We start from the raw sequence: 57,538 nt of genomic DNA on the forward strand, positions 1-57,538 counted from the left end.
GAACATGGCCAGAAACGGATTTGCATCTGTCAATTGGCCATTTATCAAGTTGAAACCTTGAGGTGTATTCATAAATGAGTTGACGATTGTAATAAATAAGGCGGAAGCTCCTGCACCTAACGCAACAGGAATAAGGAGCAAGAAATGTTTCCGCTGGTCGTCAAATCGGTCCCAAGTATAATAATAAATACCTAAAAATATGGCTTCAAAGAAGAATGCAAAAACTTCCATAAATAGAGGCAAAGCAATAATATTACCGGCAAGCTCCATAAAGTTTGGCCAAAGAAGGGAAAGCTGCAATCCAATGATCGTTCCGGTTACGACTCCGACAGCTACAGTAACGAGATATCCGCGAGTCCAGCGTCTGGCCATCAGGATATAGTGATCGTCATTCTTCTTTATTCCGAGCCAATGTGCAATCATAATAAATAGCGGAAATCCTACACCAATCGTCGCATAAATAGCATGTACTGAGAGGGTCAGCAGTGTTAACATTCTGCTGGCAAATACCGGATCTTCAAATAGCAGGTTCATTTTCTACCTCCTCCATCTATTGATGCCTATTGTTGAATTTTCTAAAGTTTTTTTAAATAAAGAGGGTTTTTTGCGAATACTGTTATATATCAATTATAACTGTTGAATCCATCAAAGAGCTTGTACAGAAATGATAATTTAATAAACGTAATGCGAACAAATCGTGAACAATCACACAATCTTTAATCATTTGGCTATTGTTCATACGCGGTATGGGGTAAATCAATGGTTTAGATCTATCTTGCCGTCATGTTAGATTTGTCTGGACAGTCAGGGACTTGGAATAAATAATGAAAAGGGAGAGGAGGGTTACTTTTTTGATACTGTAAGTGAGACTCAGTCGGTATTCTATTTTTGTCCTATAATGAGTTCATTCAACCACTTTGGGAACAATGAATTTTGAATGGTTATACATGACTCCCGTCATAACAGGAATGGCTATATATGGATTATATCGAAAATAAATAAAGTACTATCATTATTTCTTTATGGATTGTTATACCACAATTGCGTACTTTTAAGCTTATTGAGATCGGCACTGATGCTGGAGACCAAGCCGGCATTTATGGATGAATGGCAAAATAAATTTCAGATTCAACCAAGATTAGATAGTAATCTTTTAAAGAGGCTGATGGGGAGCACAAAAAGTGTGAACAACTTTTAGAAGGGACTCGTGCTTATAAACAAATTGTTTTTCTAGTTTACATAATATAAATTATAGGAAGTTAGAGTAATAATATCTCAAAACAGAAGTATACTTGTAATAGTGAGATGAACAAAAAATCAGGCACAGGCTTGCCGACCTGTGCCTGATTATTGATGATTCAAATATTGTCTCGGTGTCCCGTAATATTGGATGGTTTTATGTCTTTTGTTTAAATTTATTTCAATATATATCGGTGCATCCAGGAGCCAAGGCACATGTAAATATAAACTCTTGTCAGCTTCTATCAATGTCGAAATGATATGAGGCAGTTCAGTCTGGATTTCCAGGTTGCTCTGCGGAACTTCTTCTGTATCGCTATCATGTATGTGTACTGTACCTGATAAAATATATTCACCCAGCCTAGGTCTCCATTCAGCAGTCAACATTTTCTTCGTATAGGCCTCTTCGGGACTCACCGTATATTTATAGCCGATCGTTAAGTGTGCATGTTGGTCCGAAGTTGACATAATAAATGTATACTTTCTTCCATCTACTGGTTTGTATGCAGTGGCTGGAGGCAAAATAGCGACCGAGCATGGATCGGACTGGAGTTTTTTCATGAGAGCATCTCCCCTTTCGGTTCTGCTCTCCTATAATATGATAACAGCCCACAAGTTGTGATGCCGATCCGTTACTCATCTGCCATTAAGGCAACCATCAAAGCCTTTTGGGCATGCAGTCGGTTCTCAGCTTCATCAAATACAAGTGACTGCGGTCCATCAATGACATCCGCACTGACTTCTTCTCCACGGTGTGCGGGCAGACAATGAAGGAAAACAGCATCCTCATGAGCTTCCTTCATTAATTCACTATTGACCTGAAAGTCAGCAAATGCTTTTAACCTTGTTTCTTGCTCTTCTTCCCAGCCCATACTTGTCCAGACATCAGTATAAACTGCATCGGCTTCTTTCACCGCCGTCTTTGGATCATTGGTAATTACGATTGCTGCTCCTGTTTCCTTTGCAAAACGTTTTGCCAATTCAACAATTTCCTGTTTTGGCTCATACCCTTTTGGCGTTGCAACAGAACAGCTGACGCCTAATTTTGCACATCCGATCATTAAAGAATGTGTCATATTGTTGCCGTCGCCCACATATGCCAGCTTTTTCCCTTCAAGATTTCCTTTTACTTCATACAAAGTCATTAAATCTGCGAGAACCTGGCAAGGATGATATTCATCAGTCAAACCATTAATCACAGGAACACTTGAATGGTTTGCAAGCTGAACAACTGAATCATGGCTGTATGCTCTGATCATAATCCCGTCCACAAAGCGGGAAAGAACTTTTGCTGTGTCTTCAACCGTTTCTCCTCGTCCCATTTGAAGGTCGTTCTTTCCTAAAAATAATGCATGGCCGCCCAATTGGTACATGCCAGTCTCAAAGGATACCCTGGTTCTGGTGGACAGTTTTTCAAATATCATGGCAAGTGTTTTTCCTTTTAAATAAGGATGCGGTTCACCTTTTTTTTGCATCTGTTTTAATTCTGTTGCCGTTTGAATAATATGCATAATCTCATCTTTTGTATAATCTGCAAGTGTCAACATATGTTTCCCTTTTAAGGAAATTGATGCAGCCGTCATGGTGTCACCACGTCCTTTCGTATACTGTTAAGCCAATCTTGGATTGATTTAGGTTTTTTAATTTCCCCTTTTATAGCTCTTATATAGGATTCAAACGTCTCCAGCTCAGTCATGACCTGTAACTGTGCAACAGAGGCTGTTTGCCGTTTTTGAACGGAGTCAGCTGTATCTTTCAAGCTTACTAATACAGAACCTTTGCCGTTTTTCACCCATTCATTGAAAGGTATTCCATTTCTTTCTGTGATCATTTTTATACCAGCCTTCAAAAGGAGCTTTTTAATAATTTTTTCATCCCTTTCCAATGCATCGACGTAGATTTCCGGAAGATCATATGTCATTTTTGCAGTTAATTGTTCATTCCAAATCATTGACTTGGCCAGGGCTTCGTCTAATGTATGGCCAATACCAATCAACTCGCCGGTAGATTTCATTTCAGGAGTCAGCTTCGGGTCTACACCATCCAGTTTTCCGGTTGAAAAAACAGGGTTTTTGACTGTGTAAAATGAAGGTGAAATTGGTGCCTGAACATTCGTTAAGGATGAGCCTGTCAGTATATTCACACACTCCTGAATCATATTCAACCCGGTAATTTTACTTACAATAGGTACTGTACGGGAAGCTCTCGGATTGACCTCTAACATATAAACAGCATCTCGATAAACAACAAATTGGATATTAAAAATACCTTTAAATTTTAATTTTTCGGCTACTCTTTCCGCATAGTCAAACACGGTTTTTTTTACACCTTCCGACACATGGATCGGCGGTGTAATGGTCATACTGTCACCGGAATGAACTCCCGCTTTTTCAATATGCTCAAAATAAGCCGGAATAAGAATTTCTTTTCCATCTGCCAACACATCAACTTCCAATTCCATCCCTTTATAATAGGCATCAATCAGTACCGGATACTCAATATTGGGCAAGTGTGTATCCAGCTCTTCCTGGTTATGGACAATAATCATTCCCTGTCCTCCAATCACGTAGGATGGACGAAGTAATACAGGGAAGCCGATTTGAGCCGTTTTGGTTATGACTTCTTGTTCGTCATAGGCAGTTCCCCCTGGTATATGCGGAATATCCAGCTCCTTTAAAAGAGTATAAAATCTCTCTCTATCTTCTACAATATCAATTTGATCCTGGTTAATGGACAAAAGCGGAATCCCGTTTTCTTCCAAGCCTTGAGCTAAATTGATGGCTGTTTGCCCGCCCAGCTGTACAATTACTCCATCCGGTTTTTCGAATTCCAATATGTTGACTACATCTTCTATATGGAGAGGTTCAAAGTACAGGCGGTCTGCAATTTGGAAGTCGGTACTGACTGTTCCCGGGTTGTTATTTATCAGAATGGTTTCATAGCCTGACTTTTTAAGCGATAGTGCGGCTTGCACTGTACAATAATCAAATTCAATTCCCTGACCAATTCGAACGGGTCCCGAACCAATGATCGCAATCTTTTTCTTAGATGTGTCAGAAAGTATATGGTCGCCTTCCCCTTTCCAGGTAGAATAGAAATAAGGAGCTGCAGCTGTAAACTCTCCGGCACATGAGTCAACCATCTGGAATACCGGCATGATTTCGTATTCTTTTCTTTTTTCTTTCAGTTGTTTCAAAGAAACATTCCAGATCGAAGCTAGCCAAGTATCGGAAAATCCGTTTTCTTTTAATAATTTTAGAAATCCGGGATTTATCGTTTCCATTGTTTCATTCTTAGCTTTGTTCTCTAATTTGACGAGGTCAGATAGAACATGAAGGAAATATGGATGGATTTTTGTTTGATCATGAATCGTCTCCACAGGCTCTCCTCTTCTTAAAAGCTCAATAATTGAAAAGAAACGCACATCATCTGCATGTATGACAGAGCTCCATAACTCCTCATGACTCCGGTCCGCAATACCTTTTAATTCCAAACCGTTTGTTTTTAATTCAAGGGATCTTACAGCTTTTTGAAGGGCCGATGGGAGCAGGCGGTCAATGGCCATGATTTCACCTGTTGCCTTCATGGTTGTTCCAAGTTGTCTTTGGGCATCCGGGAATTTATCAAAAGCCCACCGCGGCATCTTGACTACGGTATAGTCAACAACAGGTTCTGAACTGGCATATGTTGTACCTGTTACCGGATTTATAATTTCATGCAGATGATACCCCAGGCCAAGCTTTGCAGCAATTCTTGCAATGGGATAGCCCGTTGCTTTAGATGCCAAAGCTGAGGATCTGCTAAGCCTTGGATTTACTTCAATTAAATAATACTGCTCAGAGGCAGGATCTTGTGCAAATTGAATATTACATCCTCCAACAATTTTCAATGCACGGATAATTTTTACAGCTGATTGATATAAAGCATTAAATTGGCGGTCAGACAGTGTCTGTTGAGGGGCAAACACAATTGAATCACCTGTATGGACTCCAACAGGATCAAAGTTTTCCATACTGCAGATGGCAATACATGTATCATTTTCATCTCTGATCATTTCAAACTCGATTTCTTTCAATCCCGCTATGCTTTTTTCTATCAGGCATTGGGTAATAGGGCTGGATTCCAGGCCTTTTTTCACAACTCTCAGCAGCTCCTCTTCGTTGTGTACAATGCCTCCTCCCCCGCCGCCCAGCGTATAGGCGGGACGTATAATAATGGGATAGCCCTGGCTGCCGGCAAAAGATACTGCTTCTTCGACTGTGTGGATAATTTCACTTTCCGGAACAGGCTCCTTCAATTCATGCATCAACGATCGAAAGGCCTCCCGGTCTTCCCCCTGGATGATAGATTCTGGAGTGGTCCCCAACACCTGTATGTTGTACTTATCCAATATGCCTTTTTTATAGAGATCAACCGTTAAATTTAAGCCTGTTTGGCCTCCTAATGTTCCTAAAATACCATCAGGATTTTCCTTTTTAATAATTTCTGTAATGCTTTGGACAGTTAATGGTTCAAAATAAACTGTATCGGCAAATTGTTCATCTGTCATTATGGTCGCCGGGTTGTTATTGACCAGTATGACCTCGCAGCCTTCTTCCTGCAGAGCAAGGCAGCCTTGAGTTCCTGCATAATCAAATTCAGCTGCCTGGCCGATGACAATAGGCCCGGAGCCAATGACAAGAACTTTCTTGATGTCTTTCCGCTTAGGCATACAAACGAGCTCCTTTGCTTTCAAATACTGTTTGGAAGAATTGGTTAAAGATCCGTTCGTTTAAAGGATTGAATACATGCTCAGAATGAAATTGGTAAGTAGTCAATGGATATTCATCATGTACGAGTCCTTCAACTGTCCGGTCATGCACATTTTTATATGACACTTTAAAGCCTGTATCCTTTAAGCTTTTCTCCTCTACGACATATTCATGATTTTGGCTGGTCATGAACACTTTATTCGAATCTGTTTCCAGAACAGCTTCCTTAAAGTTTCGATGTCCGGCAGCCATTTTATGGACTGATGCACCAAACGACAGAGCAAGTATTTGGTGACCCAATCCCAAGCCGATGGCAGGAAAGGCCATAGCCAGCTGCCTATAATATTTGAATGATTTTTTCCAATCCATCGGGTTCCCCGGGCCTCCGGAAAAAATAATCCCATCGGGCTTTAAAGAAAGGACGTTTTGAATATCCGTGCTTCCGGGCACAACGGTTACTTTGCACCCGGAGGCAGCTGCAGCTTCAATTAGCGATTTTTTACAGCCAAAATTAAGGATGACGATATGCTTTTTACCTTTTTCAATCACGTATTCAATTTCGTAAGACGGTACTTTCTGTTTTTGTATTTCTATGGAGTGGTGCGCTGCCTGCCCGGGTGTTAAGCCGGCAGCCATTTCCCCTTCTCTCTTCATCCGTTTCATCAAAGCTCTCGTATCTGCCGATGTAAGCACAGGAACGTCCTGACTGATGAATACATCCAATAAGTTTTGACTGCTTCTGTTCAATGGCATCTCTGTGTCCTGCTGGCACACCAGGCCGCTGATTTGGACAGAATTGCTTTCAAACAGTGCAGGATCTAACCGGCTGTTCAAGATACCGGGAAACGTTGAAATTACAATCTTCCCTTGATTGGAAGGATCTGTTATGAATTCTGTAAAACGTGCCATTCCTGTAAAGTATATAAGTTCTCCAGTACACTCTCTTGCTTTTCCGTACCACTGTCCCGTGAATACATCACCATTAGCGAGTTTTAAAAATCCTTTCATTTATTCCTCGCCCCATTTTCGTATTTTTATTTTTGTTTATGCATTTTTATTCATACAGTGCAAAAAAATTATAAGTTCTTTTGTAAAATGCTCACTGCCTCATCCATTTCCTCAAAAGTTACAGTTAATGGAGGAAGCATCCGAATCACATTAGGCCCCGCATTTAAAACAAGCAGCCCTTTCTCCCTCAGTGTTGCCAACTTTTCGGTTACGTCTTCGGAAAATTCAATGCCGAGCATCAAGCCCTTATGGCGTATATCCTTCACTCCTTTAAAGGTACAGGAGTTTAGTTTATCCGCTAAATAGTTCCCTTTTTCGATAACCTCCAAGAGGAATTTCTCGTTAAAAATAAGCTTTAGGACGGCGTTTGCTGCTGTCATGGCCAATGGACCGCCTCCAAACGTCGTTCCATGGGTGCCAGGTGTAAAGGCTGACGTTAATTTTTCTTTACCGATCATCGCGCCCACCGGAATTCCATTGCCCAGCCCTTTTGCCGAGGTAATAATATCCGGTGAAAGATTATAATGCTGGTAAGCAAACGGTTTTCCCGTTCTGCCGATTCCTGTTTGCACTTCGTCAATGATCAACAAGATGTTGTTTTGTTCACAGATGTCTTCAATTTGTTTGAGATACTCCTCTTGAGCGGGGAGTACTCCTCCCTCTCCCTGGACAACTTCCAGCATAATGGCAGCTGTTTGGTCATTAACCTCATTTTTCAATGCTTCAATATCATTAAAGGGTATATGAACGAACGATTCCAGCATGGGTCCAAATCCATATTTGACCTTTTCTTGTCCTGTCGCAGCAATTGTTCCCATTGTACGACCGTGAAATGATTGATGGAAAGTAATGATCTTTGACCTTCCTGTATATTTCCTGGCCAGCTTAATAGCTGCTTCATTGGCTTCTGCCCCGCTGTTTGCAAAGAAAACAGCATCACCGGAAGAATGCTCAGTCAATTGTTTAGCAACTTTTTCTTGCAGCGAACTTTGAAAGAGATTGGAAGTATGCCAAAGTTTTGTTAACTGTTCCTGGACGGGCTTGACAATCGCTGGATGGCAATGCCCCAAATTGCAGACCCCGATTCCGGAAGTAAAATCCAGATATTCTTTTCCGTGAATGTCCTTGACCTTTGTACCTTCACCAGATTCGAGTTCTATATCCCATCTGGCATATGTGTTAAATATATGTGACATTTAATACACTGCCTCCAATTGTTTATATATGGTTGTTCCAACGAGCTTTTCACCATCAAGCAGACTCGTTTTTCCGCTGACGATCATTACGTCAGACATTCCCCCATCCAGGCTGTCAATGGCAGCCATGACTTTTGGAACCATTCCCCCGGTAATAATCCCGTCATCGATAAATTTCTGTATTTCTTTGACTGATGCATGTTCAATAAGCTCTTGATCTTTTAAAACTCCCGGAACATCTGTAACAAACAGAAGTTTTCGAGCATTCAAAGCAACGGCAATATTTCCTGCTGCAGTATCCGCATTTATATTATAGCTTGAGTGTCCGTCTGTTCCTGCTGCCAATGGAGAAATGACAGGAATGATTCCCATAGAAATAATATTAAGCAAAAAATCTTTGTTGACTTCGGTAATTTCGCCAACATAGCCTAAATGTTCGAAGTTTTTTGCTTTAGCTTTTAACAGACTTCCGTCGAAGCCCGTCAATCCTAGAGCTTGCAGGCCGTGAGCTGTTAAATTTCTTACGAGTGTATTTGTCATGGATCCGGATAGTACCATTTCAACCACATCCATCACTTCAGCCGTTGTTTTCCGTAAACCGTTATGAAACTCGCTTTCAATCTCCAAATTTTGCAGCATTTGATTAATTGCCGGTCCCCCGCCGTGGACGATCACAGGCTGGAGCCCGTTATCTTTTAAAGTCTTCATACTTTTATAAAATTCGTCAGTGAGAGAATCAATCATACTTCCTCCGCACTTAATAACGATAATATCCTTCATGATTTGTCATCCTCCATATAGTTATGGATAAACCGGAGTAAATTGAAGGCCAGCAGTTTCATCGAAACCAAATAAAATATTTGCATTTTGTATGGCTTGGCCTGCTGCACCTTTCATTAAGTTGTCGATAACTGATACGACAGTAACTCTCCCTGTCCGTGTATCCAATCCAATCCCCATATCACAATAATTGGAACCGTAAACTTCTTTAGTAGCCGGAAATACGCCATCCGGGCGAATACGAATAAACGGCTCGTCTTTGTAAAAGTTGCTGTACAGTTCCAAGAGCTCTTCCTGAGTGACATCCGCCGATAACTTTCCATAAATGGTGGCCATAATACCTCTGGTCATCGGAACAAGATGTGTATTAAATGTAATGGGTGATTCATAGTTCCAATTTGCGAGCATCTGCTCAATTTCAGGAATATGCTGGTGGGCATTCACCTTGTAGATTTTAAAGTTTTCGTTTAATTCGTTGAAAATGGTTCCGAACGTTGCTGTTTGACCTGCTCCGGATACCCCGGACTTTGCATCAACCAGAATGGAGTTTTCTTCCACAAGCCCCCTTTTTACTAACGGCGCCAGTCCAAGTAGCGTTGCGGTAGGATAGCAACCCGGATTTGAAATAAACTTTGTTTCTTTTGTTTTGATTTGTTCGCGATTTAATTCGGGCATGGCGTATACTGCTTGATCAATCCATTCCTTTGGAGCGGGTGACTTTTTATACCATGTTTCATAATCATTTGTATTCTTTAATCTGAAATCCCCGGATAAATCGATGACCGTGCATCCTTCCTGTAAAAGCAAAGGAGCTATTTCCGCTGATATTCCGGAAGGTGTCGCCAAAAATACGACGCCCGTTTTCCTTGCTATCTCTTTGGGTTCAATATCTTCCAATGTCATAGGGACAATGTCAGATAAGTGGGGATAATGCTCCACTATGCTTTTTCCCTGCTGGGAAGAAGAGTATACAGCTTCTATTTCAAAATGAGGGTGAGATTGCAAGATCCTGAGCAGCTCTGCTCCTCCATAACCCGTTGCACCTATCACTCCTGCTTTCACTTACAACCACTCCTATTCATAAATTTCCGTTACCGTTTCAATAAAATAAAAGATGGTATTAATTATACTATGTATAAAAATTTATTCAATAGTATATTTATAACTTATTAGAAAAAAGGGAATATGTGCAGTCCGATAAAGAAAGAAAACAGCCCTTTTTTAAAAAGGACTGTTTTCAACTAAGAAGTGATGCGATCTGCCGGATCGATCCACATGTTTGTGATTTCTCCATGCTCTTTTTCATTAATGACAAAAGATCCGTTGGAATAGCGATCGAAATATCTTAGTTCGGAAGGAAGAACCTTTTCTATGACACCGTGTTCTGTTTGTAAATAGACAGGTTGATGATGACTGATCACCTTCATGCCTGCCACTCTATGCGGCTGTTTTTTTAGTTCTTTCAACATCACGGCTCCGCGTTTGGCCCGTTTGCTCTTTTCAAATTCGGCAAGCTTCATTTTTTTCATGGCCCCACGATTAGTAACAATCAATATGGATGGATGTTCTTCTTCAAAGAAAATGTCGCTCCCGGCAACATAATCTCCTTCATGCAAATGAATGCCTATAACCCCCCTGGCCCGCACACCAATCGGTTTTACTTCGGACTCATCGAAATAAACTCCATAGCCCTGACGGGTAGCCAAGAATATTTGGCTGGTGCCATCGGTCATGTGAACATCAATCACTGTATCCTCGTCTTTTAGATTGATCGCGGCGAGTGGACGTGAATAGCGCTGAACTTGATAAAGCTGTAAAGAGCTCTTCTTTACAATCCCGTTTTTTGTGATAAAAAGAAGATAATTCTCTTTCTTAAAATCTTTTACAGACAGTGCTTTAATGATTTCTTCATCCTGCTCGATTGGAACAATGCCGGAAATATGCTGCCCAAGGTCTTTCCACCGGATATCAGATAGTTCATGAACCGGTAAATAAATGAAGTTTCCTCTGTTTGTAAACAGGAGGAGCGTGTCGGTCATATTCAATTCTTCCTGCAGCAGCAGCCTGTCCAGTTCTTTCATCGCCAAATCCTGCCCATTGGAAGCAGAGAATGAGCGGATACTTGTTCTTTTGACATAACCGTCTTTTGTGACGGTCACCATCACATCTTCATTGGGTATCATTACTTCAAGGTTAATTTTAATTTCTTCAATTTCTTCTTCAATAAGAGTCCGTCTCTCATCCGCATATTTCTTCTTGACCGACTTTAACTCTTTTTTAATGATACTTAACAGCTTTTTTTCACTCTCCAATACAGCATTTAACTGGTTTACTAGTTGCTGTAACTCTTCTGCTTCCTTCTGAAGCGCAGTGATGTCTGTATTGGTTAAACGATATAACTGCAAAGAGACGATTGCTTCTGCCTGTTTTTCTGAGAACTGAAAGCTCTCGATCAGGTTGTCTTTTGCATTTCGCTTATCTTTCGATGCCCTGATCGTTGCAATGACTTTATCCAGAATCGAAAGGGCTTTTATTAACCCTTCCACAACATGCTGGCGCTCAAGTGCCTTTTCAAGCTCGTAGCGTGAACGGTTGGTAACCACTTCTTTTTGATGTTGAATATATGAATCCAGCAAATCTAAGATACCCATGAGTTTTGGTCTTTGATCCTGGATGGCCACCATATTAAAATTATACGTAACTTGCAATTCGCTGTTTTTAAATAAATAGTTCAAGACACCGTCCGCATCGATGTCCCGTTTTAATTCAATAACGATGCGAAGCCCCGTCCGGTCTGTTTCATCCCTGACTTCGGCAATGCCTTCAAGCTTTCTGTCCAATCTGAATTCATCAATCTTTTTCACCAGATTGGCTTTATTCACTTCATAGGGGATTTCAGTAATGACAATTTGCTGTTTTCCGCCCCTGACAGGTTCAATATCCGTTTTCCCTCTGACGACAATTCTCCCTTTTCCTGATTCGTATGCTTTCTTGATTCCGTCAATCCCTTGAATGATCCCCCCTGTCGGAAAATCAGGACCTTTAATAACAGTCATTATATCTTCAACCATGCAGGAAGGCTTTTCAATCCTCATGATGACCGCATCAATCACTTCGCCTAAATGGTGCGGGGGTATGTCAGTTGCATAACCTGCTGAGATACCGGTCGATCCGTTGACAAGCAGGTTGGGGAATCGTGCAGGCAGGACAGTCGGCTCCGAAGAGGTATCGTCAAAGTTTGAGATAAATTCAACAGTTCTTTTGTCAATATCCCTGAGTAATTCTGATGATAACTCAGACAGGCGGGCTTCCGTATACCTCATGGCGGCTGGAGGATCACCGTCCACACTCCCGTTGTTTCCGTGCATTTCAACAAGTATGTTTCGCACTTTCCAATCCTGGCTCAATCTGACCATCGCTTCATAAACGGAGGTGTCTCCGTGCGGATGGTAGTTCCCGATGACGTTTCCAACAGTCTTTGCAGATTTTCTGAAACCTTTATCGGCAGTATTCCCCTCTACGTGCATAGCATATAGAATTCTTCTTTGAACAGGTTTTAAGCCATCGCGGGCATCGGGCAATGCCCGGTCTTGGATAATATACTTACTGTAGCGCCCAAATCGGTCGCCGAGTACTTCTTCAAGGGGTAAATCTTGAAATCTTTCTATTGCTGTCATGAGATTACAGTTCCCCCTTCTTCCAGCGTAATATTTGCATTATCTAAAATATTCATGTCATCCTGCAGACCGAATTGGACATTTTTCTCAATCCATTTCCTCCGCGGTTCTACTTTATCCCCCATCAGTGTACTGACCCGCTTCTCAGCACTTGCTGCATCATCAATCAGTACACGGATAAGCGTTCTCGTTTCCGGGTTCATAGTCGTCTCCCAGAGCTGGTCGGGGTTCATCTCGCCGAGGCCTTTATACCGTTGGAGTATATAGCCTTTTCCAACTTTCTTGGTGACTTCGTCCAATTCATCATCCGTCCAGGCATATTCTATGACTTCTTTCTTTCCGGATCCCTTGCTTACTTTATACAATGGAGGCAAAGCAATGAATACTTTCCCGGCTTCCACCAGTGGTTTCATATAACGGTAGAAAAACGTCAAAAGCAGAACTTGGATATGGGCTCCGTCCGTATCTGCATCGGTCATAATAATAATTTTGTCATAGTTGATATCTTCAAGATTAAAGTCGGGCCCAACTCCGGCGCCAATTGTATGGATGATTGTATTAATTTCCTCATTTTTAAAAATATCTTCCAGTTTGGCCTTTTCTGTGTTAATTACTTTCCCTCTCAGTGGCAGCACTGCCTGGAAACGGCGGTCACGCCCTTGCTTAGCAGACCCTCCAGCGGAATCACCTTCCACAAGGTACAGCTCGTTCTTGTTCGGGTTTTTTGATTGCGCAGGGGTCAGCTTGCCGGATAACAAGGCTTCTCCGCGCTTCCGGCGCTTTCCGCTTCTCGCATCCTCTCTCGCTTTCCTGGCAGCTTCTCTCGCCTGTGCAGCTTTAATCGCCTTTTTAATAAGAAGAGAACTGACAGTTGTATTTTCAGCGAGAAAGTACGATACATGTTCTGAAATAATGGATTCAACTGCTGATCTGGCCTCTGCGGTTCCCAGTTTGCCTTTCGTCTGCCCCTCAAATTGGAGCATATGTTCAGGTACCCGGACGGACACAATAGCTGCCAGTCCTTCCCGGATGTCTGAGCCCTCCAAATTTTTATCCTTTTCTTTCAGCATTCCGGTTTTCCGTGCATATTCATTGAAAACTCTCGTAATTGCCGTCTTTGCTCCTACCTCATGAGTCCCGCCGTCTTTCGTCCGGACGTTGTTTACAAAGGAAAGGATGTTTTCTGAAAACCCGTCATTGAACTGAAAGGCAAACTCCACTTCAATGTCACTTGCTTTCCCTTCTATAAATACAACCGGATGAAGAACATCCTTCTCTCCATTCAGGTATTCCACAAAGGCTTCAATCCCGTTTTCATAGTAAAACACTTCCTGGTAGCCGTTCCGCTCGTCTATAAGCTCGATGGTCAGTCCCTTTAACAAAAAGGCGGACTCCCTTAATCTGCTGCTTAATACTTCGTAATTAAACGCAGTAACGCTAAAAATGGTTGGATCCGGCTTAAAATGGATGGTGGTACCTGTCAGCCTGGTTTTCCCGATCCGTTCAAGCGTTGTCTCAGGTATCCCTCCATTGTGAAATCTTTGCTCATAGATATAGCCGTCTCTTTTGATCGTAACAACAAGCCATTCCGACAGGGCATTTACAACTGATGCACCAACTCCATGAAGGCCGCCGCTCGTTTTATAGCCGCCCTGCCCAAATTTACCGCCTGCATGAAGAACGGTGAGAATCACTTCTGTTGTAGGCCTTCCGGACTGATGCATGCCTGTCGGCATCCCTCTGCCCCTGTCTTCTACGCTGACACTTTGATCTTTATGAATGGTAACGGTAATTTTATCACCATGTCCTGACAAAGCTTCATCTACTGAATTATCTACAATCTCATATACTAAATGATGAAGCCCTCTGGCATCCGTAGACCCTATGTACATCCCGGGGCGTTTACGCACCGCCTCCAGCCCCTCCAGAATCTGGATCGAGTCATCATTGTAGTCTGTCATTATCGTATTTTCAGCCATACTACTTCCCCTTTCATAGGGCTTTTAACGCCGTCAAAAACATCTGTTCGTATTTATCATAACACATTAATAAAAGCATGTCTTATTGTATATCTCTCCGATCCCTTTTGGCAAATGAGCAAAAAGAAAATATAGGGCAGCCCCAGGCAAAACTGAAGTTCCCCGACAGCTTCCAACTCTAATCATTGCTAAAAAGAGAATTCAATAGCTTCCAGAACAGAAAAGAAACGTATATTCACAGCGTTCGCAGCTTCATTCATTATATACAAACGTAACTGATAATAAAAAACAAGCGCAGGCGTGCGCTTGTTCCTTATTTCGTCAGAGCATGTTCTACTTTGATGCATCGATTCATGATCACCGTATAACCTTTATCTTTCAAAAATTGATACGCTTCCTCATTCTCAACGCCAAGCTGTGCCCAAAACACATCCGCATCCATGTCATCGAACTCTTTCGCCAACTCCGGAAGAAATTCAGATCGTCTAAATATGTTGACAATATCCACATGTCCTTCAATATCCTTTAGCGAAGGAACCGCTTTTATCCCAAACACCTCATCGACCATAGGGTTCACAGGTATGATGTCATATCCGGCTTCCTTCATTGCTTCCGAGACCATATAAGAAGTCCGTTCGGGTTTATCACTGAGACCCACTACAGCTATACGTTTTGCTTTCTTTAAAATATTTCCGATTTCTTCTCTGGATGGATTTTCAATGGCCATAATCATCCTCCTAATTTGCATGATTTGACTCTATCGTATGTTACGTACTCCTTTCATGCAAGTGCGATCTCTTAAGACAGCAAGAATTTTTGCTCATTTTCCAAAATCTCATGGTACAATAAAAAGCGATAGTTGTCATATTTCACCAAAAAGGGGCAGGATTTATGCTTTATGTCATCATGTTTATTTTAGCTTATGTGATCGGCTCCATTCCTTCTGGTCTCATCATCGGGAAGCTTTTTTATGGAATAGATATTAGAGACCACGGAAGCGGAAATCTGGGGGCCACTAATACCTTCCGCATACTCGGAAAGAAAGCAGGGATTGCAGTAACGATTGCAGATATATTAAAAGGGACCATAACGGTTTTTTTCCCCGCGTGGTTTGGCCTTCCCGTTCACCCGCTGCTGGTAGGAATGTTTGCGGTTATCGGACATACATTTCCCGTCTTTGCGAAATTCCGGGGCGGAAAAGCAGTTGCCACTTCTGCCGGAGTTCTGCTTGGTTATAACTTCATGCTTTTTGTAGTTTTGGTGGCCGCTTTTTTGCTTACTCTCAAAGTATCTAAGTACGTATCACTTTCTTCTATGACTGCTGGTATTTTTGGACTGATCTACAGCCTGATCCTTCAGGATTGGCCGCTTGTCATCGTGGTGGCAGCCCTTGAAGTCTTTGTCATCTACCGCCATAGAGAGAATCTGAAGAGGATTCGCAATAAGACAGAACCGAAGGTCAAATGGATTTAAATAAAAAACTTCATAAAAAGGAAAGAAAATGAATTGAAAAAAACACTCGTTACAGTGAGCATTCTAGTGATCGCACTTTTCCTGATGTGGTCAGCCAACAGCAGGACCTCCCCCAAAAAAGATGTGGCATCTTTTTCATTCCATGCGGAGAGGGACCATTCGATCCAAACAAAAGACTATGCAACAGAGGCAGTTATAGGGGGAATAGGCGATATTCTCATTCATGATACTGTATATGAGGATGCCAAAACCGAACAAGGTTATGACTTTACTTCTATGTTTTCTCCTGTAAAACCTACATTGCAAAAACCTGATTTGCTGATTGCCAATCAGGAATCTGTACCCGGGGGCGAGTCCCTTGGAATTTCTACATATCCCACATTTAACAGTCCGTATCAAATTGTTGACGCGCTGATGGATAGTGGGGTCGATATGGTAACAGCAGCAAACAATCATTCTCTTGACAAAGGACAAGAGGGTATATTGAAAGCCATATCCTATTATGAGTCGAAAAACTTGCCCTACACTGGGATGTACAAAAGTCCAGAGGACAAAGCAGACATGCGCATCGTGGATGTCAACGGAATTAAGTTTGCTATTCTTGCATATGCAGAGCACTTCAATGGCATTCCTGTACCAGCAGAAAAAGAGTATTTAGTCAGTCCGCTTGAAAAAGATGCCATATTGGCCGATATAGCCAAGGCGGAATCCAAGGCGGATGTCGTTGTCCTTGCTGTCCATTGGGGAGATGAATATGTCCGGGAGCCTAACAACAATCAAAAAAAGCTGGCACAGGAATTCATTTATAACGGTGCTGATATTATACTTGGGCATCATCCTCACGTTCTGCAGCCAATGGAAATGATAAAACAAAAAGATGGCGGCGAAGGATTGGTCGTTTATTCCCTCGGAAACTTTCTATCCGGTCAAATATGGGATTTTAAGGATATTGGCGGAATGGTCGAAATATTGGTGGAAAAAAGAGTGACAGGCAGCCAAGTCCATGTTTCTCTAAAGGACATAGAATTTCATCCAACTTTTACAGCCAGCAAGGGGTTTAGAAATTACCAAATTTACCCTTTGGATGAAGCAAACGCAAAGGGATTTACGAACGAAAGTAAAGCCAGTATCCGTCAATTTATGCAAATCCCTTGATATTTGTTCACCTCTTCTTTATTGTGAGGATGAACCTGTCAGGGACAAAGAGGTGAATCCTATGGAGATCAAAGTCACAGATCGTGCATTGGAATGGTTTCAGGATGAGATGTTTTTAGAAAAGGGAGAATCGGTCAGGTTTTATGCCAGGTACGGAGGTTCAAGCCCTCTTCAGGAAGGTTTCTCCCTCGGGATGAATAAAGAAGAGCCGATGGATCCGGGAGTCGTCCAAAATAAGGATGGCTATACATTCTTTATTGAAGAACATGATCTTTGGTATTTCAAGGAACATGATCTGATTGTGGATTATGATGAAAAAATGGATGAAATTGCATATCGCTATGAACAAGGAGAGTAAAGCCGGGGAAGAAATTTAATCCTTCCCCGGCTCTTTTTTATGCATTAAACGAGTTAATTGAGCAAGCTTTCCCTCTTTTTCTAAAATGTATAGCTGTTTTTCTCCCAACAAGTCAAAATGGGAATATCCATCCTTACGCAAATGAATCCACTCTTTTTTCAGGCCATACCCGGCACCCCAGTCAGCCAGTTTATCCAGATCTTTACACCCCACTTTTGTTACGGTATTCAGATTTGGAAAACGGTCGTCTACCCAAAAATGTGTGATAAAAGCGATGCTTCCTTGATCAATGGAGGCTTTCCATCTTTGCAATTCCTTCCTTGAAATCCCGAAAGCCATGTCAGCTCTCCTGAAGCTCTTGCTTTTTCATTGCTTTTTCATAAGCCTTGTGCCACTCGGGAAACATTTTCTTCAGGCGAACCGGCTTGAAGGTCTCTTTCTTCACGCACACGTGGGTAGTCGAGCCCGTAACCGATACTTCTCCTTTTTGATTATGAATTTCGTAGCCGTACACTACTTTAAACCCGTCATATGATTCAATCCAAGTATGTATGATGGCTTCTTCCCCGTAAGTAAGCGGCTTTTGATAAGAAACCCGAACATCCAATACGGGTGCAAGAATCCCGCTATTCTCCATTTGTGCGTAGGAAAATCCCAAATCTTTGATCAGCTGTGTTCGTCCCAGCTCCATCCAAATAATATAATTCGAATGATGGACAATGCCCATTTGATCGGTTTCAGCGTATCGCACTTCAACTGATGTTTTAGAAACTTTCATGAAACCACCCCGACAAAAGTTATGTACCCTCTCTATTTTAACACTGTCCGAGAACATGAAGTAAGAAAAATGTTTTGCGCATGCAAAAAGCCGGCTGCAGCCGGCTTGAATTAATGATACTTATTTTGTCGGGCAGCTGCTTCATCCTTGATCTCTTCGCGCATGCCTTCAATAGATTCTCTTCTCCGCTCATTTTTCTGCTCAATTTCCGCCTTCTGTTTTTCATTGGAAAACTCCATGGTTTCTTCTGCTCTTTCCATATTTTCTATCGTATTATGGACCATTTCCTGGAGCTTTTCCACGTTATCACTGCGGTCATCCGGTTTCGGCCTGTTATCTGCCATGTCAAAGACCCCCCTTAAAATTGTTGTTATTCTCCTTTTGTTTGGATCACATGAGGCTTACGCCCAGTCTTGTCTGCCATTTTCTTACCTTTGTTCGCATCTGCAGCAACCGGTTTTTCCCCCAGATGATCCGGTTGGAAGTTTTCTTGGCTTCTTTTAGGATTTCCCATCACACTCTCCCCCTTCAATAACATTGTTTCCTGAGGAGGGAAAAATATGAGCTGATTATCCGATTTTCCCTTTTTTCAGATGTTTTTCTTCCAAACGGTTTTCAATGATTTCTAATGCCGAAAGATCTTTCAAGAGTTCCGCTTTATTTTCTTCGACTAAATTCACAAATGTTTTTCTTCTCATTCTTCTCAAAATGATCACTCCTTTGTATAGTCATGTCCTTTTCCGGTGATAATTAAACCAATTTTCTAACTTCTCCATTTGAAACTGGCTAAAAAGCTGGTCCATTGACACTTTCGGAACACGAAGGAATAAGAAAAAACCCCGCCATTTCGACGAGGTTCATACGATCTATTCGGCAAGCTTGGAACGAAGGACCATTGGCAGAATACCGCCGTTTCGATAGTAGTCAATTTCCACGACAGAATCAAAACGTACGACTGCCTCAAATTCTTTTTTCGTGCCGTCTTCTGATATGGCTGTGACTTTTACAAGATCACGGGGCTTAACCTTTTCATCAATCTGTACATGAATGACTTCTTTGCCTGTTAAGCCAAGAACTTCTGCGTTCTCACCCTTTTTAAATTGCAATGGAAGTACACCCATCATCGCAAGATTAGATCGGTGGATACGCTCGTAGCTTTCAGCAATAACTGTTTTGATTCCAAGAAGGGAGGTCCCTTTTGCTGCCCAGTCACGGGATGATCCCATTCCGTAATCTTTGCCCGCAATAACAACCAGACCAGTTCCGTCTTCTTTATATTTCATGCATGTATCGTACATGGAGCCCACTTCTCCTGTAGGCCAATAAGTGGAGTAGCCGCCTTCAGTACCGGGGGCAATCTGATTCCTGATTCGAATATTGGCAAATGTGCCGCGCATCATGACTTCATGATTTCCTCTACGTGAACCGTAGGAGTTAAAGTCACGCGGCTGAACACCATGCTCAAGCAGATATTTTCCTGCAGGAGTATCTTTTCCGATAGCACCAGCCGGAGAAATATGGTCTGTTGTCACAGAATCACCAAATTTGCCGACGACACGCATATCTTTTAACGGCTTTATGGTAGCAAGCTCTTTGGATAAGTTCTCAAAGAACGGCGGATTTTGAATGTACGTTGAGTCATCATTCCAGTTGTAAAGCGGTTCATTGCTTGTTTTTATTTCGTTCCAACGCTTATTGTCGCTGAATACGTGCTCATATTCCTTACGGAACAACTCAGGTGTCACTGTCTTTTTAACCGCTTCGGCAACTTCTTCTTTGCTGGGCCAAATATCCTTCATGAAGACGTCATTGCCGTCTTTATCTTTACCGATCGGCTCTGTTGACAAATCAATATCCACAGTTCCCGCAAGCGCATAAGCAACAACAAGCGGCGGCGAAGCAAGATAGTTTCCTTTTACAAGCGGGTGAATGCGTCCTTCAAAGTTACGGTTTCCGGAAAGAACAGACGTAACAAGAAGGTCGTTTTCAATAATGGCTTTTTCAATTTCATCCTTTAATGGACCGGAATTTCCGATGCAAGTCGTACAGCCGTATCCTACAAGGTCGAACCCAAGTTTGGACATATACGGCATCAAGCCTGCGTCACGCAAATAACCTGTTACGACTTTTGAACCCGGCGCCAAAGATGTTTTAACATATTTCGGCACATGAAGCCCTTTTTCGACGGCTTTTTTAGCAAGAAGTCCGGCCCCTAACATGACATATGGGTTAGATGTATTTGTACAGCTTGTAATTGCCGCAATCGCGATAGCACCTGTCTTCATCACTTCTTCAGAGCCGTCCGAAAATTGCACCTTTGCTTCTTTTGTAATTTCTGCAGGATCCAAGCCAAAGCTTTGGTTGCTGACCGGTGCACTCAAAGCTTCTTTGAATGTGCTCTTCATCTGAGAAAGTGGAATAAGATCCTGCGGACGTTTTGGACCCGAAAGATTGGCTTCAATCTCAGAAAGATTGATTTCGACAATATCTTTGTAGACAGGCTCCTCTTTATCGACTGTGAAGAACATATCATTTTCACGCAGGTATTTTTCTACAAGCTTCACTTGTTCCTCAGGACGGCCTGTCAGGCGAAGATAATTTAATGTCTCATCATCTACAGGGAAAAATCCGCATGTAGCACCGTATTCCGGAGCCATATTAGCTACTGTAGCGCGATCGGCAAGAGGTAATGTGGCAACGCCGTCTCCAAAGAATTCAACAAACTTGCCTACTACCCCGTGTGTGCGCAATACATTCGTTACTTTTAATGCCAAGTCTGTTGCCGTAGCACCGTTCGGCAATTCACCTGTCAGTTTCACGCCTACGACTTCAGGAATCGGGAAGTAAGAAGGCTGGCCAAGCATTCCTGCTTCTGCTTCAATACCGCCGACACCCCATCCAAGGACACCGATACCATTAATCATCGTCGTGTGGGAATCCGTACCAACTAAAGTATCAGGAAATGCTTCATAATCTCCATCCGGAGTTTCAATGGAGTGAACCACATTTGCAAGATATTCCAGGTTTACCTGGTGAACAATTCCAGTTGCCGGAGGCACTGCACGATAGTTATTAAAAGCTTTTTGAGCCCAGCTTAGGAACTCATAGCGCTCGGCATTTCTCTCAAACTCATAATCCATATTTACTTGCAAAGCTTGAGGGGATCCATACGTATCAACCTGTACGGAGTGGTCAATGACCAAATCAACAGGTATTTCAGGGTTTATTTTCTCCGCGTCTCCCCCAAGATCTGCCATTGCTTTTCTGAGGGCTGCCAAATCAACCACTGCCGGAACCCCCGTAAAGTCTTGCAATATCACGCGTGAAGGCTTGAATGGGACTTCCCCATCCTGAACTTCTCCGGTAGCCCATTTCGCTAAGTTTTCAACATGCTCTTTTGTAATCACACGGCCATCGTATTGTCTCAAGACAGATTCCAATAGCACTTTAATGGAATATGGCAAACGTGAGATAGATGCCACACCTGCTTCTTCCAATGCCGCCAAACGATAATAATGGTATCGTTTGCCGTCAAGTTCAAAAGAAGAGCGGGCTTTAAAAATGTCGTTTTTTGTTTCTGCCATTTCAATTACCCCTTTTGATCATAGTTTCTCTCTCCGACCAACATCTGCCAACCCCTGTACAGAATTGGCTCTGTTCACATATTTATCATATTACATTACTGGACATAAGTAAATAATAAGAAAGTTATTGAATACGATAACTAATTCTTATCAACAGACTTGCTATCAATCTAAAAAACATCAAAGCCTAGAGATTTTTTGCAATCTGCCTGCCTTCCCTTCAAAACAATCAGAGAACATCATGTCCGATGGGATGATCAAAAAATGTTTATCCTTTCCTTCTGCAGGAAATAATATAACCAAGGCAATATACCAGAAGCCAAAACTATTAATTTTACTAGAAGGAGATGATGGGTGATGAGTTTTATCTTATACCTGATTATTGGTGGAATCATAGGTTGGTTAGCAGGATTAATTTTGGGAAAAGATGTACCCGGAGGAATTATAGGTAATATTATAGCTGGTATAGTCGGTGCATGGATTGGCGGAGCGTTATTTGGAGATTGGGGGCCGACGGTGGCAGGCATGGCCATTGTTCCTGCGCTCATTGGTTCGATTATCCTTGTATTGGTCCTCAGCCTTATCATGGGCGCTGTTTCGAAAAGCAGATAATTGTTGGTTATTGCCTTATGGACGGGAGCTGACAGCTCCCGTTTTATGTTCGATTTTTTGAAATTTCTGAGCAAAATAAAGTACTTCTTCTACATACTGTTCACTGTGATTATAGGCAAAAACAGCTTTTTCTATATTTCCGTCAGCAGCTCCATTTTTGGCCAAGTAATGGGCTGCTGTAAAAATAGAATCTTCAATATCCCAAGGATCCGCTATACCATCACCATTGGCATCTACGCCATACCCGCCGTACTTTTCAATAATATCCGGATCTGTTTTTTCATGCTCAGGAATATTTCCGGCCCCCAGCCCTTCACATGTTGGATGTGACCATCCCACAAAAGTACATGGCATAAACTGCATATGACCCTCTGCCCCTACCGGAGAAATCATCGGCTCCATTGTTGAAAAAATGGTTTCAACCCGGTGATGTGCAGCCAGTAAATACCATGGAACACCGTATTCACGTTCAGCTGCTTTATATATAGGAATAAATTCTGCGGGAACTTCACTGCGGAGAAAATCCTCTTCTTCATTTTGATTGGCGTCCAAATATGAAATAAGGAGCAAAAAGAATACAAAAGGAATGAGGAGCATAAGCAAAACCCTGCGTTTTCTCAGATCTTGGCGCTTTTTTCCCACAGGTATGGATTTGCTTATATTTTTCATGTTCTACTCTCCTTCACATGGCACGCACAGCAGATAAACGTTAAGACAGGGGTGCGTCTTTATATTCCATTATCGGAAAGTTACTGTTTCTTTGCAAGATCATTTAATCAGAAACACCCTGTTCATAAAATAAAATGATTTTTCCGTTATTTAATTCATCCGCATACCTTTCAGCCTCCTCCTCGTCTAATCCGGATGTTATCAGCAGGTCTTTTACATTTTCATGGGATTTTCCTTCAATCCAAGATGCCAAAGGACCAGCGGCAATGATAGGTCCCAGTCCCGGAACAGTCAGCCCCGGCACAGCAAAACCTCCGCTGATTCCTGTCAGAAAACCACTGATGATTCCATAAGCCTCTTCGCTTGCAACAGGTGTTTGATGCACATGAGTTTCTCTTTCGATCATATCAGCTTTAGACCGATCCACGGATAATATTGAAAAGTTTTCTTCACTAAACCCTTCCAAGAGAAAAGTCTTAATTACGTTGATGACTTCTTCTTCAGATGCATATACGCCTATCAATCCCCTATTCATCATGATTCCTCCTTTCCAATATCGTACCCCCATTTCATTTGAAATAAAACAAAAGACCTCACCGGAAAAGGTCAGGTCTCTCATCAGAAGTTTATTCATTTAACACAGTGATTTTAACTTTCTTGACACCAAATTGAAGGGCATCGGATTTAGATGGAACAAAAACATCAATTTTGTTTCCTTTGATCGCTCCTCCAGTGTCACCGGCAATAGCTGTTCCATATCCTTCGACGTGCACCTTGGAGCCAAGAGGAATCACAGACGGATCCACTGCAATGACTTTTTGGCCAGGATTGGAACGAAGATCGATACCTGTCGCTGTCACGCCTGAGCAGCCGTTGCAATATGCTGTATAGGCAGTTGCAGTTACCGTCATTTCTTTTCCTTCAGCTTTTGTATCGGCAGTTGTAGCTTGTGCCGCTGGAGCTGCCGGTTGCTCAGGCTTTGGTTGAGCTGTTTCTTTTTGCACCGGCGCTGGTACAGAAGCAGGTGCTGGCGCAGCAGCCTGGGCCGGAACGGCATTTGTGGAATCGGGTGTCCCGTTAACAGCCAGCTCCTGGCCCGGATGAATAAGATCCGAAGAAAGCTGATTCCAAGCCTTTAATTGATTCACTTGAATTCCATAAGCTTGGGAGATTTTCCATAACGAATCCCCCGCCTTAACAGTATAAACTTCTTTATTATTGTCTACATTTCCTGCAGTTGGTTCAGAAATATGTAGCTGCTGTTTTGGAAAAATGATATTGCCGGAAAGGTTATTTAACGATTGCAATTCCTCAACCGTCGTACCGTGTTTTTGAGAGATACTCCAGAGCGAATCTCCTTGCTGTACCTCATAGGTTGCAGCAGATGCTGATACCCCTCCTGCCATAGCCCCTGCCATGACGGCTCCTGTAAAAAATGCAAAGATCTTCTTTCTCATTTTTGTTCCTCCCTTTTTTGTTAGTCGGAAATCGCTAACGATGCCTACTCTAACAGAGGAACATATCAAACCAATAACAGAACTGTTTATGTTCTATTACATTTCTATGTCATGCTGTTACATTCGTCACCATCCGATAGACTTAGATAAATGACTCCAATCCGGGACAATTGTCACCTGTCCATATCGACACCATGCTTTAATCTTTTGGATGACCTTAACGATGCCTGACTGCCGGAAAATGCCGTACATGCGATGACTGCGATGAATAGAAAACTTGAGATCTGAAATAATTGTCCCGTATTCACAAACAAAGCAACAATACCAAAAACTAGACCGCTGGCCCCGATTCCCACATCAATAGCTGAATAAAACATACCATTGGCAACGCCCCTCCTCTCATTTGGGGTTTTTGCAAGCACCCAGGCTTGAAGAGCCGGAAGCAATGAACCGTATCCTGCCCCGAATAAACAACCGGACACTGCGATCCCCACCCAACTGGCAGATAAGGATAATGTCCACATGGACACGAATGCAAGGGCTGCACAAATAATCACCAAAAGCTTAGGCCCTTTACGGTCAAACCATTTTCCTGTAATGGGCCGTACCAAAGTCGCTATTGCGGCATTTAATAAATAAAAGAGGAAAATTTGTTCAATACCCCGCTCCTCAGAAAATATGACAATAAATGTAACGATGGTTCCATAGCCAAACGTAGCCATCAGTGTAATAAAGGCAGGGAATATTGCCGATTTCTCAATCAGTGATCCAGAGATCGAAAAACGGATGTTTTGTTTATCTGCTTTTTTTATGCTTTCAGGAGTTTCATATTTTATGATGGAAAAAAAGAAAAGTGCAATGGCTCCCAAAATGGCAGATATGGTAATTAAAGCCCCAAAAGTATAGTTTTGATATACATAGATGCCCAGACTGGGTGCGATGATCATACCAACTGTAATAGCAAGCCCGAAATAACCCATCCCCTCCCCGATCCTGTCGTTGGGAACGAGATCCACCGCTGCGGTTCCATTAACAGTGGAAGACCATCCCCACATAAAGCCATGAATTAAGCGAAACAGCAAAAGAATCATGACCATCTGGGTGAATGGGTACAAAATAGTGACAAACAGCAGGCCGCAAGCTCCAATGAGTATGAGCCTCCGCCGTTGGCTGAACTCCAGCAGATACCCGATATACGGCCTGATTAAAATCGCTCCGATTGAAAATACCATTGTGATCAGGCCTACTTCGAATCCTGAGGCGCCCATGGCTTTTACATATGGGGGCAATGTTGGAATAAGCATCTGGAAGCTCATGAAAACAAAAAAATTAGCGAGAACAAGCAATGTAAATGATTTTGTCCATAATTTGCTTTTTGGAACATGGGTTTCTTTTCTCATTTGTTTCACCCCAAGAAATACATTACGATACTGACTCTTCTAACATATAAGGAAGTCTGCCATTTTACAAGCATAATATTTCGGTTTTCGAAACTATTCACAAAAAAGAGACCGGCTCAAGATGAGCCAGCCCTTTTTATTGTGAAAGGAAGAAAAAAACTATTCTCGTATATTTGTATTAAAATAGTAGACGTACCGGCCCGAAGGACAAGATGTTCTTGTGCAACGCACTATAAGAGGAGCCCCCTATTAAAGGTTTCCGCCATCCACAGTGCTTCTCATTGCTGGACATTTACAGCCCCAAATGCATTTTTTAACAGCTGCTGCGCAGCCCATTTGGGATTTTCAGCTCTTGTTATGGCCGATATGACCGCTATGCCGTCAAGATCGTATTCCTGTAATTGGCCGGAATTCTCTATATGAATACCTCCGATGGCCACTACCGGTATGGATACGGCATCGATTATACGGGCCAGCATTCCTTCTGGAAGCCGATCCGCATCAGCTTTGGATGATGTTGGAAAAACGGAGCCGACTCCAATATAATCCGCCCCTTTTTCTTCTGCCAAAACAGCTTCTTCTTCGTTATGGGCAGAAATGCCGATCATCATCGAATCAGGTACGATTTGTTTGACGACATCTAATGGGAGGTCACTTTGCCCCAAATGAATACCGTTTGCCCCTACAGCCAGAGCAATGTCTGCACGGTCATTGATGACCAGCGGTATGGAGAGCTCATCAAGAAATTTTTTTAAAGATAACGCCTTCTCGTAAAAAGATTTACTGTCAAGATTCTTTTCCCTTAATTGGACGATCCCAGCGCCTCCTGCTGCGGCATCTTTAATGATAGTCATGAGCTGCTGCAGGGGCATATCTTCCTCAGTTACTAAATATAATTGATGTTTGTTGTTATACTTCATACTTTTAAATCCTTTCAAATCGATACATTGTGTTAAGGAGAAGCAGATAAGCTGTTGTTCAGTGAATGATGTTTCATCCTTTCATCTTCATTCTTCACATCATAAAAAGGGTGAAAATGGTGTGCCGGTCCATGGCCATGTCCAATGTCAAGACTTTTCTCTATAGCCCGGGTAATATAATCTTTTGCGATTTGAATGGCTTCCGGCATACTTGCCCCTTTCGCCAACTGGGCTGTGATGGCAGATGAAAGCGTACATCCAGTTCCGTGCACATTTTTTGTTTCGATCCTTCTTCCCTGAAAAACTTTAAATTCATTTCCGTCATAAAATACATCCGTGGGATCCCCTTTTAAGTGTCCTCCCTTAATCAGGACAGCTTCCGGCCCTTTTGAAAGAATCTTCCTGCAAGCTTCATACATATCCGATTCCGATTGTATACGGTTCCCCGTTAATACTTCTGCTTCCGGAATATTTGGTGTGACAAGTGAAGCCATTGGAAGCAGAAGGTTTGATAGTGTCGCCACAGCCTCCTTTTCGAGTAAGTGGTGGCCACCTTTCGACACCATGACAGGATCAATGACAAGATATTTGGGTTGATAAACTTTCAGCGTATCTGAAACTGTCTGAATAATATCGGAATTCCCTAACATTCCTATTTTAACAGCATCTACATCAATATCTTCAAACACGGCCGCGATTTGATCCCGGATGACAGACAAATCGATGTTTTGGACAGATCTGACCTCTACTGTATTCTGGGCTGTTACAGCAGTAATAGCAGACATTCCAAAGACACCACATGCAGAAAAAGTCTTAAGATCGGCCTGTATGCCGGCCCCTCCTCCAGAATCAGAGCCTGCAATGGTAAGTGCTGTTTTCATAAATGATCCTCCAGTCTGATGATTTATATATTGCAGTAAAACATAAAGTGAAGTCAAAATATTTAAAAAATAGAGTGAAGAGTTAGTTCTTAAAGAGTCTATCCCCTGCAAAAACCCTTTTACAGTTCCCAATTTTCCAGGCGATAATTCATATCCCAGAATAGGTATTCGTATTTGGATGTAATGATAAAATGCTTTTCAAGCTCTGCCAGTTCACGTTCCGGTTTACCCTCTGTCAGATCATTCAGCAGCTGAATCAACCACTCACCTAATGCACCAAATTGTTCGGAGGCATAGGTCTCAATCCACTTTTTATAAGGGTTCAATGATAATCCTTCACGATATCGCTCTTTTAAACGTCTGCCTGTTTCCGAATAATGCCATGCACAAGGAAGCAGTGCAGAAATTAATTCAGCCAAAGTGCCGTTGTGTGCCACGTTCAGCATGTATCTCGTATAAGCGAGATTTACCGGAGCCGGCTCTGTATCTTCTAACTCTTGGCGCGATATCCCAAATTCTTCAGCATATTGCCGATGAAGCTCCATTTCAAAATGTAAGTGTTCGTGCAGCAAATGGGCAAAACGGTTCATCGTTTCCACATCTTTGGCTTTTTGGACACCAATGGCAAATAATTTCACATAGTCAATTAAGTAAACATAATCCTGTTTCATATAGTAGATAAATTTTTGTTCATCCAGCGTCCCTTGTCCGATTTCTTGTACAAAAGGGTGTCTATAACTCTTCTCCCAAATCTCCTTGGCATTTTCATAAAGCCTGTCCGTAAACAACTTCTTTTCTACTTGCATCCATGAACAGCTCCTTTTAGTTATTGCCTCCCTTTTCGCCTATGTTTTAAGAAACACAAAAAAACCGCTCCCAACAGGAAGCGGCTGCGATATCGAAAAAACCAAAGATATACTCAGCCTGCTTCCCTACGCTGGCATAAACCAGATCAGGTTCAAAGGGTATCCATCAAAGATTTCTCTCAGCTTAACGCTCCCCTAGCAGACAAGATTATATATTTTTCATAAACTTACATAAACGAAAAGGAAGTTTCATCTATACGTCCACTATAGCATGAATCTTTAAAAAAGCAAGTCAGTTTATAAACAGACTCATCACATATACCATGAAAGGAATCGTGATTAATCCCAAGATGGTAGAAAAAACGGTTGTTAATGCCCCCATCTGTTCATCTGCAGAATACTTGGCAAACAAGATGGAAGCCAAAGTAATGGTCGGCATCATCGACTGGATGAGAACTGCTTGAATTAAAACTGTATCAATAGTAAAGAAATGAATCATAAAGATGGTGGCCATAGGTAACAAAATCAGTTTTACACCGATCGGCACCCACATATGCGGTACGGTTTGCCTTATATGTCCACGCTGCAGACCCATAATCATCATTCCAATATAAAACATGGCAAGCGGAGCAGCCAAAGCAGCCAGTCGGTCTGCCAAGCCGACTATGATTTGGGGAGGCTGTATTTAGAAATAAGCAACGAGCAGACCGGCCAGAATCGCTGCTGTCGGAATATTAACCATGGATTTTAAAGTGTGTAAAGCAAACTTTCGATTTTTTTGCAGTAAAATCACTCCGACGGTCCAAATCGTTACGTCCACACCTGCATCAAATATCGCTGCATACAAAGCTCCCTCAGGTCCCAACAATGCCGCACAAAGAGGAATCCCAATAAAACCGGTATTGCCCAGTCCAGAAAGAATAGCGATTTCTCTCCTGCGATTGGATTTTTGAAAAACTGCTGCGAAAACCCAGCCCAGTCCAATTCCGACAATATTGATCAAAATGGACAGCACAAAGACCAGAATGATCTTTTTAAACATTTCTCCATCCATATCCACTTGAAAGATACTGGATAAAATAATGCATGGCATAGCGATATTGACAATAATGGAAATAAAAAGATTTCTAGTTTCATGGTTTAAAGGCGAGGTCCTTGCCAATACGGCTCCAATAATGATCATCACTGTAATAATTAAAATAGATTGAACAACGATGGAAAGTTCCATTTTTCTCGCCCCCTGCTGGTGAAAAATAATTTAAACAGAAAAAAACGAAGAAAAGCACTGCACGCAGTAATAATGAGAGGAAATACTCTTCCCAATTTGCGGTACAATCACCTTTCTTCAAGATGTAAAAAAAATAGAAGTACATTTGATTCAAAGATAATTAAGATTAGTCCAGCTCAGACGGACAGGATATCTTTGTGCCGCCGATGCTGCAGGACATGACAGCTTGAGGCTGCCAGGTGCAATTTGACCGAGGTCGCAATCCTCATGTGTCGCGGCAGAAAAGCTGTTCCATCCACAATCATCGTAAAAGGCGGACGCCTTCCGCTTTCTCAACCGTTTAATTATACATAAAGTTTTTGCCAATACAACTGGTAAAAATGAAGAGTTTTATACAAGCTGTGGCAATTTTTTTGATTATGCCAGCTCTCTGATGAGAGAACGTTTTCAGTACCTTGTTTTTCATGACACAGGCATTTATTCAAAACTATTTTCATTTATGATCTTCAACCATTCTGCAGCCGCTTTGCACCCCATTCCATAATAGGGTGCCGGTGCTGATAATAAAGATTGGAGGGAAAGCAATCTCGAGAAAAGTGCATAATATTATTCAATGAATTCGGTTAATCTATTTGAGAACGGTCATTTTCAAAGGAGTTAACTATGGATTCTAATTTATTGGCAGTACTTATCGGAATATTTTTTGGCTCTATTTCCCGTATATTATTGCTTCGCACTGATTTCAGGCAGTATCCCACTTATCCGCAGGGACGAATTATTCACCTTTCTTTGGGATTCATCGCTGCCTTTATTGGGGCAGTGGCTGTTCCGGCTGTCCTGGAATCAAACTGGACCGCTGTTACCTTTTTGGGTCTGGCTGCAACTCAATTTAGGGAAGTCAGGAAAATGGAGAGGGAAACATTGACCAACATTGACTCGAGTGAATTAGTTAAACGCGGTACTCCATTTATAGAAGGAATGGCCCAAGCATTTGAAAGCAGAAACTACCTTGTTATGTTTACAGGATTATTGACCACTCTATTTTCTGTCTATTCACCCTGGGCAGGCGCTTTAGCTGGAATCATCATGCTTTTTGTCGTAAAACGGAATATGACCGGAAATAACCTGGCTGTTATTGCTGAGGTGACTGAGGCAGAAATACGATTTGAAGGCCCTCATCTATATGTTGGAGATATTCATATAAAGAATGTCGGATTGGAAGCGAGCAGAAAACTGATTTTACAAAGGGGGGTAGGTGCTATAATTACACCAAAAAATGAGAACAGCATTGTGACAATATCTAATCTTGGCCAAAGGCAGGCCATGCTCCACCAGGTAGCCAATGTCCTGGGGGTTTACTTGGATACAGGTGAACCTGATATTGTTCCCATATCCAAAAGAGACATGGATAATGGAAGAGTCGGTCTGTTTTTAATGCCCCAAGAAAAGGAATTCAGCCAAATTAAAAAAGTTCTCGATCAGGTTCCAGTGCTGGACAGCGCCATAAGATTGCCGGATGAAGCAAATAAAGGAAAGTAAGAGGAAATGTTTATGGCTGAAAGGGAGAATCAGAAAGTGGCAGAAAACCCGGATATTAAAGCAATCATTACTACTGATGAAAAACTTGTCATTCACAGCGGGGTCCCCGTTTTTTTATCAAAAAACCATGAGGAGCTTCAGAGTCTAAGCAAGAGCCTGGAAAGAATTTTGGATGCTTCCTCCCACGAAATAAATCGGGAAACCATGATTATCGTTGCCAGGTAAAATTGTAAACCGTCAGCAGCGGGTAAAGCACCTCTTTGAAAAATGTATGTCCCAATGAAGCGGCGGTTACGATCAGTTATTTATTGCTCCCCGTATTAAAAAACGCAAAACAGCGCTTGCACGATTCATCCTTCCTGATTTGTTGTTTATGAATCAGGAAGGATTGTTTTGAGATTTGTGTTGTTATCTTATAAGACCACTCAAGACAATTATTCCTGTAACAGAACGTGTCTTGTCGTATATAATGTTTTGCAAATGGAAAAAGGCAAATCAGGATAACCTCTATCCCCTTGTCCAATCTATATCTAATTAAACATGATTGTGTTTAGCTTGTATTTCTGCATCCATCATGGTAAAATCACAATCGACACTAAATGACACTATATTTGGTGATTCAGAGACTCTACAACACAATATATTGATAACTTGCAAGAGAAGGTGTCCATTTCGGACTTAATAGGGAATCCGGTGAAAATCCGGAACTGTCCCCGCAACTGTAAATGCGGACGAACGGGAAATACCACTGTCGATGACGGGAAGGTTCCCCAGTAGGATGATGCATAAGTCAGGAGACCTGCCGGATCTTGTTTGAGTTTCAATTCTTCGGGGATTGAGAAGATGAAACGATAGTGAAGATATTCCTGTTTTTCCTATCGTTTGATCCGCTCTTTTCCCCGAGAGCGGATTTTTTAATGGACCAAAACAGGAGGCAGATGAACATGTCCACATTCATTGTAAAAGAAAAAAATCGAAGCAAAGAGCTGTTTGACCTGAAACGACTGGAACGTTTTCTTCAAAGGGTCGCCGGGATAGAATCCCCCGAATATATTAAAAAAATAGCGAGAAACATTGAGTCTAAAGCCGAACTGCAAGCTGATAACCTTACAAGCCTGCTGATTCAGTCAGCGTTGGAAAACACAGATGAGTTAAACCCGCATTGGTCATTCCTGGCTGCCAAAATTTACTTGAATGATTTATATAAAAAAGCAGCTGAAAATCGTTCCTATGATAAGTCTGAGAAATATGGCGACTTTTACACATTGATTCGAATATTGAGTGAAAAAGGTATTTATTCTACCAGAATTTTGGAAAAGTACACTAAATTGGAAATCGATGAGCTTGGTAAGCTGATCGTTCCGGAAAGGGATTTACTGTTTGATTATACAGGTCTCCATACTCTAGCAACCAGATATTTGGCGGTGGATCACCATAAGCAGGTATTTGAGCTTCCTCAGGAGAGATGGCTGATCATTGCCATGTATTTAATGCAGGATGAGCCTTCTGATCAGCGTGATCTCCTCGTTGCAGAAAGCTATTGGGCACTGTCAAATCTTTACATGACAGTCGCCACCCCCACCCTTGCCAATGCGGGGCTTGCCCACGGCCAGTTATCCAGCTGTTTTATAGATACGGTGGAAGATTCATTGATTGGCATTTATAACAGCAATACAGACATTGCAAGACTTTCAAAAGACGGGGGCGGAATTGGAGTCTATATGGGAAAGGTACGGGCTCGCGGCAGTTCCATTAAAGGATTTAAAGGAGCTTCTTCCGGTGTGATCCCCTGGATCAAGCAATTGAATAATACCGCAGTCAGTGTAGATCAGCTTGGAAGAAGAAAAGGTGCCATTGCGGTTTATCTCGATGTATGGCATGCTGACATTCTCTCTTTTTTGGATTTAAAGTTGAACAATGGAGATGAAAGACAGCGGGCTCATGATATATTTACCGGTGTATGTCTTCCAGACCTTTTTATGGAACAGGTGGAACGCCGAGGAGATTGGCACTTGTTTGACCCTCATGAAGTGAAACAAGTGATGGGCTTTTCATTGGAAGATTTTTATGACGAGGAAAAAGGAGCAGGCTCTTTCCGAGAAATGTATCAACAATGCGTTCAAAACGAGAAACTGACGAAAAAAACAGTACCCGCCATACAAATTATGATTCGAATCATGAAATCTCAATTGGAAACAGGAACCCCTTTTATGTTTTACAGAGATCAAGTGAACCGCATGAATCCAAACAAACATCAAGGAATGATTTATTCCAGCAATTTGTGTACAGAAATTATGCAAAATATGTCCCCAACTACCCATTATGAAGAAACGGTTGATGGAGATACGATCATATCTTATAAAAAAGCAGGAGATTTTGTCGTATGTAACCTCTCCTCCATCAATCTCGGAAAGGCTGTAGATCCAGCCGGGGAAAACTGGGATATTTTGGAACGATTGATTCCTATCCAAGTCAGAATGCTTGATAATGTCATTGACTTGAATACGATTGATGTTAAACAGGCAGCCATAACAAATAAGAAATATCGTGCAATTGGTCTTGGAACATTTGGATGGCACCATCTGCTTGCTTTGAAAAACGTCGAATGGGAATCAGCTGAAGCCGTTCAGCTAGCGGATGAGCTATATGAGAAAATTGCACAACTTACGATCCGGGCAAGTGTTGAGCTCGCAAAGGAAAAAGGAGCCTATCCCCTCTTCGAAGGAAGCGATTGGCAGTCGGGAAAATATTTTGAAATACGGGGCTATACAGGGAAATCGGATTCCGGCAAATGGGCAGACATTATGAAAGAAATACAGGTACATGGCATTCGAAACGGTTATTTGATGGCTGTTGCACCGAATTCCAGTACGTCTGTTATAGCAGGATCTACCGCCAGCATTGATCCTGTATTCAAACCGTTTTACCACGAGGAGAAGAAAAATTATAAGCTGCCTGTAGTAGCACCGGATCTTGACCATCGAACCTACAACATTTATAGAAAGTCAGCTTACATCGTTGATCAACGATGGTCCATACAGCAAAATGCGGCGAGACAGCGTCACTTGGACCAGTCGATATCATTTAACTTTTACGTACCTAATCAAATCAAGGCCCAGATCATGCTCGATCTGCATCTCCAGGCTTGGGATTCAGGGTTGAAAACGACTTATTATGTCAGATCCACAGCATCGGATATTGAGGATTGTGTATGGTGCGAGTCCTGATTTGTTACGCCAGCTTCAGCGGAAACACAAAAGAAACAGCGGAAATCATTCATCATGTATTGTCAGAACACGGGTGTACGGTCTATCTACACCGGATCGGTACGGGATCTGCTCCGGATCCTTCCCTCTTTGACGCCATGTTCATCGGAACATTCACTTGGGGAAAAGGCCATACACCAGACATAGTCAAAGACTTTGTTTATGAAATAGGCTATAAGCCGCCAAAAGTATTTGTCTTCGGAACCGGAGACACGCAATTTGGCGGCGACCGCCTTTTCTGCCACGCGGCTGTCAAATTGGCTGCTTTTTACCGCTCTGAGCATGAACCATTGAAAATTGAACAAAGTCCAAGAGGGTCACAGGAAAACAAAGTGAAAATCTGGACGGAAGGAGTATGGAATCAATGTCTCAAATCCTAGATAAAGTAACAATATTGGAACCCATGAATCCCAATAAATCAACTGCATTATTTGGAGGTAAAGCGAGCGGCATCTTAAATTGGAATGATGTTGCCTACCCGCACTTTTATACACATAGAGAACAAATACGTGCCCTTTTCTGGCGTGCCAGCGAGGTAGATATGACGCAGGATATTAAACAATTTCCTACTCTGCCGGAAAAAGAACAAGCCGCCTTTTTGAAGATTATCGGGCTTCTTGCCACATTGGACGGCCCTCAGACTGACATGGCGGCAAGGATCGCCCAATTTTCAACCGACCCGTCTGTAAAATCTGTCATGGCAACCATTGCTGATCAGGAAAGCGAACATAATCACAGCTATGCCTATGTTCTTTCTTCTGTGACAACATTAGATCAGCAAAATGAGTCATTTGAAACCGGAAGAAAAGATCAGATATTACTCAAACGGAATGAACGGATCATGCAGGTTTATAATGAGTTTGCCCTACACCCCACGATCGAAAATGTTTTAAAAGCGATGGTGTATACCGCATTGCTCGAAGGTTTGTTCTTCTATTCAGGGTTTGCTTTTTTCTATAATTTGGCCCGAAATCAGAAGATGGTGGGAACTTCGACGATGATTTCCTATATTAACCGTGATGAGCTTCAACATGGGCGCTTTATCAGCGATTTATTCAGGGCTGCACTGGCTGAAAATCCAGGAAATAATACGAAAGAATTCACAGACTGGGTGTATGACCAATTTCGTCACTCCGTTGAACAGGAAACCATTTGGAGCCGTTACGTTCTCGATGGAGTGGACGGAATCGATCTTGTGGAAATGGAAGGGTATATTCAATACAGAGCCAATAAAATGCTCAGAATGTTAGGACTTAGTGAGATTTACAAAGATCATCCGGAGAATCCCATGAAATGGATCCGCGCCTACGTAGATAATTTTGATGATACGAAAACAGATTTTTTTGAGCAAAAATCTCGCCAATATACAAAAACAAGCGATTTAAACGGTTTTGATGAGCTATGATAAAGAAATTTTCCAATAACAAAAGCCGGTTTCCGAACAAGGAAACCGGCTTTTTGCAGGATAAAAATTAAAAAGGACTGCTCTAAGCGGCAGTCCATCACAACTATTATAGTTTAACAACGTTTTCCGCTTGTGGTCCACGTTGGCCTTCAACGATTTCAAATTCTACTTGTTGACCTTCATCAAGAGTTTTGAATCCTTCACCTTGAATCGCGCTGTAGTGTACAAATACGTCATTTGCGCCTTCCACTTCGATGAATCCAAAACCTTTCTCACTGTTAAACCATTTAACTGTACCAGTTGTCATGCATTTAGACCTCCAAAAATTTTTTAATATGCTCTTCTTATTTACCGTGTAAATAAAAATTCACATATTATAATGAATACCCACTTGCCGGAGTAGATATTCATTACAACATGTGAATAATGGTAACTCCAATTTCTGGCAAATATAAAGCGGCATTTCTTTTGATACGTATTCATCATACAGGAAAAAATTAAAAAAAGCAAGAAGCAGGCAAACATTTCTTCTATATATTATGTCTTACCCATTTCTTTGCTTTTTATTCACTTGCCTTTATTATTTTCCGCCAGAAGTTTTCGCTGCTGCCTTTTTAGGTCTCCCCGGCCGTTTGGATTTTGGTTTTGTCCTGTCAATCGAAGCTTGCAGAGCAGCCATCAGGTCTGTCATCTGAGCGGCAGGCTCTTTCTCTTTGACGGTCACAAAATCTCTTCCTGTCTGCTTCGCTTGAATTAATTCGAGAACTTTCGACCGGTATTCGTCTTTATATTTTTCCGGATCAAATGTAGTAGTCAATTGGTCAATGAGTAAAATGGCCGTATCTATTTCTTTTTTTGTCACGTTGTCTGCAGCAGGTACATTCGGAACATCTGCTGCTTTACGGACCTCATCCGGATAGTGGATGGTTTCCATTACTAATGTATCTTGATACACGCGGATCACCGCCAGCTGCTCTTTTGAACGGATGACAATCTTGGCAATTCCCACTTTTTCAGATTCGCTTAATGCTTTCCGCAGCAGTCCATATGCTTTATTTCCCCCATCTGGCGACATGTAATAGGTCCGGTTAAAATAAATTGGATCGATTTCTTCAAGTTTAATGAAATCAATAATTTCTACGGCCCTCTCTTCCACCGCTTCCTTCAGTTCTTTTAGCTCATCTTCCTCTACAACAACAAATTTTCCTTTTGCGACTTCATATCCTTTGACTATCTGTTGATTTTCTACTTCCTTTTCACAAGCGGGACAGATTTTTTCGTATTTAATGGGGGTATGGCATTCCTTATGCAAGGAACGGAACTTTACGTCTTTGTCTTCTGTAGCAGCATGCAATTTGATCGGAATATTTACCAACCCAAAACTGATGCTTCCCTTCCACATGGTATGCATTTTTTCACCTTCATCCATAGAATTTTTCATATCTTTTGTATAGGGTTCCCAAAAAATAAACATTTAAATTGTTGGTAAAAATAATGAGCAGGGAAAAACTGATATTAAAGCTAAAACAAGGTTGTGAACTTAATGAAGCCTATGCTTCCTGCGCTGACATATCAACTGCCGCCAAAAGGCGATTGGCTGTATGAAATAAAATATGACGGCTATCGTGGAATATTGGAATGGAGCGAATCCGGACTGCACCTGTGGAGCAGAAACGGAAGAGATTTGCTGCCCCAATTTCCCGAAATCCAAGCCTTTTTAGAAAGCCTTACAGATCAAATAAAGCAGTATTTACCCCTAATTTTGGATGGCGAGCTGGTCATTTTAGAGAATTGCTATAAAGGCAATTTCTCAAAGCTCCAACAAAGGGGGAGAATGCGATCCATTGAAAAGATAACGGCCGAGTCCAGAAATTGGCCCTCCCATTATTTAGTATTTGACTTATTGGCATCAGGGGGACAAAATCTATCCGCTTTACCTTATGTGGATCGAAAAAACGCCTTGATGGAGCTTTTTGAGGAGTTGGAACTACCCCTGGCTCCTTCACCCGGTGATGATAGGCTCTGTCAATGTGTTCCGAATTCATCATCTCCTGAAAGTATGGTTGAAACTGCAAGGGAGTATGACAGTGAAGGACTGGTAGCTAAGGAAAAGGGGAGTAAATGGCAGATGGGGAAACGCTCTGATGGGTGGCTCAAACTTAAAAACTGGAAAACAGTTTCCTGCTTTATTACAGCCATGGATGAGGCGAATGGCTATTTCTTTGTGGCTGTCTGGAAGGGACAAAACATTTTTCCATTGGGTCAATTTTTGTTTAGTCTTGATTTTGAAACAAAGCAGGCGCTTAAAACGACGATAAAGGAAAACTATGTGGAGAAAAGCGGATCAATTTACCGGGTACAACCCGGCATTTGCGTGGACGTCAATTATTTGGAATGGGCTGATCACCAGCTGAGAGAACCGCATTTTAAATGTCTGCGGTTCGATCTGCATCCCGATGATTGTACGTTTGAACAATTTTTATACGATGAAGCAAAATTACCGTCTCATCTGACGATTACCCACCCCGAAAAAGTGTTATGGGAGAAAAATTACGCAACAAAGCTGGATTATATCCGGTATTTAAGAAAGTCTGCTCATTATATGCTTCCTTTTTTAAAAAACCGTGCGCTGACCGTGATCAGGTCTCCGCACGGAGTATTTGGAGATTCGTTTTATCAGAAAAACAAGCCTGACTCCTCGCCGGGTTTTGTCCGGTCCCATCAGGTGGAAGGCATTGATTATATTGTCTGCAATGATCTGCAGACATTGATATGGCTTGGAAATCAACTGGCTATTGAATTCCATATTCCATTTCAAACGATAACCAGCCGGTTTGTAAGTGAAATTGTATTTGATCTGGATCCCCCGGATCGTTCACATTTCCAACTCGCGATCTATGCGGCAACCATCCTGAAACAAGTATTGGATCAATTACAGTTAACGTCTTTCATTAAACTGTCCGGAAATAAGGGACTGCAAATATATGTTCCATTGCCGGACGATACGTACACTTGGGAAGAAACACGACTTTTTACTTCATTTGCTGCTGAATTTTTAGTCCGGTATGATCCTGAGTCATTTACGGTCGAACGATTAAAAAAGAACAGGCACGGAAGGCTGTATGTTGATTTTGTTCAGCACGCCGAAGGCAAAACGATTATAGCACCGTATTCCGTCCGAAAGAATGAGGAAGGCCTGGTTGCTTCTCCGGTCCATTGGCATGAGGTGACAGAACATTTGCACCCCGGCCAATTCACAATGGAAGCAGTCCTTGACAGACTCGAGCAAATAAAGGATCCATTTGCGGGGTACTTTCATTGCAAGAACCGGCAGCCATTTGATCAGGTACTCTCCATGCTCCAAGGCGGGAGTTAGAACAAGATGAATAAAAAAAGACAAAGGCTGCGCGTTTCCTTTGATAAGCTGTTATCAATTCTCAATAAGGGCGTATTTGGCGAAAATGACTGCTGCCACTTAATGGGCATCCTCCCTTTTTTAACGGAAAGCACCATCTGTCCATTTTTTAATATGAGCCTGTCTGAATAGGGACTTTTAATTTCAAACCGATCTGCTCCCACTGTAAGGTGTACAGCTCGTTTTGCCCTGGAAAGGACGACAGGAACCACTTTATCCCCTGTTATAAAATGAATCGATCTTTGATCAATATGCATATACGCTGTTGTTCCCAGACCGTGCTCATTAATTTTATATAGTCTCCCTCTATTGGGCAGGCGATAGTATGTAAATCGCTCCTGCCTCTCTTTCCCTTTTACCGTCAGCAATGATAGTCTTCTGATCCCGTCAGAGGAATAGGCTTCCATAAGAGAATCGTTATGGTGCGGGGTAACCAAGAGGAAAGTTTCCATACCATTTCCATTGGCACCATTGGATAACAGCATGGAGGCAACACTGCTTTTATATGAAAAATAGATAAAGCGTAAAATAAAATAGACCAAACATAGAAAAACAGCGAGTCCTGCCATGTTTGCCAGGAAGAAATTCGACTTTTGAATGTTGGGCAATATGACCACAATAAACACGACGGCAAAAAGGACACTTTGATGAAAGTACAGCCTTGCCATCAAAGAATAATGCTCCTTAATATTCATTGGCTTCCTCCAGATCAGGAGTTGTCTTTTATTATATGGGACAACTTCCTTATAAATGACAGACTGTTTGAGCATAAAAAGAGGAATAGCCCCTGTTTCCGATGATTATCGTGAACAGGAGCTATTGATTAGAACAAATTAATAATTCTTCTTGTCTATTTAAGTAATGGTTATTCGGGGAAAGTTTTAATTGCCTGTCGCCATGCTTCTCCGAGCTTATTGCACAGGGCTCTTGACCAGCTTCAACAGCCAGCCCTCCGGGTCACAACCCATTCCCGGTGAAAGCTGTAAAGCTGACTCAACGGGAATCGTTTGATGCTTGTCGGGCTAATCCGGGCTTTCCGCTTTCTGTTTGTCCGTGGCTGGCCAAGCGTTTCCCATTCCGTGGAAGCTTTCTTATTTAAGGACTCTAAATACGAAAGGGAAATGATAGATTTCTCCATTGTACGCTTTAATAGCAGCAATGATAGTGAAAACAAAGGCCAAAATTCCAATAATAGGTAAAAGAATAAAACCGATGAGAATTAACATTAATACGGATGCGACGATACTGTAAACCGTGTAGGAAATGAGAAAATTTATATATTCTTTTCCATGAAAATCAATAAAGTCAGAATCATCCTTTTTCAAAAGCCAAATCAGCAATGGGCCTATAATTGTCGTAAAAAAGCTTGTAATATATATCGCCATTGCGAGCATTCTTTCATTGCTGGATAATGTGTCCATATCCATTGCCCTCCTATCTTATGGTTTAATATGTCATACGTATGCATGTGTGAAAAAGTTTCAAAAAACAAGAATTTTATTGACCGTCATTCAATGCATTCTTTTCTGTTTTCCTATGGGAATAGATGAATGTTCCTGCAGGCCGTATTGTATAAAAGTCTGTTTCCTTTTATTTTGCCGACAGCGGCTTCCCTTTTACCCCCGGATGGTTTTTAATTTCATAGCGGCAGCCCGCAAACCATTGAGATCCCATCGGTGAGCTTCTTCGTAAATTATATGTGATGCCAGTAAGCCCCTCTGCATCTTCCCGCTTCTGTTTATGTATGTTTTGGTCAAGATAAAGCCTTTATTAATATACAACGAAATAACGAAAACAATGTTGAAAAAAAAGTAATTTAGGGTATTTCCAAACAAAAAAAAATTTTGTATGATATGGGTAAGATGAATGTTTTTTACAACAGAATACCATCTCTATAATTGAGGGAAGGCAAATGGTGCGCCACCAGTCCTGTTTCTGACTGGTATTAGTGGGTTCGATTCCCACCCCGAAATTTTTTATGAAGTTACTAAAAAATTTCGAGGGCAGGATCGGACCATCTTCCTGCCCTGGGCAGGAGGGATTCAATTGATGCTCAAGAAACGTGAAGTAAATGGGCATGAATGCCGGATATTGTTTGATTTGATGACGCACCCTGATGTCTTCCCTTTTGTACGTCAGAAAGCGTTCAGTTATGATGAATTTGTTTTTTTGACAAAACAGACGATTGAAGCCGAAGAACGTGGAGAGTTAATTTCAAGAACAATTTTGGATGAGTGGGAAAATCCTATCGGTACCATTAACCTGTATGATATAGATTCAGGTGCAGGATTTCTGGGGACTTGGATCGGTAAACCGTACCATGGAAAAGGATATAATCATCTGGCAAAGGAAGCCTTTTTCCAGGAGTTGTTCTTTGATAAAGATATGGTAACGATCTATATGCGCATCCGAAAAGAAAATATCCGCTCAAAAAAGGCAGCGGAAAAGCTTCCTTATGTACTATTGGCCAATCAAACAAAAAGCGAAGTGTTTCATCAGTTGAATGACGGCGGATATGTCTATGATCTGTATGAAGTTCCTAAAGACTTGTATACGATGTCGTTTATTCGAACAACAACAGCTGAAGAAGAAACTCAGCCGATGGAAGCCTGATTTTTTAACTGCCTGCAACCTAAATCGGCCGGAATTCATTTCCGGCTGATTTGATTATAGATCTTCTTTTTCTGTCAATTCGTTATATAAGTTTCTGACTATATACAATTTATATAATTCGAGCTTTTTTTTCTTTTCCGGATGTACCCGTATGCCCATTTCTTTTAATTTGACTATATACCATCCTTTTGAATAAATGTGCACGATTTCCCACTCCTTTCCTCTGCCTGATATTTTATGAAAGAAGCAAGCTCGTGTTGCTGATGGAAAAGCCTGCTTCTCCACCATGCAAAGAGATTCAACATCCTGAATAAAAATAATAAAAAAAGAACGAACAGGCTTTAAAAAAGCTGCTCGTTCTCTTTTTATTATCCTTACTTTCCAATAAATTGCTGAGTCCAGTAGTTACCGTCTGCAACATGGCCTACACCGATATGCGTGTAATCCTTGCTCAAGATATTTGCGCGGTGTCCAGAGCTGTTCATCCATGCATTGACAACTTCTTCTGGAGTCCGTTGTCCCATGGCGATATTTTCACCTGCAGTACGGTAGCTGATGCCGAATTGTTTCATCATATCAAAAGGTGAACCATATGTTGGGCTGTTATGATCAAAGTAGTTGTTAACAGACATATCCTTAGACTTTTCACGTGCTACTTTGCTTAATTCAGTATCTACTTTTAATGGAGCAAGTCCATTCTTTGTTCTCTCAGCATTTGTCAGTTCTACAACCTTTTGCTCATATGCACTTAACTGGCTGTTTTGCTGTTCCGCTGGTTGTTGTTCCTCTTTTTGAGGCTGTTGCTGCTGTGGTACAGGTTGTTTTTCCGCAGGCTTTTGAACTTGCTGTGGTGCAGGCTGCTTGTCAGCAGGCTTTTGAACTTGCTTCTTATCAGCAGGCTTTTGAGTTTGTTGAGGTACATATTGATATTTTTGATCAGTTTTCCAATTTGGTTTAAAGTTGACGCCAAATTGTTTGCACCAGTTGTTAAACTCTTGAAGATTCCCAGTTTGGTAATAATATACCTTCACATCAGAATAGACTTTTGTATTAACCTTTTCTGGCTGTGCAGCACTTGCTTGTCCAGCAATAGGAGCAGCTAAGACTGCCAGTGCAGCTGCAGTTGAAATGATTGTTTTTTTCATGTTGAAAATTCCTCCCTGTGTTTTTCTAGATTCATAGTATCATAGAATTTTTGTAATATTAGAGGGAGGAAATTCCAAATAAAGAGAAGAATTTTCCTTACATCTTTCAAAAGAAATAATCCCAGTATTTATCATGGATTCAGAAGAAATAAAAGTTGGCTTTCACTGGGAAGACTTCCATCTTTCATGATAAACAGTTAAAAATTTCTAGCTTTTATTGGGTTGACAGACTTTGAAAACAGCTTCTTTTGTTACATATGTTACGGAAATGTATCAAATATAAAAGGATGATAAAGTCTTTTAAAATGGGATAACATAATCAAAAAGGAGGTCAAGTATGAGTACGAGATACCGCTGTCCCAATTGTAAAACGAATCGAACGCGCTTTAATATCGTTGACCAAGTCGTGTTATCTGTAAAGATGGATCCTGATACGGGAGAGATTATAGAAAGATATGACACACCGGAAGATGCAGGCCCCCTGCACATAGCTTATCGGGGCCCTGACAAAAGGATTCAGTGCGGGGTATGCGGCTTGATAGAGGATGAAAAAACCTTTGAAAAGTACGGCGAACAATAGAGCTTTTCTCGAATGAATGCCCCAATACCCGGGATCGACAGACAAAAGGGGAAACTTCCATTATCTAATAGAGAAAGTCATTGTATAGCAAATCAAAAAAGGAACTCCCGTAACAGGCGGAGTTCCTTCCTTACTCTTTCTCTTCAGACAGCAGCTTCACCGCTTCTTGTACTTGCGGATCATTCTCATTGAGGTGGTCACGAATCTTATTCATCAGTGTGACTGTTGTTTCACCGGTCAGTATTCCGTCAGGTTCCAATTGTTCATCTTGTTGAAATTCCTGAACAGCATTTTTTGTATTTTCATCAAAATACGCATCTACTTTGCCTGGATTATATCCGAGTTCGTCTAATATTTGTTCAGCTGCTTTGACATCAGAAGAAGCAGAATCGACTTGCAGTTTTAACTCAGGATCAATATATGACAATGAAGCAAAAGCAGGCAATTTTACTTTTTTATCAGGTTGGATTCCCTTTTCATGTATCCAATTTCCATCAGGCGTGAGCCATTTGGCCATCGTGTATTTGATGTTCGACCCATCTTGGAACTCATTTGTTGTTTGAACAGTGCCTTTTCCAAATGTTTTTTCCCCGACTAATGGAATATCCGCAGATTCACTTACCGCAGCAGCCAAAATTTCTGATGCACTGGCACTTCCTTCGTCTACCAGGACTACGGTAGGGATGGTAATTTTCTTACCGCCTTCTGCTCGGTATTCCTCTACTTTTCCATCTTTATAAGCGACTTGGAACAACAATTCACCTTTTGGCACGAAGAGATTGGAAATACTGATAGCCTGGTCAAGGAGGCCGCCAGGGTTTTTTCGAAGATCAAGAACTAAGGATGTCATTCCTTTTTCTTCCATCTCTTGTAAAGCTTCATTTAATTCTTTGTCTGTATGGCTGGAAAAATTAGTAATTTGGATTTTTGCTACTCCGTCTTCGAGCATTTCGGCGTACACAGTATGAATGGGTATTTCATCACGGGTAATGGTGATTTTTTTCGGCTCTTCCACACCTTCCCGTTCAATGGTCAGCGTTACGTCTGTGCCCTTTTCCCCTCTTATTAACATCACTGCTTCATTGGCGCTCATTCCTTGTATACTCTTGCCGTCCACTTCTGTGATTTTATCATTCGGTTTTATACCTGCCTCTTCAGCAGGAGAACCTTTAATGGGGGTAACCACAATAATCGACCCTTCTAACTCTTGAATCTCCGCACCAACTCCTTCAAATGAAGAGGTTATGCTTTCTTGAAATACTTTACTCTCTTCTTGAGTCATATAATCTGAATACGGATCATCAAGAGCTCTTACCATTCCGTCAATTGCACCGTCAATCATATTCTTTTCATCAATATCCTGGAAATAGTTCTTTTTTAGTTCGTCATACGTATTATACAGTTTATTAAATTCTGCCCTTTCTTGCATTCCAACGTTGACAGCTTTATCATCACCGAAGGAAAGGGCTAAAATCGTGACACCTGCTGTTAGGAAAACGAGTAAGAACATAAGCATGACAAACCTGAATTTTTTCATTTTAATATAGCCTTGATTTTGTTCATGTTGAATTGAATTACGATCTTCTTCCAACCGTCTCACCACTTTCATAGCGTCATGCTGTCATTTCATTTTTAGCCATTCGTGTTGTGCTGACCACTATATTCTATCAGTTTTATAGTGTCAGCGAAAGGATAACGAGCTGTCAGTCCATCCATGCCAGTAAAAAGACTTTGCCATTATGGCAAAGTCTTATATTTTTGACGCGTGTTCAAAGTATTCTTCCAAAGTCCAATTCCGTTCATACATCACACTTGCCGCCTCTTTACCGACATACCTGAAATGCCATGGTTCATATTGATAGCCGGTGATCTTTTCTTTTCCTTTTGGATATCGCAAAATAAATCCAAACTTATGAGCATTTTCCTGCAGCCAATTGCCCTCCGGCTTTTTTCCAAACTCCTCATTTAAAAAGAAGTTTGCAGACTCACTTGTAATATCCATAGCCAATCCTGTTTGGTGCTCGCTGTTTCCAGGTATGGCTACAACCTGAGCAGCTTTTTTTTCTCCAGACTGGGCTACCTCAGCTTCAAAGACCTCCTGCTGTCTGCTGTAGGAACGGTATCCGGAAGCAGCATACAGTTGAATGCCATCTTTTTTTGCTGCTGCGAACATTTTTTCCAAAGCTTCTGCAGCTTCTTTTCGTAAATAGCTTTTTTCTATGTCCTGATTTCCAAAGGAAAAGGGTACATTTGGACGCACTAAATCATCGGGGGTATAATCGACTGGTAAAGCAAATGTTTTATTGACCAATGCCAAAGTATTTGCTGCATTTACAATTTCTTTTTTGCCATCCACTTCGATTACTTCATTAAAATAGGCGGCTTCCAAAGCCAATTCGTCTTCCTCAGCTTGATCCGGCGGCTCTTTTTCTTTCGTCATCCCAGAACTTGTTGGTTTTTCTGTTTGCTGTTTGTCTTGTTCAATATTTTCATTTTCTGAAAGATACGATGGCTCATTGCTTGGCTGCTGGTTTGGACCTTTGGCATCGTGTAAAGGATTCCACTTACAGCCTGCAAGCAAAAGGATCAATATGGTCAAACCAGTCAATTTTTTCATTAAGCATCTCACGACTCCAATTTATTGTTAGGCTCGAATGGCTGTTTCCAGGGCAACTTCAATCATATCATTAAATGATGTCTGCCGTTCTTCCGCAGTTGTTAATTCACCGGTCAGGATATGATCGCTTACCGTTAAAATAGAAAGAGCTTTTCTTCCAAATTTGGCTGCGAGAGTATATAGGGCTGCTGTTTCCATTTCTATAGCCAAAATACCGTATTGTGCCCATTTTTCATGTTCGGCATTATCGTTGTAGAACATGTCGGCCGTAAAGACATTCCCCGCCTTCAAATGAAGCCCTTTATTAATTCCTTCGTCGTACGCCTTTTTCAATAGATCAAATGAAGCTGTAGGAGCATAGTCTATTCCGTTAAACGTCAATCGGTTCATTTGAGAATCAGTCGAAGCAGACATCGCCAGGATGACATCACGAACTTTTACATCTTTTTGAATTGCCCCGCATGTTCCGACTCTGATTAAATTTTGAACCTGATAGCTTTCCATCAGTTCGTTAATATATATGGAGATGGATGGTACTCCCATTCCGGTACCTTGAACAGAAATTCTTTTTCCTTTATATTCTCCGGTGTAGCCGAGCATATTTCGAACGGTATTATACACCTCTGCATTTTCCAGAAAATTTTCGGCAATATGTTTTGCCCTCAGCGGATCCCCAGGCAAGAGTACTGTATCTGCTATGGAAGATTCCGGAGCATTGATATGTATACTCATGGCTCTATCTCCTTTCATTCTACACTTACCATATTAAATGTTTCCCATTACTCATGCAATAAGCTCTGCGGGAAAAATAGGAATGCTTGGTGAAAAATGGAGCGGTTTATTTTCCGTGTTTTTTGTTAAATGCGGTATGCACCTGTTGAATTTGGTATTCAGCATGAGCCATGAGGTTTTCTATCAATTCCTTTACACTCGGGATATTCCGGATCAGCCCGGAAATTTGGCCCCCATTCACGTACCCTCTGTCAAAATCGCCATATATGGCTCCTTTTATATGATATTCCTCCGATGTCTTTTCTCTGAACTGATCTAGTGTCATCCCCTGCTTTTCTGCATCCAGCATTGCGAGAGCGTAATTTCCCTTCAGAACTCTCCGGATTCCTCCAAATGAGCGGCCCAAAGTTACAGTTCCTGTGTCATCGGATGTTAATATTTTCTGTTTGTACCTATCGTGGAATGGAGCTTCCTTCGTGGCGATAAATCTTGTTCCCATCTGTACCCCGCTTGCTCCAAGCATCAGGGCTGCAGCCAATCCCCTGCCGTCTCCTATCCCTCCGGCAGCCAACACTGGAATCTTTACGTGATCTACAATTTGAGGAATAAGAGCCAGAGTCGTCAATTCAAGATGAGAATTAATGCCGGCTGCCTCAAAGCCTTCAGCTACAAGCAGATCAGCCCCTGCCTCTTCAGCTTTTTTTGCATGCTTGACTGAGCCCACAATGACCATCGTTTTAATGCCATTCCCCTTTAGTTTCTGAATGTATGGAGCCGGATTCCCGGCTGATAAAGATACGGCTTTTACCCGATGCTTCAATGCCAATTCGATTAACTTCTCAGTATAAGGAGTCACTGTAATCGGTATATTCAATGAAAAGGGCTGCTTTGTCATTTGTTTAATCTCCAGAATCATCTTTTCTACTTTTTCCGGGTTCATCGTACCGGCACCAACTGTACCCAATCCTCCCGCTTCTGATACTGCAGATGTTAAACAGGCATTGCTGATATTGCCCATTCCTCCCTGAACGATTGGATATTGAATGCCGAGCAAATCACAAGCATCATTCATTCGTATCACCATCCCATAAAAACATGTTATAGTTAAAGAGAAAATAAAATTTTAAAAAATTCAATTATTCAAAGGAGGCCTGCAAACCATGATTATTACCTATCAACAAAAAACACCGGATGTCCATCCGTCTGTATTTATTGCACCTGGAGCTTACCTCATTGGTGATGTGTCAGTCGGCAAGGAATCGACTATCTGGTTTAATGCAGTTTTGCGGGGAGACGAAGGTTCAATTCAAATCGGCGAAAAATGCAGCATTCAGGATAACTCTACAATACATATGTACGAGGGATATCCTGTAATCATTGACGATGAAGTGACCATTGGCCATAATGTAATTTTACATGGCTGCAAAATCGGCAAGCGTTCGATTATCGGTATGGGATCAACCATATTGGACCATGTTGAAATCGGTGAAGAATGTATTATTGGGGCCAACACATTAATTCCCTCCGGTAAAAAAATACCGCCACGGTCCCTTGTTGTCGGCTCGCCTGGAAAAGTAGTGCGGGAATTGAAGGATAAAGACTTTGAGCTCATACAATCTTCCATTGATACATATGTACAAAAAGGCAAAGATTATAACGCCCTTTTGAGCCGGAGCTAAGCCCATTGCAAGGTCCATCGCCCTGCCCCGTACTGCTGAGTGCAGGGCGATTTCATTTGGTAATATAGGGATGATGATGGACATCATAAGATTGGTCTTTCTTTCTTAAATCATTTCCTTTTTCAAAAACTGACTCAAAAAATCGGCTGGCGGGTTCAGCGAGCAGCTGATAATACTGTCTAAACAGCAGTGCAGCATGATTTCCGCTCCACATAGAGGGCAACAGCTCTTTGGGAAGACCCGGATCTATAAATAAAAACTTTCGATATTCATGCACGAGTTTTGTTCGCTCAACAAAACAGTCCGCATCACTCATTTTATTTTCATTCAGCAAGCTTTGGTGAACGATGAACTGTTTGCCATAGTTGGAAACAAATTCTTCATATTTCTGTTCAATTTCATCAAGCGGCCAGCTTTTTTCCACTAACTGAATATTGTCCTTCGGTCCAAGATAATCGGATACAAAAAAGTCTACGTATTCTTCAATTTCATATTTCTCAATCAGCGAATTTACTTCTTTCTCCAAATTATTCGGAGATATCCAGCAGCTGTACGTGAAGCTGCCAAATCCGCTCCAGAGCAATTCTTTGCGCAGGTCATCCCGAATTTGCCGTTTCTCCTCCGGGATGGAATACATCAGCATTCTCCATTTCCCGTCCCATTCATGCGGATCCAGTTTGAATATTCTCCGGCCGGCTTCGTCGATCCGGTTCACACCGCGCTGCGTCAAGAAGTAATAGCTTTTATTTCCTTGTCTTTCCGACTGCAGCCACCCCTGTTTCACCATCCTGGACACAGCCACCCTTACAGCCTGTTCATTGTGGCCAAATTCTTTCAAGAGACGTATCAGGCTTCCAATCCAAATTTTGCTGCCGTAATGCCGAATATAGTCACCATAGATGGTAAAGATCATTGATTGTGTATTTAACCCCATAACACTTGTCACTCATTTCGTTTTCAATATAATTGCATTATATCATGGCTGTAATATAGTGATGCCCAAACTGCTTCAGACAGACATTTACCATATAGATAGAAGAAAGACCCTCACTTAAGGGTCATCTGATCAATAGATATTTTCCACAATAACGGATATTCCCTGCCCGACCCCGATACACATCGTTGCGAGTCCATATTTGGATTGCCTTCTCTGCATTTCATAAATTAAAGTTGTTAAAATTCTAGCTCCGCTGGCCCCAAGCGGGTGGCCAAATGCAATAGCCCCGCCGTTGACATTTACCTTTTCGGGGTCAAGACCCAGTTCTCTTATGCATTGGATCGATTGTGAAGCAAAGGCTTCATTCAACTCTATTAAGTCGATATCTTCCACTCCTAATCCGGCCCGTCTCAATGCTTTTTTTGTAGAATAAATAGGGCCGAGTCCCATTACAGCAGGTTCGAGGCCGGATACTGCGCCAACTTTATATTGGACAAGCGGCTTTATACCAAATTCATCCGCTTTTTCTTTGCTCATCAACAATAAAGCAGAAGCCCCATCGTTAACCCCGGACGCATTTCCGGCTGTTACGGTTCCGTTGGGAAATATTGGCCTTAAAGCAGATAACTTTTCCAGCGTTGTGTCCGGCCGGGGATGTTCATCACGTTCTACAGTGATTTCATTATCCTTATGGTCCCTGTATACGACAGGAATGATCTCTTGTTTAAAAAGATCCTCATCCATTGCCCTTTTCGCTCTCAACTGGCTTTCCAATGCAAATTGGTCCTGTTCCATCCTCGTAATGTGATATCGCTTTGCAACATTTTCAGCTGTTTCAGGCATCGAGTCAGTTCCGTACATCTCTTTAAGTTTCGGGTTGGTAAAGCGCCAACCAATTGTTGTGTCTTGCAGTTCCATCGATCCCCGCGGATAATCTTTGTCCGGCTTGGCCATGACGTAAGGGGCCCGCGTCATGCTTTCCGTTCCTCCGGCAATAAAAATATCGCCATCTCCCACAGCAATTGCTCTGGCCGCATACATGACAGCGTCCAGCCCTGAGCCGCAGAGCCTGTTGATAGTAGTACCTGCTACAGATAAAGGAAGCCCGGCCAACAGCGCTGCCATCCGTGCTACGTTTCTGTTGTCTTCTCCGGCCTGATTGGCGTTGCCCAATACAACTTCCTCAATCTCTTCTGCGGGCAGTTCAGGATTCCGGTTCAAAAGGGCTTTAATGACAATGGCACCCATATCATCGGGCCGTATATGTCTCAGGGCACCCTTATAGCGTCCAAATGGGGTCCTGACTGCATCCACGATCACAACTTCTCTCATTTTTCGATCATCTCTTTTTCTTTTTTTGTATATTCATATACCCCTCTGCCCGTTTTCCTGCCCAGACGTCCTGCTTTTACATATTGTTCCAAGAGTGGTGCGGGACGATATTTTTCTCCCAGCTTTTCGTGAAGGTACTTTAAGTTATTTAAGCGGGCATCCAGCCCTACCAGGTCAGCCAGTTCGAAAGGTCCCATCGGATAATTCAGTCCAAGCTTGATCGCCTTATCAATATCTTCAGGAGAGCCAAGACCCTCCTGAAGCATATAAAAGGCTTCATTTCCTACAAGGGCACTGATTCTGCTCGTAACAAACCCGGGGAATTCATTGATTACAACCGGTTCTTTTCCCATTTTCTCTGCGGCAAATTTGATTATTTCTACTGTTTCATCACTTGTTCCCAGGCCTTTTACAATTTCCACCAGTGGCATTTTATGAACCGGATTAAAAAAATGCATAGCAATGGTTTTATCCGGCCTTTTGGCAAACGAAGCTATTTCAGTCGGGCTCATTGTCGATGTATTGGTGGCAAACAGACAATTGCTTGGAGCAGCTTTCTCCATCTCTTCAAAAACTTGCTTTTTAATGGCAGTCTTTTCAGGGACTGCTTCAATAATTAAGTCGGCATGAGAAATGGCTCCTGTAAAGTCTGTTGTAAATAACATCTTTTCTTGTATATTTTGATAGTTGTCGTTTGTCAGCTTTCCGATAGTAACCCCTTTTTTTGCAATATGAACTATTTCATTTTTGGCATCGATTAAAGAGTTTTCACTCACGTCTGTAAGGGACACCTTATAGCCTGCTGCTGCTGCTGCATATGCTATTCCCCTGCCCATGACACCTGCACCAACAATAGCCACATTCTGGATCATTGTTTACCTCCCTTGTACTCCGGGTATGAATAGAGGTATTCAATACTCTATTCGTCAATATACCGGTGTTTTCTATATATTTGAAATGGGTTTCATTGCTTCAAATGGATTTTTACAAGATTTGCAATATAGAATACTCCTGCAAGCAGTCGGTCCGAAAATATTTTCCATTGTTACGTAGGTTGAGCCGCAGTATGGACAGTCCACATGCCATGAACCATCCTCTTTAAGATGTTTGGGCGGAGGTGCGATGCCAAAATCTCTGAGCCTGCTATAGCCTTTCGGTGTGATTCTGTCGGAGGTCCAGGGCGGATGATAAATAAATTTCACATTTGCTTTATCAACCGCAGGATGGGCTTCAATAGCCATCTTCATATTACGTTCAATAATTTCCAAAGCAGGGCACCCCAAAAATGTTGGAAGCACCTCCACCGTTACCTCGCTATCCATAATGTGGATGTTCTCGACCATCCCTAAATCAATCACGCTGACAGTGTCAATCTCCGGGTCTTTTACAGTTTCCAAGATTTCTAAAATCAAATTCTTGGAAATGGGCTCTGCTGCCTTCATTCTCTGATCACTCTCCTCTATTACCATGAAGCAGCCAGATCCATTCGATAAACCTCCGATAACGTTCGAAGGGCAGAGTCCAAATCCCTGGAATGTTCTCCGATCCTTCCATTCATCTTCGGGTTATCCGGTATGGCCGGAAATTTAGAATCCAAAGATATATAAGCTTTTTCTAATTCATGCATCCATCTTTTTTGAATAAGGGTACCTTGTTCAATTAATTCATATTTATGAATGTCACTTGCCAAATTGCCAAATACGAACATATCACCAATATCCTCCATGACCCGATTAATGGCATTATTCATTCTCACCTTTGCCTCGTCGGTAGACTCCATCAACTGAATAAACCACGTTTTCCAATGCTGTAAATGGTAAAAAAGTTCCATGCTGACCCTAGTCGCAATTTCTGCAGCAGGCCGATAAGAGCTGTTTTTTAACGAATCAATCTTTACCTTTTTAGCAGCCGTGTAAAAATAATTTCTTACAACTGTATATGCCCAGTCATATTTGGGGGTGTCCATATAGCTGCCTTCACCATTCGGCCTTTCTGCAAGTATGCTATTTCTTCTTTCCTTGGAAGGCCGCATATGTGCTAATTCATCTGCTGTTCCGTATCCCAATTCTTCCAGCAGTGTGAAAAACATTGACGCATGCCCCATGCAATCTTGGCTAATGGATGAAAATGCCACGTCCTCTTCAATGTGCGGCGCCAGCCCAAGCCATTCGGATCCGCGGAATGATATGAGCAAATCATCGTCTGCAAACTGAAACAATAAATCAGCTGCAGCATTTTTGAATTGCTCATTTGATTGAATGTCTGTCATATTTTTTATGACCTCCTCCTACATATATTTGGAATCAAGTTCGAGACATCAATGCTTGATTTCACTTCTAATTTAAAAGAGATCGACACAGGAAGCGCTTCCAACATGAGATTTAAAAAAGTGTCTTTAAAAAATCGCTGGTATGAATGATCAGCTGCCCCAGAAGCAAAAGAATGTGAAATAATATCATTAATATAACATTCCTTTAACGACATTTTAATTTAATGTTATATTAAAATCAATAGGAAATGTACAGTCGGTCCACCGGTATGTGTTATCCGGCCCATTGACTCTTGTCTGTAAACGGCTCATCAGCCACCTTAATGGAATCTGTCGGACATCCTTCGCATGCATCTTCCAAGTCATCTGCCAGCTCTTCGGGCACCTCTGCCAATCCTGTATTATTATCCAGGATGACATAAGACAAGCCCTCTTCATTATAATCGAAGATGTCAGGAGCACAGGCACCGCATGAACCGCAGGCAATGCATGTATCCTGGTCAACAATGGTGTATTTAGCCACCGTGCAGTCACCTCCTTTGTTTTCTACACTTTTACCTTTTTCCTTGCCATGATTGTTGTGCTGTGAACCGGTTGAATTCTGGATGAAGGATCAATCGCGGCTTTTGCATGGCTGACGGCAATTGGAGCTTCACCGAATCCTGTTGCGATGAGCTTGACCTTCCCTTCGTACGTATTGATATCACCTACCGCGTAAACCCCTTTAATGTTGGTTTCCATTTTGGAATCAACGACGATCGAATTTTTTTCGATTTCTAATCCCCAATTTTTTATCGGTCCCAGTGAAGCCGCGAAACCGTAGTTACATAAGACTGCATCTACTTCTATAAGGATTTTTTCTTTTGTCTTCACATGCTGCAAAGTGACCGTTTCAATTCTTTTCTCCCCTTCAAGATCAACAGGGATATAAGGAGTCCATATATTTGCTGTCGAGTTCTCAAGTAAAGAAACACTGTGCTCATGGGCCCTGAAATGATCACGCCGATGAGCAATGTTCACCTCTTTGGCGACGGGTTCCAGCATAAGGGACCAATCTACCGCCGAATCACCGCCTCCAAAAACCAGTACTTTTTTATCAGTAAATGCCTTTATATTCTCTACAAAATAATAAAGATTGCTTTTTTCATAGAATGCTGCTTTCTCCAGCGGAAGCTTTCTTGGCTGAAACGCGCCATTACCTGCAGTCATAATGATTGCACGGGAAAAGTGCTTTCCTTTTTCGGTAGTTAAGATAAACGTGCCATCATCTCTTTTTATCAACGAATCCACAGATTCTTCCAGGCAAATTTCCTGATCAAACAGGTTCATCTGTCTAACTAAGTGATCCACCAGCTCCCGGGCGCGAACTTTAGGAAATCCCGCCACATCATAAATAAATTTTTCGGGATAGAGGGCAGAAAGCTGACCGCCAAGCCGGGGCAAACTCTCAATCACTTTTACGGACATTTGCCTGAGACCCGCGTAAAAAGCGGTAAATAACCCTGCGGGTCCTCCACCAATTATTGTTACATCAAACAGCTTTTCATCCATTTTGTCTGTCACTCCTTTTTGCCTAAGAGAATCCAGCATTAGGAAAACATGAGTGGTCCTGGTTTTCTTTGATCCAAGATTCTGACGGCTTTTCCCTCAGATCTTGGAAGGCTTTTTGGAGATCCAATGACCGTTTTAACTGAGACCAGACATGCCGATTTAATCTCATGTTTAATTTGTCTTTCAAGCATCCGGACTTTTTCATGGTTCAGGTCTTGATTGATACCCATATAAAGTTCATCGCATACTTCCACATAAAGCTCTGCACAGTCCATTGGCCCTTCTTTTGACAGCCTGATTTGATAGTGCGGAGAAAGACCTTCAATTTGTAACAGGGTTCGTTCTATTTCAGATGGGAACACATTGACCCCGCGAATAATAATCATATCATCTGTTCTTCCTTTGACTCTGGACATCCTTGTCGTCGTTCTTCCGCATCGGCACGGTTCCCGATGGATGGAGGAGATATCACCCGTACGATATCTTATGAGCGGAAAAGCTTCCTTGGTCAATGTCGTAAAGACCAGCTCCCCATCATTTCCGTCCTCAACGGGCTGCAGAGTTTTTGGATCTATAACTTCCACAAGAAAGTGGTCATCAGCTATATGGAGACCATCTTGCGCTTCATGGCATTCTACGGATACTCCGGGTCCCATAATTTCACTCAATCCATAAATGTCAACCGCTTTGATGTCAAGCAGTTCTTCAAGCTTTTCCCGCATGGCTTCTGACCAGGGTTCCGCACCAAAAATTCCATAACGAAGGCTGTTGTTCCTGGAGTCCAATCCTAAATCAATCATTTTTTCCGCAATATTAAGTGCATAGGAAGGTGTACATCCGATTCCTCTTGGTTTAAAATCTTGTATACTTAATATTTGTCTTTCTGTATTACCGCCTGAAATTGGGACTACAGCAGCACCAAGAAGTTCCGCGCCATAATGTAATCCCAGCCCTCCTGTAAATAATCCATAACCATAAGCGTTTTGGAAGACATCTCCTTTGTTTCCCCCAGCTGCTGTAATTGCTCTTGCAATCAATTCGGACCAAACACGTAAATCATTTTTTGTATAGCTGACCACCGTCGGCTTTCCGCTCGTCCCTGATGAAGCGTGCATTCGGGCGATATTCTCGATAGGCTCAGCAAATAAACCATAAGGATAGTTATCCCGTAAATCCTGTTTTTTTGTAAATGGCAGCTTTGTAATGTCACTAACCTTTTTTATGTCCCCCACTCGAATTCCTTTTTCAGATAATTTTTCTTTGTAATACGGCACCTTGCTGTATACCCTGGCCAATGTTTCCTGTAATCTGAATAACTGTAGTTTTTCTTTATCAAAAATTGACAGCGTTTCCATTTCGGGATTAAACATGATTTCAGCGGGCCTCCAATTCAAGGAATTTTTTTGGTATTGGGATGTAACAAATAAATAACCAACACTAATATTTATGTTATATGTGTAATTTAATTGGTGGGCATAAAAAAGTCAACAGTTTCTTCGGAATTATTTGTTTATTTTTACTTACTTTTTTTATCCTCTCCTTCGAGTTCCTCCATTGGTACAAAATATTGACTCTTGCGGTAACCTGCGGCCTCCATCGTTGCAATGAGTTCTTCCCCGTTGAAAACTTGAATCTTATACCATGCAATCCTTTGATTCCTTTTCTCTTCAACCGCTTTGGCCCTTATCCTGTCTCCTTCTTTTGCCGGAGCCATAAAATTCATCGTTGTTGTCAACCCTACTGCAGTTTTTCCATATGAATTGCTAGCTGCTGCAAAAACATAATCCGCCAGCGCATAAAGTACCGCCCCATGAACAGTATCATGAGAATTCAGCATAAATTCGCGTATGGCCATTGAAGCCGAAGCTGTCCCTTCCCCCATCTCTTCCAATTGAATACCGAGATGGTTAGCATAGGGCTCATTTTCGAATACTGAAAATATTTCCTTGTAAAATACTTTATGCATCCTTTTCTCATCAAAGTTTTTCATGAGTACCTCCTTCTGTATCATTGGATCAATGACTTTTTCAACACCTGCAGTGCACACAAAGATATATTTCGTTTTATTAACGAATTATACATTTATTGTTATATACAATCAATCAAAAGATTTAGAATTGAATATATTTACTGCTTCCTACCAGGTACAAAAGTATTGATAGAAAAGTGAAAATTCGATGTTTTATGGAGACGCTGCAAACAGACTTATATTCGCGAGGCTTAATAGAGGAGATGAAGATTTGTTGTATGACAGGAAGCGCAGGAATATTAAATGGGAGATTTTTACTCCCCTAAGATGTATGCCGATCAACAGCGGTCTCCAAAAGTGTAAAAATGAATCAGGCTTTGGGACCAAAAACCCTAATTTCCGGGAAAAATTCCGACTGCTTTCTAAATGATTTGAAACAGCTTTAGGCATTACCCTTGGACTATTTTTTTAACAAAAACAAAAGAAGTCTCCTTATAAAATGCGACAGCATTTGTAGGGACTTCTTTTGTTCGGTGTG

The 57,538-nt window shown here is 41.8% G+C and carries 58 protein-coding genes and 2 riboswitches (1 of these 60 running past the window's edge); of the genes, 13 read left to right on the forward strand and 45 right to left on the reverse strand.

The features are described 5' to 3' along the window. The 11 genes from ACFSCZ_RS07640 to ACFSCZ_RS07690 form a co-directional block, all read right to left on the reverse strand. Positions 1-534, reverse strand: the start of a protein-coding gene (locus tag ACFSCZ_RS07640) for a cytochrome ubiquinol oxidase subunit I (protein WP_380773255.1). 822 nt of this gene lie to the left of the window's left edge; the window shows 534 of its 1,356 coding nt (coding positions 1-534); its start codon is at positions 532-534; its stop codon lies beyond the left edge, outside the window. Positions 535-1,347: 813 nt separating this feature from the next. Further along, entirely contained in the window at positions 1,348-1,800 is a 453-nt protein-coding gene (locus ACFSCZ_RS07645; protein ID WP_380773256.1) for a staygreen family protein, read from the reverse strand. 71 nt (positions 1,801-1,871) lie between these two features. Next, positions 1,872-2,822: an ornithine carbamoyltransferase gene (gene argF / locus ACFSCZ_RS07650; protein WP_380773257.1), complete on the reverse strand. Its 951-nt coding sequence runs from the start codon at positions 2,820-2,822 to the stop codon at positions 1,872-1,874. Continuing rightward, positions 2,819-5,950: a carbamoyl phosphate synthase large subunit gene (locus ACFSCZ_RS07655; protein ID WP_380773258.1), complete on the reverse strand. Its 3,132-nt coding sequence runs from the start codon at positions 5,948-5,950 to the stop codon at positions 2,819-2,821. Before ACFSCZ_RS07655 ends, argF begins: the two co-directional genes overlap by 4 nt. Then, complete coding sequence (locus tag ACFSCZ_RS07660) at positions 5,943-6,998, reverse strand: carbamoyl phosphate synthase small subunit (RefSeq protein WP_380773259.1); 1,056 nt, start codon at positions 6,996-6,998, stop codon at positions 5,943-5,945. Before ACFSCZ_RS07660 ends, ACFSCZ_RS07655 begins: the two co-directional genes overlap by 8 nt. 68 nt (positions 6,999-7,066) lie before the next feature. Next, positions 7,067-8,194: an acetylornithine transaminase gene (locus ACFSCZ_RS07665; RefSeq protein ID WP_380773260.1), complete on the reverse strand. Its 1,128-nt coding sequence runs from the start codon at positions 8,192-8,194 to the stop codon at positions 7,067-7,069. Continuing rightward, positions 8,195-8,974, reverse strand: coding sequence for an acetylglutamate kinase (gene argB / locus ACFSCZ_RS07670; RefSeq protein WP_380773261.1), 780 nt, complete (start codon positions 8,972-8,974; stop codon positions 8,195-8,197). A gap of 21 nt (positions 8,975-8,995) precedes the next feature. Further along, positions 8,996-10,036: an N-acetyl-gamma-glutamyl-phosphate reductase gene (gene argC / locus ACFSCZ_RS07675; protein WP_380773263.1), complete on the reverse strand. Its 1,041-nt coding sequence runs from the start codon at positions 10,034-10,036 to the stop codon at positions 8,996-8,998. 179 nt (positions 10,037-10,215) lie between these two features. Next, a complete protein-coding gene (gene parC, locus ACFSCZ_RS07680; protein WP_380773265.1) occupies positions 10,216-12,651 on the reverse strand; it encodes a DNA topoisomerase IV subunit A in 2,436 nt (811 codons plus the stop codon). Further along, positions 12,648-14,630, reverse strand: coding sequence for a DNA topoisomerase IV subunit B (gene parE / locus ACFSCZ_RS07685; RefSeq protein ID WP_380773267.1), 1,983 nt, complete (start codon positions 14,628-14,630; stop codon positions 12,648-12,650). The genes parC and parE overlap by 4 nt, the downstream gene beginning before the upstream one ends. A 313-nt stretch (positions 14,631-14,943) precedes the next feature. Continuing rightward, positions 14,944-15,357, reverse strand: coding sequence for a CoA-binding protein (locus ACFSCZ_RS07690; RefSeq protein WP_380773268.1), 414 nt, complete (start codon positions 15,355-15,357; stop codon positions 14,944-14,946). Between the two features lie 164 nt (positions 15,358-15,521). On the opposite strand from ACFSCZ_RS07690, the gene plsY reads away from it, so the two are divergent. From plsY to ACFSCZ_RS07705, 3 genes are all read left to right on the forward strand, one after another. Continuing rightward, on the forward strand, positions 15,522-16,103 hold the full coding sequence (gene plsY, locus ACFSCZ_RS07695; RefSeq protein ID WP_380773269.1) for a glycerol-3-phosphate 1-O-acyltransferase PlsY: 582 nt from the start codon (positions 15,522-15,524) through the stop codon (positions 16,101-16,103). Between the two features lie 33 nt (positions 16,104-16,136). Beyond that, on the forward strand, positions 16,137-17,258 hold the full coding sequence (locus ACFSCZ_RS07700) for a CapA family protein (protein WP_380773270.1): 1,122 nt from the start codon (positions 16,137-16,139) through the stop codon (positions 17,256-17,258). A 61-nt stretch (positions 17,259-17,319) separates the two neighbouring features. Further along, positions 17,320-17,616 (forward strand): HesB/YadR/YfhF family protein, encoded by a 297-nt coding sequence (locus tag ACFSCZ_RS07705; protein WP_380773271.1) that lies wholly within the window; start codon positions 17,320-17,322, stop codon positions 17,614-17,616. Between the two features lie 15 nt (positions 17,617-17,631). Here ACFSCZ_RS07705 and ACFSCZ_RS07710 read toward each other — a convergent pair whose 3' ends face one another. The 6 genes from ACFSCZ_RS07710 to acnA all read right to left on the reverse strand — a co-directional run bounded on the left by ACFSCZ_RS07710 (position 17,632) and on the right by acnA (position 21,978). Next, entirely contained in the window at positions 17,632-17,955 is a 324-nt protein-coding gene (locus ACFSCZ_RS07710; RefSeq protein WP_380773272.1) for a hypothetical protein, read from the reverse strand. A 1-nt stretch (position 17,956) separates the two neighbouring features. Next, positions 17,957-18,394, reverse strand: coding sequence for an acyl-CoA thioesterase (locus ACFSCZ_RS07715; protein WP_380773273.1), 438 nt, complete (start codon positions 18,392-18,394; stop codon positions 17,957-17,959). 110 nt (positions 18,395-18,504) lie between these two features. Continuing rightward, positions 18,505-18,738, reverse strand: coding sequence for a small acid-soluble spore protein Tlp (tlp, locus tag ACFSCZ_RS07720; protein ID WP_380773274.1), 234 nt, complete (start codon positions 18,736-18,738; stop codon positions 18,505-18,507). A gap of 26 nt (positions 18,739-18,764) precedes the next feature. Beyond that, entirely contained in the window at positions 18,765-18,908 is a 144-nt protein-coding gene (locus ACFSCZ_RS07725; RefSeq protein WP_380773275.1) for an acid-soluble spore protein N, read from the reverse strand. A 55-nt stretch (positions 18,909-18,963) separates the two neighbouring features. Continuing rightward, the gene (locus ACFSCZ_RS07730) at positions 18,964-19,092 is read right to left on the reverse strand and encodes an FbpB family small basic protein (RefSeq protein WP_380773336.1); all 129 of its coding nucleotides are present in this window, start codon (positions 19,090-19,092) and stop codon (positions 18,964-18,966) included. Positions 19,093-19,260: 168 nt separating this feature from the next. Beyond that, positions 19,261-21,978 (reverse strand): aconitate hydratase AcnA, encoded by a 2,718-nt coding sequence (acnA, locus tag ACFSCZ_RS07735; RefSeq protein ID WP_380773276.1) that lies wholly within the window; start codon positions 21,976-21,978, stop codon positions 19,261-19,263. Between the two features lie 357 nt (positions 21,979-22,335). Here acnA and ACFSCZ_RS07740 point away from each other — a divergent pair, with 357 nt between their 5' ends. After that, positions 22,336-22,590 (forward strand): GlsB/YeaQ/YmgE family stress response membrane protein, encoded by a 255-nt coding sequence (locus tag ACFSCZ_RS07740; RefSeq protein ID WP_380773277.1) that lies wholly within the window; start codon positions 22,336-22,338, stop codon positions 22,588-22,590. Between the two features lie 15 nt (positions 22,591-22,605). On the opposite strand, the gene ACFSCZ_RS07745 is transcribed toward ACFSCZ_RS07740, so the two are convergent. The 9 genes from ACFSCZ_RS07745 to ACFSCZ_RS07785 all read right to left on the reverse strand — a co-directional run bounded on the left by ACFSCZ_RS07745 (position 22,606) and on the right by ACFSCZ_RS07785 (position 29,951). Then, a complete protein-coding gene (locus ACFSCZ_RS07745) occupies positions 22,606-23,259 on the reverse strand; it encodes a lytic transglycosylase domain-containing protein (protein ID WP_380773278.1) in 654 nt (217 codons plus the stop codon). A gap of 103 nt (positions 23,260-23,362) precedes the next feature. After that, a complete protein-coding gene (locus ACFSCZ_RS07750) occupies positions 23,363-23,794 on the reverse strand; it encodes a general stress protein (RefSeq protein ID WP_380773279.1) in 432 nt (143 codons plus the stop codon). A 91-nt stretch (positions 23,795-23,885) separates the two neighbouring features. Then, a complete protein-coding gene (locus ACFSCZ_RS07755; RefSeq protein ID WP_380773280.1) occupies positions 23,886-24,716 on the reverse strand; it encodes a 3D domain-containing protein in 831 nt (276 codons plus the stop codon). A gap of 173 nt (positions 24,717-24,889) precedes the next feature. Then, entirely contained in the window at positions 24,890-26,116 is a 1,227-nt protein-coding gene (locus tag ACFSCZ_RS07760; protein WP_380773281.1) for an MFS transporter, read from the reverse strand. A gap of 278 nt (positions 26,117-26,394) precedes the next feature. Then, entirely contained in the window at positions 26,395-27,036 is a 642-nt protein-coding gene (thiE, locus tag ACFSCZ_RS07765; RefSeq protein ID WP_380773282.1) for a thiamine phosphate synthase, read from the reverse strand. Between the two features lie 32 nt (positions 27,037-27,068). Beyond that, entirely contained in the window at positions 27,069-27,917 is an 849-nt protein-coding gene (thiD, locus tag ACFSCZ_RS07770) for a bifunctional hydroxymethylpyrimidine kinase/phosphomethylpyrimidine kinase (RefSeq protein WP_380773283.1), read from the reverse strand. A 119-nt stretch (positions 27,918-28,036) separates the two neighbouring features. Beyond that, positions 28,037-28,723, reverse strand: coding sequence for a thiaminase II (gene tenA / locus ACFSCZ_RS07775; RefSeq protein ID WP_380773285.1), 687 nt, complete (start codon positions 28,721-28,723; stop codon positions 28,037-28,039). Between the two features lie 106 nt (positions 28,724-28,829). Then, positions 28,830-28,930, reverse strand: a riboswitch (TPP riboswitch). Positions 28,931-29,015: 85 nt separating this feature from the next. Beyond that, complete coding sequence (locus ACFSCZ_RS07780; protein WP_380773287.1) at positions 29,016-29,381, reverse strand: AEC family transporter; 366 nt, start codon at positions 29,379-29,381, stop codon at positions 29,016-29,018. A 27-nt stretch (positions 29,382-29,408) separates the two neighbouring features. After that, the gene (locus ACFSCZ_RS07785) at positions 29,409-29,951 is read right to left on the reverse strand and encodes an AEC family transporter (RefSeq protein ID WP_380773288.1); all 543 of its coding nucleotides are present in this window, start codon (positions 29,949-29,951) and stop codon (positions 29,409-29,411) included. A gap of 663 nt (positions 29,952-30,614) precedes the next feature. On the opposite strand from ACFSCZ_RS07785, the gene ACFSCZ_RS07790 reads away from it, so the two are divergent. The 5 genes from ACFSCZ_RS07790 (at position 30,615) to ACFSCZ_RS07810 (ending at position 36,161) form a co-directional block, all read left to right on the forward strand. Next, positions 30,615-31,490, forward strand: coding sequence for a YIEGIA family protein (locus tag ACFSCZ_RS07790; protein ID WP_380773289.1), 876 nt, complete (start codon positions 30,615-30,617; stop codon positions 31,488-31,490). A 12-nt stretch (positions 31,491-31,502) separates the two neighbouring features. Next, positions 31,503-31,715 carry a capping complex subunit for YIEGIA gene (locus ACFSCZ_RS07795; protein ID WP_380773290.1) on the forward strand — a complete coding sequence of 71 codons (213 nt, stop codon included), beginning with the start codon at positions 31,503-31,505 and terminating at the stop codon, positions 31,713-31,715. 419 nt (positions 31,716-32,134) lie between these two features. After that, positions 32,135-32,311: riboswitch (cobalamin riboswitch) on the forward strand. A 123-nt stretch (positions 32,312-32,434) separates the two neighbouring features. After that, positions 32,435-34,717: a ribonucleoside-diphosphate reductase subunit alpha gene (locus tag ACFSCZ_RS07800; RefSeq protein ID WP_380773292.1), complete on the forward strand. Its 2,283-nt coding sequence runs from the start codon at positions 32,435-32,437 to the stop codon at positions 34,715-34,717. Further along, positions 34,702-35,136, forward strand: coding sequence for a flavodoxin (locus ACFSCZ_RS07805; protein ID WP_380773293.1), 435 nt, complete (start codon positions 34,702-34,704; stop codon positions 35,134-35,136). Before ACFSCZ_RS07800 ends, ACFSCZ_RS07805 begins: the two co-directional genes overlap by 16 nt. After that, complete coding sequence (locus tag ACFSCZ_RS07810) at positions 35,121-36,161, forward strand: ribonucleotide-diphosphate reductase subunit beta (RefSeq protein WP_380773294.1); 1,041 nt, start codon at positions 35,121-35,123, stop codon at positions 36,159-36,161. Before ACFSCZ_RS07805 ends, ACFSCZ_RS07810 begins: the two co-directional genes overlap by 16 nt. A gap of 106 nt (positions 36,162-36,267) precedes the next feature. On the opposite strand, the gene ACFSCZ_RS07815 is transcribed toward ACFSCZ_RS07810, so the two are convergent. Both ACFSCZ_RS07815 and ku read right to left on the reverse strand, forming a co-directional pair. Further along, positions 36,268-36,468, reverse strand: a complete 201-nt coding sequence (locus ACFSCZ_RS07815) for a cold-shock protein (RefSeq protein ID WP_380773295.1) — start codon at positions 36,466-36,468, stop codon at positions 36,268-36,270. A gap of 273 nt (positions 36,469-36,741) precedes the next feature. Next, positions 36,742-37,572 (reverse strand): non-homologous end joining protein Ku, encoded by an 831-nt coding sequence (gene ku, locus ACFSCZ_RS07820; RefSeq protein WP_380773297.1) that lies wholly within the window; start codon positions 37,570-37,572, stop codon positions 36,742-36,744. A 132-nt stretch (positions 37,573-37,704) separates the two neighbouring features. Here ku and ACFSCZ_RS07825 point away from each other — a divergent pair, with 132 nt between their 5' ends. After that, positions 37,705-39,537 carry a DNA ligase D gene (locus tag ACFSCZ_RS07825; RefSeq protein ID WP_380773299.1) on the forward strand — a complete coding sequence of 611 codons (1,833 nt, stop codon included), beginning with the start codon at positions 37,705-37,707 and terminating at the stop codon, positions 39,535-39,537. On the opposite strand, the gene ACFSCZ_RS07830 is transcribed toward ACFSCZ_RS07825, so the two are convergent. Together ACFSCZ_RS07830 and ACFSCZ_RS07835 are read right to left on the reverse strand one after the other, a co-directional pair. After that, positions 39,534-40,271: a hypothetical protein gene (locus ACFSCZ_RS07830; protein ID WP_380773300.1), complete on the reverse strand. Its 738-nt coding sequence runs from the start codon at positions 40,269-40,271 to the stop codon at positions 39,534-39,536. The two genes, ACFSCZ_RS07825 and ACFSCZ_RS07830, sit on opposite strands and share 4 nt — an antisense overlap. A 396-nt stretch (positions 40,272-40,667) precedes the next feature. After that, positions 40,668-40,997 carry a DUF4870 domain-containing protein gene (locus ACFSCZ_RS07835; protein ID WP_380773301.1) on the reverse strand — a complete coding sequence of 110 codons (330 nt, stop codon included), beginning with the start codon at positions 40,995-40,997 and terminating at the stop codon, positions 40,668-40,670. A 628-nt stretch (positions 40,998-41,625) separates the two neighbouring features. On the opposite strand from ACFSCZ_RS07835, the gene ACFSCZ_RS07840 reads away from it, so the two are divergent. After that, complete coding sequence (locus ACFSCZ_RS07840) at positions 41,626-42,189, forward strand: GNAT family N-acetyltransferase (RefSeq protein ID WP_380773337.1); 564 nt, start codon at positions 41,626-41,628, stop codon at positions 42,187-42,189. Positions 42,190-42,243: 54 nt separating this feature from the next. On the opposite strand, the gene ACFSCZ_RS07845 is transcribed toward ACFSCZ_RS07840, so the two are convergent. Together ACFSCZ_RS07845 and ACFSCZ_RS07850 are read right to left on the reverse strand one after the other, a co-directional pair. After that, positions 42,244-42,393: a DUF2639 domain-containing protein gene (locus ACFSCZ_RS07845; RefSeq protein WP_380773302.1), complete on the reverse strand. Its 150-nt coding sequence runs from the start codon at positions 42,391-42,393 to the stop codon at positions 42,244-42,246. 170 nt (positions 42,394-42,563) lie between these two features. Further along, positions 42,564-43,334, reverse strand: coding sequence for a CAP domain-containing protein (locus tag ACFSCZ_RS07850; RefSeq protein ID WP_380773303.1), 771 nt, complete (start codon positions 43,332-43,334; stop codon positions 42,564-42,566). Between the two features lie 337 nt (positions 43,335-43,671). Here ACFSCZ_RS07850 and ACFSCZ_RS07855 point away from each other — a divergent pair, with 337 nt between their 5' ends. After that, positions 43,672-43,914, forward strand: coding sequence for a DNA alkylation repair protein (locus ACFSCZ_RS07855; RefSeq protein ID WP_380773304.1), 243 nt, complete (start codon positions 43,672-43,674; stop codon positions 43,912-43,914). Positions 43,915-44,044: 130 nt separating this feature from the next. On the opposite strand, the gene ACFSCZ_RS07860 is transcribed toward ACFSCZ_RS07855, so the two are convergent. From ACFSCZ_RS07860 to ACFSCZ_RS07875, 4 genes are all read right to left on the reverse strand, one after another. Continuing rightward, complete coding sequence (locus tag ACFSCZ_RS07860; RefSeq protein ID WP_380773306.1) at positions 44,045-45,523, reverse strand: lmo1851 family serine protease; 1,479 nt, start codon at positions 45,521-45,523, stop codon at positions 44,045-44,047. Positions 45,524-45,664: 141 nt separating this feature from the next. Continuing rightward, a complete protein-coding gene (locus ACFSCZ_RS07865; RefSeq protein WP_380773307.1) occupies positions 45,665-46,531 on the reverse strand; it encodes a M15 family metallopeptidase in 867 nt (288 codons plus the stop codon). A 27-nt stretch (positions 46,532-46,558) separates the two neighbouring features. Next, complete coding sequence (gene deoD / locus ACFSCZ_RS07870) at positions 46,559-47,263, reverse strand: purine-nucleoside phosphorylase (protein ID WP_380773308.1); 705 nt, start codon at positions 47,261-47,263, stop codon at positions 46,559-46,561. Between the two features lie 106 nt (positions 47,264-47,369). Further along, positions 47,370-48,335 carry an NAD(P)H-dependent flavin oxidoreductase gene (locus ACFSCZ_RS07875; protein WP_380773309.1) on the reverse strand — a complete coding sequence of 322 codons (966 nt, stop codon included), beginning with the start codon at positions 48,333-48,335 and terminating at the stop codon, positions 47,370-47,372. An 88-nt stretch (positions 48,336-48,423) separates the two neighbouring features. Here ACFSCZ_RS07875 and ACFSCZ_RS07880 point away from each other — a divergent pair, with 88 nt between their 5' ends. Further along, on the forward strand, positions 48,424-48,942 hold the full coding sequence (locus ACFSCZ_RS07880) for a gamma carbonic anhydrase family protein (protein WP_380773311.1): 519 nt from the start codon (positions 48,424-48,426) through the stop codon (positions 48,940-48,942). A 52-nt stretch (positions 48,943-48,994) separates the two neighbouring features. Here ACFSCZ_RS07880 and paaX read toward each other — a convergent pair whose 3' ends face one another. The 9 genes from paaX to ACFSCZ_RS07925 form a co-directional block, all read right to left on the reverse strand. Continuing rightward, on the reverse strand, positions 48,995-49,876 hold the full coding sequence (gene paaX / locus ACFSCZ_RS07885) for a phenylacetic acid degradation operon negative regulatory protein PaaX (protein WP_380773313.1): 882 nt from the start codon (positions 49,874-49,876) through the stop codon (positions 48,995-48,997). A 132-nt stretch (positions 49,877-50,008) separates the two neighbouring features. Beyond that, a complete protein-coding gene (locus tag ACFSCZ_RS07890) occupies positions 50,009-51,211 on the reverse strand; it encodes a thiolase family protein (protein WP_380773314.1) in 1,203 nt (400 codons plus the stop codon). After that, positions 51,208-52,083 carry a 3-hydroxyacyl-CoA dehydrogenase gene (locus tag ACFSCZ_RS07895; RefSeq protein WP_380773315.1) on the reverse strand — a complete coding sequence of 292 codons (876 nt, stop codon included), beginning with the start codon at positions 52,081-52,083 and terminating at the stop codon, positions 51,208-51,210. Before ACFSCZ_RS07895 ends, ACFSCZ_RS07890 begins: the two co-directional genes overlap by 4 nt. Before the next feature lie 72 nt (positions 52,084-52,155). After that, complete coding sequence (gene paaD, locus ACFSCZ_RS07900; protein WP_380773316.1) at positions 52,156-52,653, reverse strand: 1,2-phenylacetyl-CoA epoxidase subunit PaaD; 498 nt, start codon at positions 52,651-52,653, stop codon at positions 52,156-52,158. A 20-nt stretch (positions 52,654-52,673) separates the two neighbouring features. Next, the gene (gene paaC / locus ACFSCZ_RS07905) at positions 52,674-53,480 is read right to left on the reverse strand and encodes a 1,2-phenylacetyl-CoA epoxidase subunit PaaC (protein ID WP_380773318.1); all 807 of its coding nucleotides are present in this window, start codon (positions 53,478-53,480) and stop codon (positions 52,674-52,676) included. Positions 53,481-53,754: 274 nt separating this feature from the next. Beyond that, positions 53,755-54,003 carry a ferredoxin gene (locus ACFSCZ_RS07910; protein ID WP_380773319.1) on the reverse strand — a complete coding sequence of 83 codons (249 nt, stop codon included), beginning with the start codon at positions 54,001-54,003 and terminating at the stop codon, positions 53,755-53,757. Positions 54,004-54,026: 23 nt separating this feature from the next. Next, the gene (locus tag ACFSCZ_RS07915) at positions 54,027-55,031 is read right to left on the reverse strand and encodes an NAD(P)/FAD-dependent oxidoreductase (protein WP_380773321.1); all 1,005 of its coding nucleotides are present in this window, start codon (positions 55,029-55,031) and stop codon (positions 54,027-54,029) included. Positions 55,032-55,069: 38 nt separating this feature from the next. Continuing rightward, positions 55,070-56,401, reverse strand: a complete 1,332-nt coding sequence (locus ACFSCZ_RS07920) for a phenylacetate--CoA ligase family protein (protein WP_380773322.1) — start codon at positions 56,399-56,401, stop codon at positions 55,070-55,072. 146 nt (positions 56,402-56,547) lie between these two features. Further along, positions 56,548-57,021 (reverse strand): hotdog fold thioesterase, encoded by a 474-nt coding sequence (locus tag ACFSCZ_RS07925; RefSeq protein WP_380773323.1) that lies wholly within the window; start codon positions 57,019-57,021, stop codon positions 56,548-56,550. Between the last annotated feature and the right edge of the window lie 517 nt (positions 57,022-57,538).

It is taken from the genome of Siminovitchia sediminis, from assembly GCF_042680885.1.
GTDB lineage: Bacteria > Bacillota > Bacilli > Bacillales > Bacillaceae_C > Siminovitchia > Siminovitchia sediminis.

Bases quoted from the DNA above. Each gene is read 5' to 3' on its own strand.
- ACFSCZ_RS07725 (WP_380773275.1), bottom strand. From the start codon at position 18,908: ATGGGAAATCCTAAAAGAAGCCAAGAAAACTTCCAACCGGATCATCTG.
- ACFSCZ_RS07795 (WP_380773290.1), top strand. From the start codon at position 31,503: ATGGCTGAAAGGGAGAATCAGAAAGTGGCAGAAAACCCGGATATTAAA.
- ACFSCZ_RS07880 (WP_380773311.1), top strand. From the start codon at position 48,424: ATGATTATTACCTATCAACAAAAAACACCGGATGTCCATCCGTCTGTA.
- ACFSCZ_RS07790 (WP_380773289.1), top strand. From the start codon at position 30,615: ATGGATTCTAATTTATTGGCAGTACTTATCGGAATATTTTTTGGCTCT.
- ACFSCZ_RS07890 (WP_380773314.1), bottom strand. From the start codon at position 51,211: ATGAGAGAAGTTGTGATCGTGGATGCAGTCAGGACCCCATTTGGACGC.
- thiD (WP_380773283.1), bottom strand. From the start codon at position 27,917: ATGAAAACAGCACTTACCATTGCAGGCTCTGATTCTGGAGGAGGGGCC.
- ACFSCZ_RS07705 (WP_380773271.1), top strand. From the start codon at position 17,320: ATGGAGATCAAAGTCACAGATCGTGCATTGGAATGGTTTCAGGATGAG.
- ACFSCZ_RS07915 (WP_380773321.1), bottom strand. From the start codon at position 55,031: ATGGATGAAAAGCTGTTTGATGTAACAATAATTGGTGGAGGACCCGCA.
- ACFSCZ_RS07895 (WP_380773315.1), bottom strand. From the start codon at position 52,083: ATGATCCAGAATGTGGCTATTGTTGGTGCAGGTGTCATGGGCAGGGGA.
- ACFSCZ_RS07800 (WP_380773292.1), top strand. From the start codon at position 32,435: ATGTCCACATTCATTGTAAAAGAAAAAAATCGAAGCAAAGAGCTGTTT.
- ACFSCZ_RS07665 (WP_380773260.1), bottom strand. From the start codon at position 8,194: ATGTCACATATATTTAACACATATGCCAGATGGGATATAGAACTCGAA.
- ACFSCZ_RS07740 (WP_380773277.1), top strand. From the start codon at position 22,336: ATGAGTTTTATCTTATACCTGATTATTGGTGGAATCATAGGTTGGTTA.
- ACFSCZ_RS07850 (WP_380773303.1), bottom strand. From the start codon at position 43,334: ATGAAAAAAACAATCATTTCAACTGCAGCTGCACTGGCAGTCTTAGCT.
- ACFSCZ_RS07660 (WP_380773259.1), bottom strand. From the start codon at position 6,998: ATGAAAGGATTTTTAAAACTCGCTAATGGTGATGTATTCACGGGACAG.
- ACFSCZ_RS07655 (WP_380773258.1), bottom strand. From the start codon at position 5,950: ATGCCTAAGCGGAAAGACATCAAGAAAGTTCTTGTCATTGGCTCCGGG.
- ACFSCZ_RS07645 (WP_380773256.1), bottom strand. From the start codon at position 1,800: ATGAAAAAACTCCAGTCCGATCCATGCTCGGTCGCTATTTTGCCTCCA.
- tlp (WP_380773274.1), bottom strand. From the start codon at position 18,738: ATGGCAGATAACAGGCCGAAACCGGATGACCGCAGTGATAACGTGGAA.
- ACFSCZ_RS07810 (WP_380773294.1), top strand. From the start codon at position 35,121: ATGTCTCAAATCCTAGATAAAGTAACAATATTGGAACCCATGAATCCC.
- ACFSCZ_RS07760 (WP_380773281.1), bottom strand. From the start codon at position 26,116: ATGAGAAAAGAAACCCATGTTCCAAAAAGCAAATTATGGACAAAATCA.
- ACFSCZ_RS07920 (WP_380773322.1), bottom strand. From the start codon at position 56,401: ATGTTTAATCCCGAAATGGAAACGCTGTCAATTTTTGATAAAGAAAAA.
- ACFSCZ_RS07830 (WP_380773300.1), bottom strand. From the start codon at position 40,271: ATGAATATTAAGGAGCATTATTCTTTGATGGCAAGGCTGTACTTTCAT.
- ACFSCZ_RS07855 (WP_380773304.1), top strand. From the start codon at position 43,672: ATGAGTACGAGATACCGCTGTCCCAATTGTAAAACGAATCGAACGCGC.
- ACFSCZ_RS07825 (WP_380773299.1), top strand. From the start codon at position 37,705: ATGAAGCCTATGCTTCCTGCGCTGACATATCAACTGCCGCCAAAAGGC.
- parC (WP_380773265.1), bottom strand. From the start codon at position 12,651: ATGACAGCAATAGAAAGATTTCAAGATTTACCCCTTGAAGAAGTACTC.
- ACFSCZ_RS07715 (WP_380773273.1), bottom strand. From the start codon at position 18,394: ATGAAAGTTTCTAAAACATCAGTTGAAGTGCGATACGCTGAAACCGAT.
- parE (WP_380773267.1), bottom strand. From the start codon at position 14,630: ATGGCTGAAAATACGATAATGACAGACTACAATGATGACTCGATCCAG.
- ACFSCZ_RS07690 (WP_380773268.1), bottom strand. From the start codon at position 15,357: ATGGCCATTGAAAATCCATCCAGAGAAGAAATCGGAAATATTTTAAAG.
- ACFSCZ_RS07755 (WP_380773280.1), bottom strand. From the start codon at position 24,716: ATGAGAAAGAAGATCTTTGCATTTTTTACAGGAGCCGTCATGGCAGGG.
- ACFSCZ_RS07840 (WP_380773337.1), top strand. From the start codon at position 41,626: ATGCTCAAGAAACGTGAAGTAAATGGGCATGAATGCCGGATATTGTTT.
- ACFSCZ_RS07730 (WP_380773336.1), bottom strand. From the start codon at position 19,092: ATGAGAAGAAAAACATTTGTGAATTTAGTCGAAGAAAATAAAGCGGAA.
- ACFSCZ_RS07710 (WP_380773272.1), bottom strand. From the start codon at position 17,955: ATGGCTTTCGGGATTTCAAGGAAGGAATTGCAAAGATGGAAAGCCTCC.
- ACFSCZ_RS07785 (WP_380773288.1), bottom strand. From the start codon at position 29,951: ATGGAACTTTCCATCGTTGTTCAATCTATTTTAATTATTACAGTGATG.
- ACFSCZ_RS07925 (WP_380773323.1), bottom strand. From the start codon at position 57,021: ATGAAAAACTTTGATGAGAAAAGGATGCATAAAGTATTTTACAAGGAA.
- ACFSCZ_RS07805 (WP_380773293.1), top strand. From the start codon at position 34,702: ATGGTGCGAGTCCTGATTTGTTACGCCAGCTTCAGCGGAAACACAAAA.
- argB (WP_380773261.1), bottom strand. From the start codon at position 8,974: ATGAAGGATATTATCGTTATTAAGTGCGGAGGAAGTATGATTGATTCT.
- paaX (WP_380773313.1), bottom strand. From the start codon at position 49,876: ATGGGGTTAAATACACAATCAATGATCTTTACCATCTATGGTGACTAT.
- ACFSCZ_RS07750 (WP_380773279.1), bottom strand. From the start codon at position 23,794: ATGAATAGGGGATTGATAGGCGTATATGCATCTGAAGAAGAAGTCATC.
- ACFSCZ_RS07745 (WP_380773278.1), bottom strand. From the start codon at position 23,259: ATGAAAAATATAAGCAAATCCATACCTGTGGGAAAAAAGCGCCAAGAT.
- deoD (WP_380773308.1), bottom strand. From the start codon at position 47,263: ATGAGTATACATATCAATGCTCCGGAATCTTCCATAGCAGATACAGTA.
- ku (WP_380773297.1), bottom strand. From the start codon at position 37,572: ATGCATACCATGTGGAAGGGAAGCATCAGTTTTGGGTTGGTAAATATT.
- ACFSCZ_RS07860 (WP_380773306.1), bottom strand. From the start codon at position 45,523: ATGAAAGTGGTGAGACGGTTGGAAGAAGATCGTAATTCAATTCAACAT.
- thiE (WP_380773282.1), bottom strand. From the start codon at position 27,036: ATGAAGTATAACAACAAACATCAATTATATTTAGTAACTGAGGAAGAT.
- acnA (WP_380773276.1), bottom strand. From the start codon at position 21,978: ATGGCAGAAACAAAAAACGACATTTTTAAAGCCCGCTCTTCTTTTGAA.
- paaD (WP_380773316.1), bottom strand. From the start codon at position 52,653: ATGAAGGCAGCAGAGCCCATTTCCAAGAATTTGATTTTAGAAATCTTG.
- ACFSCZ_RS07865 (WP_380773307.1), bottom strand. From the start codon at position 46,531: ATGAAAAAATTGACTGGTTTGACCATATTGATCCTTTTGCTTGCAGGC.
- plsY (WP_380773269.1), top strand. From the start codon at position 15,522: ATGCTTTATGTCATCATGTTTATTTTAGCTTATGTGATCGGCTCCATT.
- ACFSCZ_RS07835 (WP_380773301.1), bottom strand. From the start codon at position 40,997: ATGGACACATTATCCAGCAATGAAAGAATGCTCGCAATGGCGATATAT.
- argF (WP_380773257.1), bottom strand. From the start codon at position 2,822: ATGACGGCTGCATCAATTTCCTTAAAAGGGAAACATATGTTGACACTT.
- tenA (WP_380773285.1), bottom strand. From the start codon at position 28,723: ATGCAAGTAGAAAAGAAGTTGTTTACGGACAGGCTTTATGAAAATGCC.
- paaC (WP_380773318.1), bottom strand. From the start codon at position 53,480: ATGACAGACATTCAATCAAATGAGCAATTCAAAAATGCTGCAGCTGAT.
- ACFSCZ_RS07815 (WP_380773295.1), bottom strand. From the start codon at position 36,468: ATGACAACTGGTACAGTTAAATGGTTTAACAGTGAGAAAGGTTTTGGA.
- ACFSCZ_RS07875 (WP_380773309.1), bottom strand. From the start codon at position 48,335: ATGAATGATGCTTGTGATTTGCTCGGCATTCAATATCCAATCGTTCAG.